The following is a 57,245-nucleotide window of genomic DNA, read 5'->3' as shown; positions in this document are numbered from 1 at the left end:
TCTCTCGCCGGGCCGATCGTTGTATGGGGTTGCCCGCGATTGAAGAACCATCCCGACGCTGAGCCGGAATCCTTGAAGGAGTTGCCGACGATGGAGACGTTTGACCCGAAAGTCCTCCGCAAGCTGTTCCGCATGTCCGCCCGGACCAAGCGGCACTACGACGAGACCCGAGCCGCCTTGCGGGCCGAGCGCGTCGCCACCCCTCCCGGCCCCGGCAACCTCCGCGACCTGAAAGGCCAGGCCGACCGCGACGCCCTGCAGGCCACCTACGACGCCCTGACCTCGGAGCCGAAACTGGCCGAAGACGCCAAGCTCTACGACCACCTCTTCACCAAGGCTCACGGGAACGTCGCCGTCCGCACCGGGGGCTGACCCCGATCGCGTGATGCCACCCCCGGCCGACTTAATGACCCGATCGCCTTCCGCGTCTCGCGAAGGCGATCGAGGGTGGTCGGCTGCGCCCTCCTGGTTGAATCCGGGTGCGTCTGGAGATTGTCTGGGAGCTCGCTGAACGACCGCAACGGTTCAGGATCACCGTTCGATGTCTTGGTGAGACGGTGCGCTCCGAAATCGCGTGAATCTTCGGGGGATTTCTCTTGCGGTGTAACGCGTTGCGCCGATTCAAATGGGTTCGCTCCGTCACACGGAGCGTCCTCGATCGGGTTCGTTTCGCGCCGAACGCTCCGGGGTGATCGCCACCAATTCGGCACGATCGAAACCCCCAACGCGAGGACGGTGCGCCGTCTGGTGCGCTTCCGGTGCGCCCGGTGGTGCGCTTCTGGTGCGCCATCCGGTGCGCTTCTGGTGCGCCTCGCGAGAACGAATGCGGGAGCGATTTCTCGTTTCCGGGTGAGGGGTTCCGTCGATTGACCTCGGTTCGATTCGGGAAACGAGGCGCGGCGGGATCAGGTTTGTTTGGTGACGGGAGCCGGGCGTACTGGTTGGATCGAAGCGAATTCGGGCGAGGACATTCCGAACGGTTGAGCAGTTCGAGTTGCCAAAGAGGACTGACACACACGGGTTCCCCCTGGCCGTGAGCTTGCTCGTTGGCGAGCGTCGAGGAGGGGAGTCGAGACATCGGGATCGCACATGAGGTGCAACCCTTCTGTCTCTCTTGATTATGATCGTGGAATTGGGGATTGGCAGTCACCCAATTCATGGAAATTCCCAGAACCCCACCAAGTCGAGGCGAGACACCTCCGAAGCGAGTCGGCTGAACTATCAGGATGAATGGCCCGCGCGTACCCGATGGGCGAGTCGGTGGCGAGGCGTAAACGATGTCGAGTCTGCGAAGAGACACTGATCCGCGACGAATCTTCGAGAGGGTGTGTCTTTGAAGACTCGGCATACCCTCCAACAACTCGACACGCCCAACGGAACCTGGATTGACGAGGCACCACCGATGCAATGCCCCCACTGCAACATCGAACTGGCGATTGCTGATCGCCAGGGGATCGAGATCGACTACTGCCCGCGCTGCCGGGGCGTCTGGCTCGACCGCGGCGAGCTGGACAAGCTCATCGACCGCTCCGTCGCCGCGATCGGCGGCGGCGGCACCCGGCCGATCGACCGCGATGACGACGACCGCCGGGCGCGGCCCCCGTACCCCTCCGATCGGCCGAAAGAATATGACCGCGACGACGATTACGCGAAGCGTCGCCGCAAGAAGTCGTTCCTGGGCGAGCTGTTCGATTTCGACTGATGGATCGCCTGGCGGGGCTTTGGGAATCCCGATGGGGTGGAGGCCCCTCCCCATCGGGCCGCCGTGCTCATCCCCGATCGAGCCGTCGGAAGTGTCGAGTCCTCGAAGACGAAACGATCCGGGGCCGTTGGCAGATCGGTGTGTCTTCGAGGACTCGACACCCCCGACGTGAACCTGATCTCGCCTCAGCGGGTCGGATCGATCTCGAAAGGCCGATTCGTCGGGTCGGACGATCGCTCATCTTCCTCGCGGGGAGGGTGGATTTCGAACAGGAGCTGATCATCTTTGATAATAGTCGCCCCCTTATGGACCCCCAAGGCATGAAAGACGATGCCGTTAGAGGGGGCACGAATCTGGGCTTCCTTGATCGAACTTCTGATTTGGTCTTCACGCTCCTCTTCAAGTTCGAAGGCTGACAACTTGGTGTTTTCTTCGAACCTGGCCTTCTCGACCGTGTTTTCGAGCAATTTGATCTGCTTTTCAAGGGTAAGCGTCTGAAGAACTTCCAGGGCCTTCTGAACTTGCTTTAGGGCCAGCTCGGCACGCAGCACCTCGATTCGGGCCTCGGCGGCTGCGAGATTGGCTCGGAGTACGCCAATCCGGGCTTGGGCCGGTTCGAGCGTCTCCATTACTTCCTTGATCTCCTGGGCACCCTCAAGGCGCTCGAAGCGGGCAATCGCCAGTTCCAGCTCAGCCTCCGCAAGTTCGACCTCACCCAATGCGGCGAGTTCCTGCTGTGCGAACACCCCGTCGAGATACTCCCTCACGGCAAGCTCGGCGATCTCGCGTTCTTTGATCGCAAACGCGTATTCAGACTTGGCCTGTTCGGTCACAGGCTGCTGAGCCGCGAGCTGGTTGCGGAGGATCGTCGTGTCGAATTCGCAGAGGATTTGGCCCTTCATGACTGCGGTTCCCTCGGGGACGAGCATCTGAATGTCCATGGGACGATTTATCTCGGAGCGCACCTCGATCGGGGCGTCGTCGGGCATCAGTTGCTCATCGGGCGTGAGCTCGGGGGACGGTGCGGGGTCGTCTTGATCCGTAGCGAGCAGTGCCGAGGCGAACGGCTCAGGTGAGGGTGCGGCGTCCTGAAAAGACACTGCATTCGGTTTGCCCCAGGGGTTGAAGCCGGTAGCGCCGGCCCCCAGTCCAAGGACGGAAAGCGCGATGCCGCCGAGGGCGAGCGTCCGAAATGCGGAAATCATGAGCATGCTCCGAAGGGTTGAGGAGGCCAGGGGGACCGAGAGCGAGGCCAGCGAGACGCCTCGGGAGGCGACGGCGAGGCGGGAGGCGGCGGAGGCCCAGCCGATCGAGGCGAGGGAGGTGGCGGATGAGGTGAGCGGGACGGGGGCGAGCAGCAGAGAGGAGGCGGACGAGGGGGTCAGGCCGCGGCGGAGGAGCCGAGGGCGGAGGCGGTCGCGACCTCGGGAGAGGCGGGTGCGGAGGGTGGGCGTCGGGATGCCGAGGCGGGCGGACGCCTGGTCGTGGGTCATCCCCTGGAGGTAGCAGAGGACGAGCGGGTCGCGGTAGCGAGGCGGAAGGCGGTCGAGTTCGTCGTAGAGGACGTCCCAGTCGTCGGCGAGGGTGGGGTCGGGAGGGGCCTGGGTGAGTCGCGCCGAGGTGTGCTCGCTCAGGGAACGCTCGGCCTGGCGGCGGCGAGAGGCGCGGGTCCTGGCCCGCAGTGCCACGCGGCGTGCCACGCCGAAGAGCCAGGGGCCGACCGATCCGGTCTTCCGGATCGCCCCGGCCCGGCGGGCGAGGACGAGGAAGGTGGCCTGGTAGGCGTCGGCGGCGTCGTCCGGGTCGCCGAGGATGCTGAGGCACACGTGCCGGACCATCGGGCCGTGCCGCTCGACCAGCACCGCGAAAGCGCATTCGGCCTCGTCGGCCCTACCGTCGAGATAACGGCGGAGCAGGTCGCCATCGCTCATCGTACCCGCCGCGCCGATCGTGAAGAGGATGCGCAGCGGAGACGCGGCGGAAGATCGGTCATTCATGAACAGAGGCCCCCGAATCGCGGTCTTTCGTCCATAGTGCCGCGAAGGGGGGCGGGGTGCGTCACTTTTCTTCAGAATTCCCAGTCTCGTCCGGTCGGCCCCGATGACAACTCAGGTTCAGAGGTCCGGTGCCAAGGCTTTGGGCCGGGGTCATGCGATGGCTTGACGTCTGTCCGCTGGGGTCGTGTCGACCCGGCCCTTGAAGTTGTCGCCATGCGCCGGCCAAGGAGACGCAAGGGCGAAGGGTGCCGTGGATTCCGTCTTCGGAACCCGAGCAGCGGGCGTGGGGTCGGCGGGGTGGGACGGGCTCGAAGACGGAACCCGCGGTTGCGGCGCGCTTTGCGAACACGGGTTCGAAGACGATTTCGTGCCACCCTCCCAGAGGCCCTCGGCCTCGGTGCGGAGGGGGAGCGTGCGGATCACGATTATAAGGAGAGCCTGGTACACGGCCAGCGTGAGCCGGGCGCGGGCCTGGCAGGAGGCCGACTCGGCGAGAACGCGGCGTGCCTTGTGCGTGATGTGCGTCAGAACCGTATCGCCGTACACGTCCTGGATGACGGACCAGAGAAAGATTGTGAAGGGGCTCCGCCAATAATCACGATGCCAACGGTGGCCGACCTGCTTGCAGAGGCCGTCGACGGCCGCCTCGTCGAGATCAGGGCGGAGGTCTTGGCAGAGCCGGCACAGAGCAGTCTCAAGGCCTTGATCAGAGGCCGGTTCGCGCGGGCTGATGAAGCACCTTCAAGAGTGTCAATTTTTGTCTATTGCTGGAGCCACACCGACGAACACCTCAGCTGGTTCGTTGCTTGAATGGGTTGGGGTATCAGGTTATCCTGAAGCCGCGTTAGGAAGCGGCACAGGATCCTTGTTCAGGACAGGTGGCGGAAATCGGGGGAACGGGGGTATGCCGGTTAGCACGGATGTCAACCTCCCGAAGTCGCACCCTGCGGTCTTTCCGGATCGGTGCATTGCATGCGGGGTGGACGAGCCCGGCGTTTCCTATCGTGTCGGCACGAATGCCATTGGCTGGTGGACGCTGGCGTTCTGGAGCTTCGGCCGTCGGTTCACCGTCGATGTCCCCGCCTGCGAATCATGCCGCGACCGGATGCATCGGCAGCGGTGGTTCCGACTCGCGGTGAGCGCGGTTGGCGTGGTGATTGGGGTGGGCGTGGCGTTCTTCCTGCTCCAATGGTATGAGGGGCCGTTCAAGCGGTGGTTCGCGATGGGGATCGCCCTGGCCTGCTTGCTACCGGTGTTCCTCTGGGAGACGTTCTTCCCTCGGCCGATCGACCTGACGGCGTACTCGAACACCGTGGACTATGAGTTTCTCGACCCGGATTATGCGGAAGCGTTCGCGGAGCTCAACCGGATGCCCCAAGCGGACCCAAGGCCCGCTTCACTCACGTAACAGTGGCCCCGAGCCGCTGTACAGGGTTTGGGGAATGCGATCGGCTTCCCTCGGCGGGGCGGTCCGTTGAGCGCGGTGGTGAGGTGGACCAATCCAGCCATTCACGTTCTTTCCCAACAAGGAGGTTGCCATGTGCCGATTTTTTCTTTTCTTTCTCCTGCTTTTCGCGATCCCCGAGAGTGATGCCCAAGACTCGTTACGCAATTCGCATTGGCGTGTGATTTCGGTGGAACGTGCCGACACGCCGTCGGACGATTTCACGATCACGGAATCTCGTGATGACGGCTCGGCAACCACCCGATGCACCCTGGACTCGATTCAATTCACAAACAGTCGTGCAATCTTCTACGTTGGTTCCGAGGCCGCGCGGGTCATGCATCGGCTCAACGCGAGAACGAGCCGTCTTCCCCGTGGCAAAGACGGGCGCTTTCGCCTGACGATGCTGGGTCAGGAGCGGGATGCTTGGTACACAATCGACGGAGAACGCGTTGTCATCACGATCGAAGATTCCGAAGACGCCCCTCTCGTGATCAAGGCCGAAACATTCTCACAACACCCGATCGCTCAGTAATACGGCATCATCAACGGGCAGGGTGGCAGTCAACGCTGATCACCGTTCGGGGTAAGCGAACGAGAGGGTGACGTAACCCTTTTGCGATGGTGGATTCTCGCAACGGGTTTCCTACGTTCCCTGGTTCTCGCGCGACCTCTGGGGTGTCTTTGTGCGCAGAACACGCTGGCCGTTCACGAAGCCTGCGGGGGATTGGCGGGCCGTCGGGGAAACTGGCTCGCAGACCTTGCCATCACAGGTGAACGGCGAAGCATGGCACCCATTCCCCTGCCGGAACGCATCCCGAGGCGTTCAACGGGCCAGGTCGACATGACCCCAGCCAATCCGCCGGGTGCTCCAACGGTCAGGAAACGTGCCAGGGCATTGGGACAAGAATTGCACACAGAGAACAGGGGCAGTGGTGTCGGGCCGACCCGGCGCCCGGGGATTCTCCGAGAGTCACGGTGACCGTCAGGAGATGGCACGGGGCTCCGGGGGTCGCAGCCTGAACCTGAACCTGAAGCCGAGACACCGACCAAAGGAGCCACGCCGTGATCTTCAAACTGATGAGACGATTTGGATGGACGGCGAGCCTGGCCGTCTGCGCTGCTCTGATCGGGGCTGGATGCGATGACGGGCCCGGGGATCTTGACGACGACGATGAGAACGAGGTGATCGAAGAGATCGAGCCGTCGCCGGTGACCGTCCCGTCGACTGATCCTTACAGCGACGTGCCCCCGTCGGAGGTCGAGCCCAGCGATCTGCTACCTGAACCACGTACGACCGATGACACCCGGCCTGACGAGACGCCCATCACCACAGGGACCGAGCGCGACACGGCAACGCCGGAAAGCAACGATGATTCACAGCCCCAGCCGGAGGTCAGCGACGAGCCAGGCAACGACGAAGAACCTCAGGGTAACGACACCAACTCCTAATCACTCGTTACAGCGGGCGGGGACACCTGGGGCCAGGACGGCCCCAGCCCCCCCCAGAGCCGTTGCGGGTTAGCCGCTGCGTGTTGCGCTGGGGGAGGAATCGGGACGGGTCCTCACCAGGACTGGGTGACCTTGTCGATCTCCTTCTCTGCCTGATCACGGGCGTAGCCGTAGCGGGCCTGGAGCTTGCCGATGAGCTGGTCGCGCTTACCTTCGATCTCGTCGAGTTCGTCGTCGGTCAGGTCGCCCCACTTCTCCTTGACCTTGCCTTTGAACTGTTTCCAGTTGCCTTCGATCTGATCCCAATTCATGGGTGTGCTCCTTGATGAGAGTTGAGTGGAGCCTCCGTTGACCATCGAGGAGGCAGTTTCTCATGAGGGGCAACTCCTGTACCGAATCCATTCGGGGGATCGGCGATCTCCGCAAGATGCCAGGGGAGTTCCTTCGGGGTTCCTGGGGAGCATGCCCTGGGCACTGGAACGAAACGAATCGGTTTCTCCTTCGCTCCGCCGACTCGGGGGAGCGAGGAGGCAGTGTGAAAGGTGGAGGGAGCGGGGACGAGGCGCCGGGCTCGGCTCCGAACGCGAGGACCCCTCAACCCGGCCCTCTCTCCGCTCGCGGGAAGAGGGGGCCAGAAGCGATCGGGGAGAGAATCGCGTTAGCGGGCGATGAGGATGATGGTACTGCGAGGGGGGACCTCGTAGGAGTCGTCGGGGAGGAAGGCGGCTTCTTCCTGGGGGACGATGTCCTCGCCTTCGGGAAGGGAGGTGTCGACGACACGGTACCAGCGGCGGCCTTCTTGTTCGGGAAGCTCAACCTCGATGGGCTCCCAGAAGGCGTTGCTGGCGACGTAGATGGGGACGTCCCAGCGCTCCTCGGTCTCGAAGGCTTCGAGGGTCCAGGCGAGGAAGCGCGAGGTGCCGGAGAAATCCGGCTTCTCAGGCTCGACTCCGTGCCAGGTGATGTTGCGGAGGATCGGGGTCTCGTCTTCCTCGGAGGTCATGTAGCGCCAGCGACGAATGATTGAGTGCTTTTTGCGGAATTCGATGATGTGTTTCGTAAAGCGGTAGATCTCGCGGTGCTGCTTGAGGAGCTCCCAGTTGAGCCAGTTGAGGGAGTTGTCCTGGTAGACGGTGTTGTTGTTCCCCAGGGCCGATCGGCGCATCTCGTCGCCGTAGAGGAGCATGGGAGTGCCTTGCGAGAGGAAGAGCAAGGTGAGGAAGTTCTTGATCTGGGTGATGCGGAGGCGTTCGATCGTTTCTTTCCGCTCGTCGTCGAGGTCCTCGGCATCCTCAACCGGCCCCTCGTAGCCGCAGTTCCACGACTCGTTTTCGTTGTGGCCGTCGCGGTTGCCTTCGCCGTTGCGGATGTTGTGCTTTTCGTTGTAGGAGACGAGGTCGTTGAGCGTAAAGCCGTCGTGGCAGGTGACGAAGTTGATCGAGTGGTAAGGGGAGCGCTCGGAGTCGTCTGAGGGGGCGAAGAGGTCGTAGGAGCCGGCGACGCGGGTGGCCAGCTCGCCGGCGATGCCCAGGTCCCCTTTGAGGAACTTGCGGACGGCGTCGCGGAACTTGCCGTTCCACTCGGCCCAGCGGCGGTCGGAGAAGGAGCCGAGGCGGTACTGGCGGATCGACCAGGGCTCAGCGATGAGCTTGATCCGGGAGAGGACGGGGTCGGTCTCGATCTCCTCGATGATCGGGGTCTTCCCTTTTTCCTGGCCGTCGACGTCGATGGCGAAGACGGCGGCGAGGTCGAAGCGAAAGCCGTCGACGTGCATCTCCTCGACCCAGTAGCGCAGGCAGTCAAGAATAAACTTGCGCACCACGGGGTGGTTGCAGTTCAGGGTGTTGCCGCAGCCGGTGAAATCGTTGTAGAACTGAGGCTGGCCGGGCATCAACATGTAGTAGATGTTATTATCAAGCCCCTTGAAGCTGACGGTCGGGCCGTAGTGGTTCCCTTCTCGGGAGTGGTTGAAGACAACATCGAGGATAACCTCGATGTTGTTGCGATGGAGTTCCCGGACGAGCATTTTGAACTCGTCGACCTGAGCGCCGAGCTTGCCGTAGTAGCTGTAGTGGCTCTCGGGGGCGAAGAAGGCGACAGTGTTGTATCCCCAGGCGTTGGCCAGGCGTTCGCCGGTGACGGGGTCGCGGAAGGGGCCGTCGAAGCGGTCGAACTCGAAGATGGGGAGCAGTTCGACGGCGGTGACCCCCAGGTCCTTCAAATAGGGGATCTTTTCCATGAAGCCGCGGTAGGTGCCTTCGAAGTCGGTTTCGGAGGAGTGGTGGCGGGTGAAGCCGCGGACGTTGACTTCGTAGATGATCGATTCTTCGATGGGGATGTCGGGATGTTTGTCGCCTTGCCAGTCGAAGTCGGAGCGGTAGGCGATGCAACGGGGAGCGCCACCGAGGTTCGAGACCTTGCTGGGACGGAGGTGGCGGTCGGGGTCGTCGGGGTTGGTGTTGTCGTAGCCAAGGGGGTCGCCGTCGTTCCAGTCGAAGTCTCCGGAGATGGCCGGCGCGTAGGGGTCGAGCAGGACCTTGTGGGGGTTGAAGCGGGATCCGTCCTTGTCGGGGCGATAGGGGCCATCGGCACGATAGTTGTACAGGGTGCCGTTGGGTAAGCCTTCGACGAATAGGTGCCAGATATCGCCGGTCTTGTTGGCGGTGCGGGAGAACGGGATGACCACCGCCGGCTTGTCATCGGCGATGTTATCGAACAGGAGCAGTTCCATCCGAGTCGCACCCTGGGAATGGACCGCGAAGTTGATCCCGTCGGATCGGACGGTCGGCCCCAGTGGTTCTGGGTCTCCCGGATGAATGTCCTTGATCGTCGGCATCGGCGGCGACCGGGCGACGAAGCGCCCGCCCCAAGGTAAGATCGTTGTCCGGACGAGACAGAACACGACGCAAATCCCCACGCCGATTTCCCAGGGAAACGCGGCGTGGGGTGTCCAGTGGCCCAATCTAGCAAGTTTCGGTCCCTTTGTGCAGGGCTGCCGCCTCGACGTCTCTGGCTCCCGGCCCATCCTTCAGGTGAAAGCAATCGATCATGCCCCCACGACCCGACGACACCGAGCCACTGGCATCCGCAGACGACGCCCGCACATCCCACCCCATTGAAGCCAGGGCCGAGGCTCTGTTCCGGGCCGAGGCGGAGGCCGTGACCAAGACTCCGCTGCGGAGGCCCCGGGCGACCTATCGGCTCCAACTGCATCGGGACTTTCCCCTGTCGAAGGTTGAGGAGATTCTCGACTACCTCGACGATCTGGGCATTTCCGATGCGTATTTTTCGCCCTACCTTGCCGCAAGGCCTGGCAGCACGCACGGCTACGACGTGTTCGACCACGGGCAGATCAACCCCGAGATCGGCGACGAGACGACGCACGAGCGGCTCGTCTCGAAGATGCTCGATCGGGGGATGGGGCGGGTGATCGACGTCGTGCCGAACCACATGGGGATCACCGGCGGCAACCCGTTCTGGGCCGACCTGCTCGAGAACGGCAAGCAGGCGGCCTCGGCCCGGTACTTTGACGTGGACTGGTATCCGGTCAAGGAGGAGCTCGAAGGCCGGGTGTTACTGCCGGTGCTGGGCGATCAGTACGGCAAGGTGCTGGAAGACGGTCAGCTGGTCGTCGGTCGCACAGAGGGTTCGTTTCATCTGGATTACTTTGACCACCAGTTCCCGCTCTCGCCTCGGTCGTACGGGTTGATCCTCGGCCAACGGCCCGAGGTGCTGGATACGGTGCTCGAACCGGACGACGTGCGCTTGCTGGAGTTCCGAAGCGTCATCGCCGCAATCGAGAACCTTCCCCCCGGCGACGCCGAAGACGAGGAATCGGTTTCCCGATACCGTGCCGAGAAGGAGGTGATCAAGCACCGGATCGCCCGGCTCTGCGATCAATCACCGAAGCTGGCTGCGTTTATTGACGAGAATGTTGCCTTATTCCGGGGAGCGGTGGGTGACCCCCGCAGCTTCGACCTGTTACACGAACTGCTCGAACACCAAGTCTACCGCCTGGCCTACTGGCGGGTGGCGGCCGAGGAAATCAATTATCGAAGATTTTTTGACATCAATGATTTGGCTGGCGTACGGATTGAGGACCCGGAGGTTCTGGAAACGACGCATCGGCTGATCTTCGACTGGGTGGATCGCGGGGGGGTCTCGGCACTTCGGATCGACCACCCGGATGGCCTGGCCGATCCTGCGGGATACTTCACGAGGCTCCAGGAAACGCTGTTCGTTCGATCGTGTCTTCAGCGACTCAACAAGGAAGGGGACGACGCGGAGCGATCGGAGACCGAGCAACACCTGCGCGATCGCTTCCGATCGGCCGTCGAGGCCGAGCCCAATGGCCCGCTGGTGAGGCGATACCCGATCGTCGTTGAGAAGATTCTCAGCCGGGGGGAGGACCTTCCCGAGCGTTGGACGATTGACGGAACCGTCGGATACGAATATCTTAATTCGATCAATGGATTGTTCGTCGATCCGGAAGGTCAGGCGACCATCGAAACCTCATACGCCGAATTTACGGGGGACACCGAGCCCTGGCACGAGGTGGTATACGACGCGAAGCAGTTGATCTGTCGGGCCTCGCTCGCCAGCGAGCTGAACATGCTCGCCCGGCAGCTCAACCGGGTGAGCGAACACGATCGGAGAAGCCGGGACTTCACACTGAACGACCTGCGACGGGCCTTGCGCGAGGTGATTGCCTGCTTCCCGGTCTACCGGACGTATTTGAAGCCGGGCGAGCCGATGACCGAGCGTGATCGGGCCTACATCGACCAGGCCGTTTATCGAGCCAGGAGACGGAACCCGACGATTGATCCGTCGGTCTTCGAGTTCATCCGGGCGGCGCTCTTGCTGGAGCATCCGGAGGGGATCTCGACCGACGACATCGAGCAACGCGAGGCGTTCGTCATCCGCTTTCAGCAGACGACTGGCCCGGTGACAGCCAAGGGGGTCGAAGACACGGCCTTCTACCGGCAGATCAAGCTCGCGTCGCTCAACGAGGTGGGTGGCGAGCCAGCCCGGTTCGGGCACTCGCCGTCGTCCTTCCACGCGATCAACGCCCACCGACTGAACCTTTGGCCCGGTGGCTTCTCGACCACGGCCACGCACGACAACAAGCGCGGCGAGGACACGAGAATGCGGATCAACGTCCTCTCGGAACTGAGCGGCGAATGGCAGACCCACCTGACCCGCTGGGGATACTGGAACAAGACGAAGAAGACCGAGGTGCACGGCGCAGCGGCTCCGGATGCTCGGGAAGAGCACCTGTTTTATCAAACCTTGATTGGTGCCTGGCCCTTCAGTCCGTCGGACGAGGTGCCCGAAGGGCTGGTCGATCGCTTGCAGCAATACATGCTCAAGGCATTGAGAGAGGCGAAGCTCAACACCACCTGGACCGACCCCGACCCGTCGTACGGCGACGCGGTCTCGAAGTTTGTGGCCGACGTACTGACGGGAGAGGGGGCCGACGTCTTCCTCAAGGACTTCCTGCCCTTTCAGCGACGGGTGGCCCGGATCGGGGTCATCGGGTCGCTCGGTCAGGTCTTGCTCAAGGTTGCGTCCCCGGGGGTGCCGGATGTGTATCAAGGGTGTGACCTGTGGGATCTGGCTCTGGTTGATCCCGATAACCGCAGGCCGGTCGATTATGACCACCGTCGTCAGGCCCTGGCCGCGCTTCGCCAGGAGATTGCATCAGGCACGCCGCGCGATCAGCTTGCCGCTCGATTGCTGAACGATCCGGAGGACGGCCTGATCAAGCTCTATCTGCTCTGGACGGCACTCGGTCATCGGAAGGAGCACCCCGAGGTCTACTCGCACGGCGTCTATCGCCCGCTGGAGGCCGAGGGGGAGCGCAAGGGGAACGTCCTGTCGTTTGGCCGCTACCGAGACGGTCGGTACGCCGCGGTGGTTGTTCCCCGACTCGTCGCCGGGCTGATGGGGGAGGAAAGCATGAGCATGCCCGTCGGACCGGAAATCTGGGGAGATACGGTGCTCGCGCTCCCGGACTCGGGGCTTCCGAAACGCTGGCGGAACCTTCTGACTGACGAGGTGGTCGAACTTCAGAACGGCGAGGGTCGGCCGGTCCTGCCGATCGCCGAGATTTTCCGAACGATCCCGTTCGGCCTGATGGTGGAGCAGGAATGATCGGCGTTCTCCCGAACGCCAGGTTCCCGACTCTGGCCCCAGGCGAGGCTCGGGAACCCGGCGTGACGGAGTCACGATTCCAAGGGTTCCGGGGCGGCCGGGTCGGGAGCCGGCGAGATGCCGAGCCGTGTGCGGTACGGCCCGGGAACCTGGCCATTCCATCGGCCGAACAGGGCGGTCTGTTCGGCGAGCCACGACCGGCGTTCGGGGGTCAACTGCTCGATCCGAAATCGCCAGGTCCAGTTCCCCTCTCCCACGCCGGGGACGTTCATGCGGGCCTCGGTACCGAGGCCAAGGAAGTCCTGTAACGGGGCGATGGCCGTGTTGGCGACCGAGGCCCAGGCCAGGCGAATCATGCCGAGCGGGATGTCGTCGGCTTGCCCGGGGCCGAGGTAGCGGCGGACAAAGCGGCGCTCGGCCTCCATCTCCTCCAGAGGCTGAGTAGTCTTGCCGGGTTCGGCCTCGAACCAGCCGAGCGTGGTGTCGTTGTCGTGCGTCCCGGTGTAGGCAACGCAGTGCGGAATGTAACAGTGCGGTAAATACACATCTGCAAGGGGGTCGTTGCCGAAGGCGAACTGAAGCACTCGCATTCCCGGCAGCCCGAAGCGGTCGCGGAGTGCTTCGACCTCGGGGGTAATCACCCCCAGGTCCTCGGCGATGAGCGGGAGCCGCCCGCCGAGCGCTTTGCGAACGGCATCCAGGAGTTCGTCTCCGGGGGCGGGCTCCCACTCGCAGCGGTCATCGGCGGCGTTCTCGGCCTTCGCGGGAATGGCGTAGCAGGCTTCGAGGCCGCGGAAGTGGTCGAAGCGGAGCAGATCGAACCGGCCCAGGGCGGCGGCGATCCGACGGGACCACCAGGCAAAATCGTCTTTCAGGTGCGCTCCCCAGCGATAGAGCGGGTTTCCCCAGTCCTGGCCCAGTTCATTGAAGTAATCCGGGGGGACGCCGGCAGTGTGGGTCGGGGTGTTGTTGGCGTCGAGGCGGAACAAATCGCGGTGAGCCCAAACATCGGCACCGTCGAACGCGACGAAGATAGGCAGGTCGCCAATCAGGCCGATGCCGCGCTCGCGGCACCGTGCGCGGAAGTTGTGCCACTGCTGGTCGAAGATGTACTGCTCGAAGCGGCCGAAGGCGATCTCGTCGGCCAGCGCTTCGTCGATGCGTTGCAGGGCCTCGGGAACGCGATCGGCCAGGTCGCGGTCCCACTCGTTCCAGGGACGGTTGCCGAAGTGTTGCTTCAGGGCATTGTAGCGGCAGTAGTCCTCCAGCCAGTCGGCCGCTCGTCGGCGAAAGGCGAGAAACCCGTTGTCGGGCTGGAACCGCGAAAAGGCCAGACGGAGCAAGCGATCCTTCACCTCAATCACGGCGGCGAAATCGACCCGATCAACCGGGAAATCGGGCAGGTCGTCCAGCTCTGAGGCGTTCAGAAGCCCCTGTTCGACCAGGATGTCGGGCGCGATCAACAGCGGGCTGCCCGCGAAGGAGGACGGCGAGGCATAGGGAGAATTCCCCGCGCCGATCGGTCCGACCGGGAGCATTTGCCACCAGCGCTGGCCGGTCTCCGCCATCACGTCGAGAAACCAGTCCGAACCCCGGCCGAGATCGCCGATGCCGAACCGTCCGGGAAGCGAGGTCAGATGCAGCAAGATGCCACTGGCGCGTTGCAAATCCATCTCCAGGGTCGCTCCCGGTCAAGAGTCTCAAAAGGCGATTGAACGACCACGCGATTCGTGATCGAGCCGACCACTCACGCGAAACCAGGGGGGATTCCGCCAACACTGATGACGACACCCTAACTTCGCCTCGATGCTCCCGGAAGGTCGATTCTGATCGGGAGACGCCTTGGATCCATTCGATTCAAGTCTGTCGGCCGGAGACGCCTGGGCAAGTTGCATGCCTCAACCGTCCGATCGGGCGGGATGAGCATTCAGGAAAAATGTGTCGGCAAGACGTCCGATCGCCTCGGGTCCGATGGCCTCGCGACGCTCCCGACGCCCAGAAAACCGCGCGGCCCGTCCCCAGACGACCAGGCGGACCGGATGTCCCGAACCGACCCGATTGGCCAGGGCCTCCGCCACGCCGACCGCCGCCCGAGCCTGCGGATACGGTGGCGTTCCTCGACCCGCCCGGCTCCAGGAGGTCAGGTCGAGCCGATGCCACGGATCGCCCAGCATCGGCGGGCGGAGATGACGACGCACCTCGTCGGGGTATTGTGGCAAATCATCTTCATGGAGAAACACGTAGACGCGCTCGGCATGGCTGGCGTACAGGGCGAAGGACGGCCAGGAATCCCAGGCTCCCCATCGTTCCAGACCTGGCAAGGTGATGGCCAGGGCAAAGACGGCGACAACCACCCGACCAGCACGAGGCATCGGCTCCATCGGAGCGATCGAACGCCCTGATCCGGTTCGGGCGAACAGGATCAACCCTTCGACAATCAAGGCGCTGTTCCAGACGACAACGATCGTGCTGTGATCCAGGCCCCAGGGGCCAAGCAGGGTTATTAGGGTCGCGTGCATGAGGACCGCGCCCACGAGAGCGACCGGCCGGGTCGTTCGGAAGGCCAGGCCAACACCCACCAGCAACTCGACCATCGGCATCATCAGGGCGGCCGCGGTCCGTACCGGACCGGGCCAGCTCATCACGTCGGTTCCGAGCGGAGCGGTGAGCTGGATCAGGAAGGCGGCCCCAACCTCTCCGGGAAAGGTGACATCCAGCTTCGAAAGCCCCGAGTGAACATACAAGGCGATTAACAAGGCCCGGCAAAGGCCGAGCGCCCGAGCCGAGGGCAAGGTCCCCAGCGCCATCGACATGAGGGCGTATTGATACGCCCACGGTTGAAATCGGTGCTGGTCTCCGGCGATCAGGTACGCGAGGGGAAGCAGCCCGATCAGGAGGCATCGCCTGCGAAGGATCCCCCCGAGGATCGAGCCAACCAGCACGCTGAATAGCACGAAACGGAGCCAGGGGGGTTCCGGCAGTCCCGGCAGAAACGGCACGCGAGGGAAAAGGCTGTCAGAGCCAACCCAGATCGGCCACGAGAGCGAAAGCATCGTCAAGGTGGCCACACCGAGCGCCCCTCGGAACAGCCAGGCACGACGATCGGCCGAGTGTTCCTGACGCAGATCAATCATGGAGCATTCGATCTCGGAGCGATCGGTACTGAGACAGGGCCTCCTCGGCCTCAACGGCTTGACGATCAAGGAGTGCGATGGCGGCATCGCGGCTGGGGCCGTCGGCCGGAAGCCCTTGCATCAGATCCTCAATAAAGGCGATGGCGACGTGAGCATCCTGGGAGAGGCCGAGGATTTCCTGCACCTGCTTCGCCCGTCGGCCGATGCGTTTCGCTCCGGTTCCGGCGGGGCGGCCCAGCCAGTCGGCGACCGACTCGGCGGCATATCGGGTCCGCTTGGCCTGCTTTCGAAATTCGTGAAGTGTTGCGATCGGAGCGTCGGGCGAGGAGGCTTCCAGGGCATCGAGGAACCGTCGCCAGTCGCGGCCGAGGCGATCGGCCAGGACGGCTCCGGCGGGTCGATCGTGGCCATCGGCCAGGGTCGGGGTTCGTGCCTCGGCGATGATCGCGGCGCGAAGCGAGGCGTAGCGATCGCCATCGAGGGCGGCGCCGAGGGTTGATCGGTGCAATTGCCGGCGGCGGTCAATTTCTTCGAAGAGGGGATCACTCGGCCCGACGCAGTCGAGTGCTACGACGGCAGCTCGCAGGCGATCTTCGAGGACGTCGAGGTCGCGTACGACGCCCAGCACGCCGGCCAGCCATCGTAGCTCATCGCGGATCGGCCGGAGGGCCGGATCGTCCAGCATCGGTCGGAAGAAGCGAAGATCGGAGCGGAGGCGGCGAACCGAGGTCCGCATCTGGTGGATGTCCTCGGGGCGGAACTGGCGAGCCCCCGGCTCATGCGACAACAGCCGCAAGACGTCATCACCCAGGGCCGCGCGGACGACCAGACCGATCGACGATCGTGCGGTCCGACCATGTCGGGCGTTCTGCTTCAAGGATTTGAGGGATGGGGATTTCATCACATGGACCCAGGAGCAAATACTCGCATCGAGATTGGGCGTGTCTCTCAATAGTATCAACGGAGGTCAGACGAACCGTTCAGAGCGATTCGACGAACGTTTCAATCGTCTTTCGAAACGTCAACCCGGCCTCGATGTGCGGAAGGTGGCCGACCTCGGGCAGTTCAATGAGCCGGGCTCCGGAAATCAGACGAGCTAGCTCGGCCGACTTCTCAGGAGGGTTGACCAGGTCACGATCTCCGACGAGGACGAGTGTCGGCACCGTGATTTGGCCGACGCGGTTGCGGGCTTCATGCTCCAGCGCAGCCCGAGCCTGGCGAGCGTAGGCCTCGGCATCCTGGGGAAATTCGTTCCGCTCGGCGAACCGGATCAGGCCCTCGACCTGCGCAGGATGTTCGAGGAAGGCGGGACCGACGAGCCAGGGCATGACCAGGCGGGTGAACTCGGCCGGCTCGCACTTCCGTCGTAGGTCGATCCAGGACTGGAGCAAGACGCGTCGCCAGACGTCGGTTCCGGCATGAGAGGAAGCGAGGACCAGAGCTCGGACCCGGTCGGGGTGGCGCAGGGCCAGCTCCTGGGCGATGAGCCCCCCCATCGACTGACCGACAACGATGGCGGGCTCGAGGTTGAGGGCGTCCAAGACGCCAGCCGCATCGTCCGCCAGGTCGGCGATGGTGTAGCCCGAGGGGTCGCGATCGCTGCGGCCGGAGTCGCGGTGATCGAGGCCGAGGACCCGGAATCGCTTCGCAAAGTGCCGGATCGCCACAGCAAAGGCTCGGTGGTCGCCTCCCAAACCCGGCAAGAAGACCAGAGGCATCCCGTCGCGGAGGCCTTGATCGTCGTGGTAGAGATACCTGCCGTTCAAGGAAAGCTCTGGCATGGCGGGCTCTGATCCGAACCGATCTCATCGTGATCCGGCGACATTTAAATGGGTCGGGACGAGCCCGGCACTCCTGATCACCGGAGGCGGCAAGACTTGCGATGCTCGATCGTCAACCGTAATGAGTCTTATTCTATCGGGCCTCAGACGCAACGACGAGGTCCCCGAACCGCGAGCGCGGTGTTTCCCTGTCGAATTTTTCGGGGCGAGCGACTTGCCGAGGTTGAACACGCCGGGTAAAATTTGACCGTCATCAAGGTAGAGACTGTGTTTTCTATCTTGATGACACATTGTTATGCCCCCATCGTCTAGAGGCCTAGGATACATGGTTCTCAGCCATGGGACCGGGGTTCGAATCCCCGTGGGGGTGCTTTGAGTCCGTCTCGGTGTTGATCTGGCCACGCATTGCGTGGCCTTTTTTTCGTAGCGAGACCACGTTTCACCGCAGGAGGTGTGCGATGGTTCGGCGGCCTGGCGTGTTTGTGACCGTCATCGTGATCGCGGCTCTCATGGGCGGGCTCGGTTGGACCTTGCTTTCGGGTGGTCCCGTGACAGAGGGGTATGAAGCGAGGCTCAACGTTGCGGTGATGGCCGTGATCCTGATGGGAGCGTCCGTCTTGCTCTGGACGACTCTTGCCGCTCTGCTCGGGCCGAGACGGCCGTTGGTCTGGGCCGCGGTCGGCCTGGTCTCTCCGTTGCTCGGTGGGCTGTTGGTGCTCCCGCCGGTCTCGTTTCTCGTCATCTTCAACGCCCCGGTCATTTGCTTCGGGGTGGGGCTGACAACGGGATTACTCGTCTGGGCAGCCTTCCGATACGGCGAGTCGCCCAAATCGCTGAAGGGCGTGGACCTGTGGAACGAGGTGGTCTGAGCATCTTGCTCTGAGCGGCTTCCCCTCCCTTTCCCGATACGATCGAGTCGCCCTGGACACGCCGAACTCTGGCCACCAGCCGGATCGTCCCTTAGCATGGCGAGAGGATTCCGGTGGGGAGGGTCAGCCCAAGGGTGCGGGCGCCCTGGTCTCCGCGGTGAAGCGCGTCGATCTCGGGGGAGTGCCGCGAATGATGAGTCGCCTGACCAGGGCTATTATGCTGGGGATTTGCCTCATCCCTGCCACGACCCTCGACGCACAGCAAGCGTCGGAGTTGCCAACCTTCACCGAGTATCTCCGGGCCAGCGCCGTCCCGAGAGCCGTGATTGACCAGTTCCTCAAGGGTCCGAGCTGGGCCCAGTTCGATCCGGAACTCGGCTATCGACTGGGCAACTACCTCCCGACCGACGGCATCGACGGCAGCGCGACCCTCTCGACGGCTCGGCCCGACGGTGCACGGACGGCCTTCATGTACGTCGATCGGCCTTGCCGGATCAACACGTACGGCGACAGCTTCACGCAGTGCCATCAGGTCAGCGACGGTGAGACCTGGCAAGAGTACCTGGCCGCTCACCTCGGCGAGCCGATCCGCAACTTCGGCATGGGGGGCTACGGGGCCTATCAGGCGTATCGGAGGATGGTTCGTGAGGAGTCGACCGACCACGGTGCCGAATACCTCATCTTCTACATCTGGGGTGACGACCACATCCGCAGTTTGCTGCGGTGCCGCCACGCGATCATCTACCCGAGGTGGGACCACAAGGGAGGGCGGATGTTCCACAACAACTTCTGGCCCAACCTGGAAATGGACTTTGATTCGGGGGAACTTGTCGAGCGGGAGAATTTGCTGACGACCCCTGAGTCACTTTATCGCATGTGCGATCCCGAATGGATGGTCGAGCATCTTCGGGATGATCTCGCCTTGCAACTCTTTGCGTTCAAGCTGGGGTCTATCCAAGACCTGGACCGAGACAGGACCGATCGCCTGGCCGCCATCCTCGATTTCCCGATCGACTGGGACGACGAGGCGAACATGCGGGCACAGGCGGGTGCCCTGCTGGATCGATACGCCTTCCGGGCCACGAAGCTCGTCCTGGAAAAGGCCCGAGCGTTCGCCGAGGAGCGTGGGAAAAAGCTCCTGGTTGTCCTCTTTGACCCCTATCAGACGTTGGATCAGTTGAGGCGAGGGGAGGAACGGTACGATCAGGAGATTGTCGATTTCTTGACGGGCGAGGGATTCGCCTACTTCGACATGAATGAGGTCCACCTCCAGGACTTTCGCCGCTCGGGATGGGAGTACGGCGATTACATGAAGCAGTACTTCATCGGGCACTATAACCCGAAGGGGAACCACTTCTTCGCCTACGCGATCAAGGACCGAGTGGTCGAGTGGCTCGAACCCAAACCGATCACGTACCGGAAGCCCGACCCCGACTCGATCGACTTCCAGGGTTACCTGCCGATCCGCCCGGACGGTTGAGGAGGTATTCCCGACGCCAACACCGCACCCATAACGAGTCAAGCGGTTCCAAATCGCTGCGACGATGATCAAGCCTGGCCAGGAAGCTGCGAGGCGGCTTCGGGATCGAGCATCCAGGTGACTCGGCTGCCGGCGGATCGGAGGAGAGAGCCGGGCACCTGCGCAGTCATCGGGCCGGTGAGGGACTGGGCGACGGCCTCAGCCTTTTTGGCGCCAAAGGCAAGGACGAGGATCCGGCGGGCCGAGAGGATGGCAGCGGTCCCCATCGTCAAAGCCCGGCGAGGGACACGTGATTCGCCTCCGAAATCGCCGGCGGCGTCGGCGATGGTTGTGGGGTGGAGCGAGACAGGGCGCGTGGGGAGCTTCAGCGCCGTCTCGGTGTCGAGATCGGCCGGTTCGTTAAACCCGATGTGCCCGTTGCGGCCAAGGCCGAGCAGTTGCAGGTCGAGCCCCCCTTCGGCCTCGATCCAGCGATCGTACGAGGCGCCATAGGCCTCAAGGGCCGACTCGGGCACGGTGCCATCAGGCACATGAGCGCGGTTCGGCGCGAGATCGACCTGGGAGAAGAGATGCCGGTGCATGTAGGTCCGGTAGCTCTGCGAGTCGAGCGGCGACATGGGATAGTATTCGTCGAGGTTGAAGGTCGAGACCTCGGCGAACGAGAGCCGGCCGGCGTGATGCTGCTCGACCATCCCCTTGTAAACCGGAACAGGTGTTCCTCCGGTGGCCAGGCCAAGCACGGCCTTGCCTTGCTGAGTGACGGTGGATCGGACGAGGTCGGCGATCTGCTCGGCCGCGGCCAGGCAGGCAGCGGCCGAGTCGTCGAAGATCAGGACAGAGGTGCCGTCAAGGTCGATTGAGCGAGCGGGGGACGGGGCGGGCATCGTGGGCCTTTTTTTTCCTTCCAGAGAACCAACGGACGGTTTGAGGCAAGGCAGAGGGTTCGGTGCGAATGGGGGAGGCCTGAGGGCTAATGGCTCACCCTCAGGCCGTGGCGGGAACGAGATCCTGCAGGTTCGACGGGTCGAGGTGGCCACCGAGGATGCCCAGGGCGATCTGGATGGGGTCGCTGGCGAGCAGATCGGCGCGGGTGGGATCGAAGCGCTCAATGCGAAACAGTTCAACACCGACGGAGTTCACATCGGCCCGAGAGGGTCGGCCGCCGGAGAGGCTGTGCCCCTCGGACCATTCTCGGGTCAAGGCGGCGTAGGCCCGGCCGAGATGGTTGCAGAATTCCGTGTAATCGGTCAGCTTGACCTGCGAGGCGTGGCAGTTGATCGCCCATTCCTTGGTGCGTTCGGCCTGCTCGTCGTAGGTGAAGAAGGCGTTCGGCTGGGGCAAGGGGCCCCAGGGGGTCCAACCGCTCATGACCATCGTGTCGCTCAGGCCGGCGCCGATCAGGCCAATGGCGGCGAAGCATCGGGTCATCCGGTGGGCCATGTGGGCATCGGTCGCCGGGGGGATGATCAGGGCGCCGGGCTTCCGCTGATCGAACCAGCCAACGATCTTGTCGAGGTCGGCGGCCGTGGGACGGTAGCCGGGGCTCCGGTAGGCGTCAAGGTCCCAGCAGACCGGCTCAGCGCCCAAGACGTCACATTCGAGTCGGAATTCCTTTTCGCGGACAGTGACTTTCTTCTGGTTGTTCAACCAAGGGGCATCGACGTTCCGCTCTCCCGCGAAGACGAGCACCTCGATGACCGGCAAACCGCGCTCCACGGCGAATTCGTGGAGCATGCAAGCCGCGGTAATGGCCCCGTCGTCGGGGTGCGGGCACATCATGACCAGGGGGCGATCAGCCTTGACCACCCCCCGCAGCGCATCACGGACGTCCACAATCTGACCATGCGCCCCGCTGGAAAGGACGATGCGCAGCAGGTCCTCGTAAACGGGCTTCCAGCGAGAACTTTCGGTCGAGAGATGAGAGAAGGGTTGCATGGGCTCGCCAAAGCTCCGGCGCGACGTGGGGTCGCTCATCGGATGGCCTCGTCCGGTGCGACGACCAACACCAGGGCGGGGGGAACGAAAGCCAACCGATTCATCAACTGTTCACATGAGAGGAAACGTGCGAGCGATACCTCGCCGGCCCTTCCATTGTGCGGCCCGCATCGCTCGGAGTCAACGCGCGATTCGACCATTCGAGAGGCGAACCGTTGGACTCCCAATGAACGACCGTGCGTCGGGCTGGTAAACTGGAAGGGACCGGCCAGGACGACCCCAAGCCGGCCAGGGCTCCGGGAGGCTGACCGATGGCGACTTCCACATCGACCGACGCCGATCTCCGACCAGGTGATCCCGACGGATTCTTCGAGGTCATTGACGATCAACTGGTGGAGCAACCGCCGATGGGGACGGAATCCGTCTGGATCGTATCACGAATCCACAGCCAACTCTCTCGTTACGTTGACGACCACGGCTCTGGGATTATCGTTTCCGAAATGCTCTTTACGCTGTGACGAGCCCCCCTGCTCCGTCGTCGGCCTGATGTCGCGTTTGTCTCGGCCGGTCGTTGGCCGCTTGACCAAGCGATTCCTCGGGAAAACGGCTGGGAGGTCGTTCCGGACCTCGCCGTCGAGGTCGTCAGCCCATCCGACCCGTTCGAGGATGTGCTCGATCGGGTCCACGATTGTCTCAACGCCGGATCGGCCCTCGTCTGGCTCGTCTTGCCAAAGCTTCGGCAGGTCTACGTTTACGACGGGACGGCGTCGATCAGAGTCCTGAACGACAGCGATGAGACTGGACGGGGCGACCGTCCTCCCCGGCTTCCGATGCCCGATCCGATCGTGCTTTCCTCCGAGCGTGGCGGAGTGAGTGACGAGCCAACCCTCGCAGGCTCAGAGGTGCTCGACCCAGGCCTCGGCCTCGTCGGTCGCGCGGTTCATGCGGGCCTCGACCTCAAGGCGGTAGTGTTCGATCCCCTCGCGGTCGATGTCGCTCGGAACCGCCACGGGAGCCGGAGCAACACAGCAGGCCGCCCGGAAGGGCCGAGGGACGGCGAAGCGGTCCCAGCTATTGGCCCGCCAGGGGCGATGGAAGGCCATGCCTGCGCCGACGATCGGCCAGCCGGTTTTGGCAGCGAGGTAGATCAATCCCTGATGGACGTGGCGCCGGGGGCCTCGGGGGCCATCGGGGGTGACGCAGAGATGACCCCGGTCGATCCGGGCGATCATCTCCTTGAGAGCCCGAGCACCACCTCGGGTCGTCGAGCCCCGGACAACCCCGAAGCCGAGCTTGCGGACGACCCGGGTGATGTACTCGCCGTCCCGGTGGTCGCTGATGAGGATCTGCATCTCAGGCCAGGCCCAGAAGTAGGCTGGAAAGAGCATGACCTCATGGAAGAAGGCATAAATGTAACGCGTGCCGAGCCGTCGGGCGACCTCGGGATTGACCCTCGGGTCCTCGTAGCGGAAATGGAAATGGTTCGACCCGACAAGCCGACGGATGCCCCACGCCCCGACCGTTCCGACGGTCGAAAACAGCAAAGGGTGCTGAATCTTCATCGCTCCGGCCTCCTTGCCTGCGATCCTTTGCGTAATCCGCCCGACCTTCCTCGGATCGGGAGCCTACCCGACCCGAGCCTTCCCGACCAGATCAAGCCTCGACGGTCGCGAGCACCCGATACCGTTCGCCGAAGAACGGCCGGCCCTCGACCCGGAATTTATTGGCAAAGTTCGTCTGGATCTGCCAGGCGTCGCCGGCCTCGACCCGAGACTCGTCGATCGGCTCGAACCCCGGATGTGCGGAGATCAAGGCCACACTCTCCCGGAAATACTCCTCGACGTCGGTCATCAGGCGAAGCTCTCCTCCCACCTTCACCACCTTCGACGCCCGAGCAACGAACCGCTCGTTGACCACCCGTCGCTTGCGGTGCCGCTTCTTCCACCAGGGGTCGGGGAAGTAAACGTGCAGGACCTCGATCGACCGATCAGGCACGAACTCATCGAGGAATTTTTGCGCATCACCAGCCACGACCCGGACATTCCCGAGCCCCGCCTTCACGACACGCTGGGCGGCCAGGGCTGCGTACTTCTTCGCCAGCTCAACGCCAACAAAGTTCGTCTCCGGTTGCTCCGCGCCGGCATGGGCGAGATACACCCCCTTGCCCGGACCAACCTCCACCTCGACCGGCCCTTCATTGCCGAAAAACTCGGGCCAGTTCAAGGGAGGCTGCAATTGATCGAGTCGGAAGAAAGTCCCCGTCGTGTCGACGGGAGATCGGCGTCGGGGCATGGCGAACACAGGCCGTCGGGCTCGGTGGGACCGTGGGGGGGAGGAAGGAAATGATCGTAGCGAAAACTGAGGGACGGCTTCAACGTCCTGCCCAGAGCAAGGTCTCCCGTCGGCCAGTCTCCTTCGCCTGCCCTGCGCAACCACCAGGATGGATTGGGGCTCCGGTGCGCTCGACCCGGGGGGTACCGAGGCTTCGGGCGCGATCGCGAACCTGAGCGATGGCTGATCGCATGGCGTCGCCGTCGACTTCATGCACGTCGATCAGCCGGCCGACTGCGGGAACCATCGTCAGGGTCAGCCGACCGCCGAGGTGCTGGCGGAACTCTTCCAGGCCAAGGAACAGGTGGTCTGTCTCGTCCAGCGCGGGGTCATCGAGCGGCAGGCCCAGATCGGCCAGACACTGGAGCACGCGATCGGCCACGAGCGGATCGAGGCCAAGCGCGATCGAGGAATAGACCGTGTCGATCGCCACGCCGATCCCAACCGCTTCGCCGTGGCGGAGGGAGAATCCGCTGAGCGGCTCAAGCTTGTGGGCCGACCAGTGGCCGAAGTCGAGCGGACGGGCTTCGAGCGCCTCGAAGGGGTCACCCCCTCGGGTGATGTGGTTCAGGTGCATCCGGACCGAGTCTCGGATGGCGGATCGGGAAGCCTCAGGGTCCCGTCGGCGGATACGGGCGGCGTTCTGGCAAAGACGATCGAACGCATCCGGGTCCTTGAGCAAGGAGACTTTCACCGCCTCGGAGAAGCCGGAAACATAGTCGCGATCGGGCAACGATTCGAGCAAGGCCTCATCGTTCACCACCGCCCAGGGGACGGCGAATGCGCCAAGCCAGTTTTTCTTGCCGAAGAGGTTGACGGCATTTTTCACCCCGACACCCGAATCGGCCTGGGCGAGCGTGGTGGTTGGCAACCGAACGAGGCGGATCCCTCGGTGGGCGATCGCCGCGGCGAAGCCGACGGCATCGAGGACGGCGCCACCGCCGATTACCACAATGTAGCTGCGGCGATCGAGATCGGCCTCATTGAACGCGCGGAGCATCTGCTCCAGGCCCTGAATATCGTTCTTGATCCCTTCGCCACCGGTCACGAAGATCGGGTCGCCCACAACGTGGAGCCGATCGGCGTAGCGATGGGCGAAGGAGCTAAGCGCGTCGAGCAGTCCTGGCCGGGCCTCGGCGACCGGGCCATCAACCCAGAACTGGACGCGGGCGAGCCGGTCTCCAGAAGGCTCTAGCAGTTCGGCGAGCACTTCGGAATCGTCACCAAGCACGTCTCGGGTCATCCGCAAGCGATGCACGAACGGAGCCGAGAACGGCACATCGAGCCGTTCCGAGGGGTCGATCGGGGTCGTCATTGCGCGGCGCACTCCTGCGGCCCGGCTCGCCTCCGCGTCGAGCACGCGGGACGGATCGGGCGTTCGGGTGGTCAATGGGGGGATGGGCCTCGTCCCGAAAGACAAAGCACCTGGCAGGATCGGTCGCGTCGGGCTGGGCATCGGCGATGGTGCGTCCCGCGCGTTGACCCGACGTTGAACATTGTCCCCCCCGATGGCTCTCGGAACAAGTCCCCGCCCGGAAACCGCTCCGGCCAAATCACTTCCGAGGATGTTGCGTTTCCTCAAGGAACGGTGGCTTCGGCCTCGACGGGCCGGAAGGTCATCAGCGTCTGTCCGTCTCCCTGTTCCGCGGCGAAGCGAGTCGGCCGAGCCTTGCCGGCATCCGCCGTGCAAATGACCAACCGATCGTCGTCGAACCGGTAGATTCCAAGCACCCGATCCCCCCGATTCCGCCCGCCTTCAGGAATCAGGTCGATCGTCTTCGGGTCGGCGTCTGGATCCAGCTCGAACGTTGTTGCGGCGAAGGAATCGCCCGAGCGTTTCCAGACGATCCGGTTTCCGTCGACTACCCGGACGATCTCCTTCATCACCTCGACCGGCCCGTCCTTGCCATCCCGGACCGACCGCTCGACGGCCCAGGTCCCTTGATGGCGAGCCAGGTCGTCGGCCTGCTCGGGAGCGTTGTCCGATGCTGGGATCACCAGAAGCACGGCAACGAGGCGAAGGAATCCGATCATCGATCCAGTGCTCCAGACTCTGATAGTGTCCGTTCAACGCTCCCGGCAATGTCGCCGGCAAGAACGACCGACTCGTCCGATCCCACGCTCCGGAGACTGGGATCATCGGGATTGGGAGGAGTCATCAACGCGGCTCGTTGCCCCGAGTGATGACTGGGATGAAGCGCCGGAGAGGGATTACCCGATGACGACTCCTCCGATGACGACGAGCATGTCGGCCTCGTCGATCGATTCCCGGACGCCTCTGAATCTGCCCGTCCACCCGGAAGACCGCGTGTGGGCTGAGGAGTCGTGGCGGGTTTCCGGGAGTGCAACATCCGTCACGGCCGCGCTTCGACCGAGTTACGGAGGGTGCCGAGGCCGTCGATCTCAACCTCGACAACGTCGCCGGGCTTGAGCCAGACGGGGGGTTTGCGGGCCATGCCGACGCCGGGAGGGGTGCCGGTAAAGATCAGGTCGCCGGGTTCGAGAGTCATGATCTGGGAGAGGTAGGCGATCGTCTCGGGGACCCGGAAGATCAGTTGCGAGGTGCTGGAGTCCTGCATCAGGCGGCCGTTGAGTCGCAGCCGGATGCCCAGACTGTGGGGGTCGGGAACCTCGTCGGCAGTGACGAGGTAAGGACCGACGGGGGCAAAGGTGTCGAACGTCTTGCCAGACATCCACTGACCGCCGGGCTTGCGCAGCTGCCAGTCTCGGGCCGAAACGTCGTGGCCGACGGCATAGCCGGCGACGTGGTCCATCGCTTCAGAGGCGGGAATGTCCCGACCGGGAAGGCCGATGACAATGACCAGTTCGGCCTCGTAATCGACCTCATGGCAGACTTTCGGCACCTGGATCGGAGCCTCATGACCAATCAAGGAGGTCGGGTACTTGCTAAAGAGGATCGGCTCTTCGGGGATCTTCGCACCGGTCTCAATTGCGTGGTCGCGGTAGTTAAGGCCGAGGCAGATGATTTTGCGAGGGTCGGGCACCGGGGCCAGCAATCGCGAAGCTTTGGGATCAAGGCTCACCGAGCCGGTCGAGGCAGCCTGGCGGGCTCGGGCCAGGCCCTCAGGACCCTCGGCAAGGAGGTCGCGGACGGAGGATGGAACGGCCGGATCAGCGGCGTTGAGATCGACGTAGCGGCCGTCTCGCTCGGCGCACGCCCTCGGGCCACGTTCCGTAGCGACGGTTAGCAGACGCATCGGGGGTTGTCCTTCCAGAGAGCGGGATCAATGACGCGACCGGCTCGGGTCCTTAGTTCCGGCTCCGGTGGTCAAAGCCGTAACCTACACCGATCGGCCGACCGGAGCCAGGGGGCGATGCGACCGCCCGTCTCCCCAATCAGACAGGACCACGAACCGGGCTGGCTGGTTCCGGCTGGCCTGGTAAGATTCGCGGAACGAACCCGACACCCCAACGATCGCGCCCGAAGGCTTGAATCGAGAAAGGACACGCCCCGTGAGCCCCCCTGAGAATCCCGTGTCCATCGGCCCAAGCCGAATCGGCCGGGGGCAGCCCCTGGCCCTGATCGCTGGACCTTGCGTGATCGAGCCGGGCGACCTGACCGATCGGATCGCCGATCGCCTGGCGAGGCTCCGGGACGACCTGGGCATTCCAGTCGTCTTCAAGGCCTCGTTCGACAAGGCCAACCGCACGTCGAAGGGGAGCTTCCGAGGGCCAGGGGTCGACGAGGGCCTGCGGACCTTCGAGCGGATCAAAGGCGCAACCGGACTGCCGGTGACGACCGACGTGCATGAGTCGATCCAGGCCGAGCCGGTCGCCTCGGTTGTCGATTTGCTTCAGATTCCGGCCTTCCTCGCCCGGCAGACCGACCTGCTCCTTGCTTGCGCCGAGACGAAGCGCGCCGTGAACGTCAAGAAGGGGCAATTCATGGCTCCCTGGGACATGGAGCACGTCGTTGCCAAGCTTCAGGCGGCTGGGGCCTCCCGAGTCTTGCTGACCGAGCGGGGGACGACCTTCGGCTACGGACGCCTGGTCAACGACTTTCGGGCCATCCCGATCATGCAGAAGACCGGCGCTCCGGTGGTCTTCGACGCGACCCACTCGGTTCAGCTTCCGAGTGCCGGCCAGGGGGTCACAAGCGGAGAGCGGGAAATGGTCCCGTTTCTTGCTCGCGCGGCCGTGGCCGCCGGGTGTGATGCCCTCTTTCTGGAGGTGCACCCGAAACCTGAGGAGGCGCTTTCCGATGGACCCAACGCGCTTCGTCTCGACGATCTGGAACCCTTGATGCGCACTTGCCTTCGGATTCGAGCGGCCATCGAGGAGACCTCCCAACCCCGTTGATCGGCTTCGAACCATCGGCCACCGGACATCGTAGCGGAGAATATCCATGCGGTGAGTTGAGACCCTTCACCCAGGCACGACTCGCCGAGCGACCCGAAATCGGTCACAATAAGTCGGGGGTCTTCCTCGGATCCAGAACGATGCGATGCATCGGAGATTCGTGCCCCGTCGAACCGAACGTTCCCACGAGTCCGCACCACGCGACGACGCACCCGGAGAGCGACCCCCGTGCGAAGGCGATCATCCCGCTGGCAATTCCTCCCGATCGGGCTGGGCCTGATCCTCGGCGCAATGACCCTCGGCTGCGGCGGCAACGACGCGCCTCCCCGCCCGTTGTCCGGAGGATCGCGCGATCCGGGCCGGGCGGACCGATCCAACGGCGTGGCCAGTCGAGGGGCCGATGCCTTCCGAGGGGTCGGCATGGACGCCGAAATGCGCGAGGCCTTGCTCCGCAACGTGGTGACCCTGCTTGAACGGGCCCCGCTGACTCCCGGCGGCCAGAATATCTCGATCGCCACCGCGAACCTGAATAACTACTTCAAGTCCAACCCCGACAGCGATTTCCAGCTCCCGAACGAGACCCGAGCGTACCTTGATGAGCAACTGGCCGAGTCTCCCTTTCAGACGAGCGATTTCGAGAATCGAGCCTTTGAGCTGAAGGACGCAAGGCACATTGAGGACTGCCTGCTCTACCACAACATCGCCTCTCGGGTCGCCGGGCCAGGCTCGATGTTCGACCGCGTGGGCAGGCTCTTTGACTGGACGGTCCAGAACGTCCAGCTCGTGCCCCCCGAAGCGCCGATGCCCGAGGCGCTGGTGGCTCAGGGGGTCAACCCGGTCCCTGCCCGGCCTTACGATGTGATCATCCGAGGTTTCGGCTCGGAGATTCCGGGCGATCTCTGGGCCGATCGCTCGTGGACGTTCATGGCCCTCTGCCGACAGATCGGGGTCGACGTGGCGATGCTCGGCTATCCGGTTGACGATGCTGAGGAGCCCTATTACTGGACCTGCGCCGCGTTGATCGACGGCACCCCCTATCTGTTTGACACCCGGATCGGCCTGGCCATTCCCGGCCCCGACGGCCAGGGAATCGCCACCCTCGAACAGGCCGCGACCGAGGCAATCGTTCTGGATCGTCTGGATCTGCCCGCCCCTTCGATTCCCTATGCGACGAATGCAGCCAATCTGGACACCGTCCGCGTGTACCTCGACTCCAGTCGGGGCTACTTTGCCCCCAAAATGCGGCTCCTGCAGAACGATCTGGCCGGAGCGAACCGGATGGTCCTGCATCGCGACCCCGCCGAGCAGCGAGACGCCTGGGCTTCGGCCCTTGGCGATCGGCTCGACACGGTCGAGCTGTGGGATCTGCCCTTGAATGTCGAGTACGCCCTGTTCAACGACCCGGCATATGTCCGGGCGATCCAGTTCGTCAACTTTTACTTCAGCCCCGACTTCCCGCTCCTGGGTGCTCGGCTCCGACAGCTTCGCGGCGACCTGGCCGACGCCAAGCAGGAATTCACCCGAGCCCGGTTCCGCCGGGTGGCCGGCATGGAAGAGGCCGCCCAGATTCCTGCCGAGGTTCGCCAGGAGATCCAGGAGTCGATCGACCTGTTCTCGACCTACTTCCTCGGCCTCGCTCAGCTCGACGACACCATGCCCGATCAGGCAATCAATCTGTTCGAGCAAGCCCTGAAGCTCCCCCCGACCAATGCCCGAGCCGTCCGGGGACGCCCGGCAACCTTGCTTCGACTCGGGGCCGACTCGAACCTCGGCAAGCTCTACGAGACCAAGGGAGAAGTCGCTCGCGCCATCTTCTCCTACTCCCGGAGCAACACCACGCCTCAGTCGGTCGGCAACTTGCTGCGGGCCAACGCGCTGGTCTTCGACGATCCGTTCGGCCCCCCTCCCCCGCCCGTTGATCCGCCTGCCATTGAACCGGATGAACCGGAAGCGGACACCGACACCGACACCGACACCGAGAACGGCTCTGCCACCGAGACCGACGCCGAAACGCCCTGATGCCGGTGCCTGACCCGATCGACCGGAAGGGATGGCTCGACGAGGTCATCCCGTTCAATCAATCCGGCGATGACGGAGGCCGCGATTCCAAGGCTCGATCGGGCCGAGCGACCCGTCCCGGCTGAACAACCGCCCCATCCGTTGCCGATAGAACCCCCTGGTGCTTGCAGTGTCGAGAGGGCTCGTCGGCCAGCAGAGGGGGGAACTCGCCATGCCGTCGCCATCGAACCGGTCTTCCGGATCGTCGACCGAGCTGGCTGCGCTGCGGGAGGAGGTCGAGACCCTCCGCCGACAGGTTGTCGAACTGCAGCGTGTCAGCGCTTTGGGAGTCCTGGCCGGAAGTGTCTGCCACGAGCTGAATAACGCGTTGATGCCGGTGCTCAACTACGCCAAGCTCGGCCAGCGAAGCAAGGACCCGGAGTACCGCGACCGCGCCTTCCAGAAAATTCTCGACGGAGCGAACCGAGCGACCGCCATCGCCGGCGGCATCCTCGGCCTGGCTCGCCCCCGGGCCGACCGCAAGAGCGTCACCGACCTGGTCCGTCTGACCGATGAGGTCCTGCTTCTTGTCACCAAGGACCTTCAAAAGCATCGGATCGTCCTCGACTACAAGGCCGACGGCCGACCCCACTCCCAGACCAATCCGGCTCAGATCCAGCAGGTCTTGCTTAACCTGGTCATCAATGCTCGACAGGCGATGCCCGAAGGCGGCACCCTGAGCATCCGGGTCGGCTCGGACAGGACCGGCCGACGCGCCGAGCTTTCCATCGCCGACACCGGAACCGGAATCGCCCCCGGAGACCTTCGACGCATCTTTGAACCCTTCTTCACAACCAAGACCGGCCCCGACGCCTCGGGCCTTGGCGGGACGGGGCTCGGATTGCCCGTCTGCCGAGAGATCGTCGAAGCTCATCACGGTCGGCTCCGGGCCGAGAGCCGTCCCGGCAAGGGCTCAACCTTCACCCTCATCCTTCCCACCTGTCCGGCCGCGGCCAAGCAAGGGGCGGCCTGATCGGGGATGATTCGGGATTGGGCGAGTGACCAGGCACGCTCCCCCTATTGAACAATCCCCTTGTCTTCCCGCAAAACCGCTCACCCCTGCAATCGTTGATTCCGATACAACCCACTGGAGGGAAAGCCGAGCCCAACAACCGACCGACCCTCGATCTGAGAGGATGAGCGATGCAATCTTCCGAACGCCGGTCCGGCGCAATCCCGATTCATCACCATCCGCTCGTTCTGCCGACCCTCTTTGTCGCGGGAGGCTGGCTGTTGCTGCTCGGAGGATACCTCCCCGGCCGGACGTCCCCACCACCATCGCCCCCGCTTCCCGAACGCTCCGCCAGGCAAGGTGGGGCTGATGAGCCAACCGAGACCTTCGAGTCGCCCCCGCCAACCGTCGTAACCCTCCTCGATGATCGATCAACCTCGACCCCGCTCCGGCTGACGATTGAGTTCCCGAATGGTCGCGCAGACGCCGCCTTGATCACGGTCACCGATCCGGACTTGCAGGCGAATCGAGCGCCAGAGGCGGCGTCGGCATCGCAATCGGCTCCTGTTGATGCTCAGACCATCCAAACCCGATCGGCCCCCGTCGAGGCCCCGTTGGTTCCGCCCCCCATTCCGGGGCCTCCACCGGCCTTCAATCCGGCGATTCTGTCGCCTTTGATTCCGGAATCCGTTCCCGCATCGCCGAAGGATGAGGGACGCACAACGGCCGATGCGATGATCGCCAGGCCAATGGACGAACTGCCCGACACCTTCAACCCCGGAGACTTGCTCGATCGCTACCGAAGTGACGAGTCCTCGATTTCAGCGCAAGGTTCCGCCATCGCCGACGGGGCGAAGCCCATTGCGGATATGGCCGATCCGTTGAGAGTGGATCAAGGCGATCTGGCCCCCGATCCGCCTCCCACTCCTCATGGTCTTCCGCCGTTCTCAAGTGCTCCCGTGATTCTCCCGGAGCCGTCTTCAGCGGCGAACGAAGCCCCGCAACCTCTCCTTGAGATGCCTTCCGCTCCGACCGTTCCTCCAGTCGGTCCAGCGTCCCACGCTCCCATCGAACCGATTCGGCAGCCTCCCCAACCGGATCGTCGCGGCCTTCGGGGACTCTTCCGGGCCTTCCGCCCTCCTCCGCCCATTCATTTGGTGCCGCCACCGAGGATGACGGTGGAACCAGGCCACGGTCCAGCCGAACCGATCTCAAGCATTCCCGACCCGGTCACTCCCTCCGACCTGCTCCTGCAAACGGACGCCCTGTTTCGATCTGCGCCGACACTCGTTCCCGGCCCCGACACGCACCGAGCGCCAACCCCGATCGACTCTCCGCAGACCGGCGCTGAGATTCCACCGGTCCCAGAACCGACCACCCCTACGACCGCAATCGAGCCGCCGATGGATTCGGTAGCAACTCCGGAGCCGGGTCATCCGCCTGCGTCTTCGGGAGCACAAACCCTCCGGGCTCCGGTCAGGAGGTTGGTTCTGCCCCTCCCTTCGGCCGACGAGGCGATTCGCCGAGCTCGAGGAGTCGGGCGCGACCAGCCTCAGGAGACCAGCATCGAGTTGGAATAACTCGCAGGCACGAGCAGAGTCACTGCGCGGGGCAACACCTGGGCCGTCCAGGGAGTCGGGGCGCTCGGATTGATCGATCCGCCGGGGTCGCCGTCGAGCTGAACCGGGATGGAGACGTCGGAGGAGACCGAGACGCGACGGACCCGACGGTGCCAGACCCCCGGGCGATCGAGGTGCAGGCCCCGAAAAATCAGCCAGAGATAATGCAAGGCCGCCAGCGGGCCAGGGTCTCGGAAGACAACCAGATCGAGCAAGCCGTCGTCCTCTCGGGCCGTCGGAGCGATCGGTAGTCCGAGGGCATAACTTGGCAGATTGAAGACAAAGGCAATCGAACCGGAGAAGACCTCGGCAGGCTCAGGGTCCTCGACCCGGACCGTCAGGGTCGGGAATTCGTATTCAAAACTCGCGCGAAGCACCGGCTCGACATAGGCCACCCGACTGGTGGGCCGGACCCGCTGTGAATGACCGACCCGAGCCAGGTGGTGCCGGGTGACGATCTCGGCATCGAATCCGATGCCTGCCATCAAGGCGAAGCGCCGGTCGTTGGCAGCTCCAAGATCGAGGCTGATGGCTCTGCCGTGAGCAATCGTTTCGGCCGCCTCTTCGGGATGGCGAGAGAGGCCGAAATGGCGGGCAAAGAGATTCTCGGTTCCGGCAGGCAGAACGCAGATCGGCACCGTCGGGTGTTCGTTGATCAGGGCTGAAACCGTGCCGTCTCCTCCCACCGCCACGAGGCATCGACAGGACGGCGATCGCGAGGCCTGATCAACCATGACCAGCCGATCCGCCGGAGACCATGCCACACGACACTCCAGTCCTTTTCGCTTCAAGGCCCGAACCAGGCGAGCCACACGATCGCGACCCGCGCCGACTCCGGAATTCGCGTTGGCGATCAATCCAACCCAGGCGGACGCCTTGAATTCGGGACCGATGATCGAGGACCGAGGCGTTGTGATCGGGGCAGCGTCGTGGTTGCGGTCGTCAGAAGATCCTGGGCGAGGTCCGTCCTCGACCATCAATCAGGGTCCATCTCGGGGAAAAAAAAGGTCAGAGGTGGCAATCAACCGAACCTGCCCCGAAGGTCATCAGCCACTCACCCGATCCCAACGAATTCTGGGGAATTCGGGAAAACGAGCGGGCTGGACTCAGGACAGGTTCGAGGGAGTACACATTCGATATGGCTCGAACCGAGAGCGAGTTACTCCGTATTCTCCGAGCCATCGGCTGCGGTGGACCGACTGGCAACTTGCTGAAGCAGTTCCTGATTTTCCGCAAGGAGCGTCGTGAGCCGATCGCGAAGGGTCGAGAGTCGACCCAGCCGCTCCGAATTCTCCGCGGCGAGTCGATCACGAAGCGAATTCAGTTCATCGAGACGGGCCTGCAACTCGGCCTGTTCCTGATCTCGACCCGCAATGGTTTCATTCGTCCGAGCAAGCAGCGCGTCCTCGTCATCGTTGCGGAGCTGAAGACGGACCTGGTCTTCTTTGAGAACGCTGACGCGATTCTCCAGGTCCTCGACGCGAAGCTTGAGGGAGCGGAGTTGAGCGTCGGTGATCTGTCGTTCGGCGACGACCTGTTTCTGGATCGCGTAGGCGTCGGATTTGGCCTGGCGCACCTGCCCTTCGGTCTCTTCAAGTTGGGAGGAGACCGTCTCGATCCCGCGGCCCCAGCTTCGGTTGAGCTGCGAGACCATCGAGAGCAGATAGATCGAGACGAGCATCATCAAGGCAACCAGAACCGACAGGACTTTCCCGGCGGTGGACATCGGACCTCTCCGTGTGGGTCGATGGGCGACCGATGTTCGAGGACTGGACTGAAGGGGAGACTCGCTGCCGACGGCCGGGCTGAGAGCAGCCCCGGCATTGCCGAATCGCCCATCGACGCGAGATGACCCTCGATTATACCCCTACGGTCCGGCACATGCCAAGTCGCCGGAATTGCGGGCGAGGGCATCCAACCCGGCGTGACCGTTCCAGGCGGCGCCTCCGACACCGATTCCGATCGAGAATCCGTCCTGCCGAAAGGACGGTCCGGCATCGAGCAAGGTGAACTGTTTGACGGCCTCCCTGCACTCCTCTACAATCCTCGGATCAATCGCGTCCGCAGTGTCGCGGCGGAGGGTGTACGCCCGCGGCAATGCTCGGGCCGGATGGGGATTCGTCGAGTGATGCGAGCGGCGTACACGGTCACCGAGCTGCTGGGAGACGGCATCGGCCCCGAACTGTCGGAGGCCGTGCATACCCTGGCCGAGGCGCTTCCCATCGACCTGCACTTCGAGCCGGTCGATCTATCGCTGGAGAACCGAAGGGCACGCAAAGGGTCGATTTACGACGAGGCGATCGCCTCGATCGAGACCAACCGCGTCGCCCTGAAACACCCGACGATCACGGCCGAGGAAAGCCCCAATCAGATCCTCCGCCGACGCCTCAATCTTTCAGTCATCCATCGTCCTGTTTACACGCTGCCTGGGGTTCCCAGCAACTTCCGTCGCGAGCTGGATGTCGACATCATCCGGATCGCTACCGGAGGCACTTACGACGACCCCGGCCGAATGATCGGCACCAGCGGCGCCGTCAGCCTCCGGATCGTGGAACGCCAGCCGGTCCTCGAAGCCGCTCGATACGCCTTCAACCTTGCCCGCAAGACCGGCAAGAGCGTTACGAGTGCCTCGAAATACACGATTCAGAAGGCCACCGACGGCCTTTTTCAAGAGGTCGCCGAATCGGTGGCCAACGAATACCCCGAGGTTCCCCACCACTCCGAGCTGTTCGACGCCCTTTTGGCGAAGCTCATCATGAAGCCCGAGCCGTTTCAGGTGATCCTCGTCCTGAACGAGTATGGCGACTTTCTCTCGGACATGGCCTGCGGCCTGGCCGGATCGCTCGGCATCGGCGCCAGCGCCAACCTGGCGTTCGACACCTCGGCCGTGGTCCGGGTCGCGCTGTTCGACGCGGCACACGGCACCGCCCCCGACATCGCCGGCAAGGGGTTGGCCAACCCGACGGCGATCTTCCTTGCCTTCTCCCTGCTGCTGTATCAACTGGGCGAGATCCGGGTGGGCAAGGCGGTCAAGGATGGCACCCTTGACCTGCTCCGCCGCGGGGTCCGCACCGGAGACCTTGGGGGGAAGGAATCAACCCAGAGCTTCACCGCCGCCGTCGCTGCCGAGGTGGCCGAACGACTCTCCTGATCTTCTGGACGGCGTGAGGACCGCCACCATCCCGGCACGATTCCCCAGGTCCACCAGGGGAACCGCTCCTGACTGGCAACTCCGTCACTCGCCTGGCTTCCCCGCTTGGTGTCTCAGTTTGATCGCGCCAAGAGACGCGATGTCTGCTGACCTCCCGTTCCGTATTCCGGTCGATGGCCGGAGGATTGCCGCCCGTGAGTCCGGCCCGCCGTCGTCGCATCTACAAGTGGGAGCTGGACGCCGCCGCTCGGACCCGGCGCGTCTCGGTCTGGAACGTCTGGGAGAAGATCACGCCCGAGTGGCTCTTTATCATCAGCTTCCTGACCCTCATCGGCATCGGGACCCTCGGACTGCGCCTGCTTCCCTTTTTCTACGCGTCTGGAAACCCGGGCCTGGGGTGGATTGATTCGCTGTTTATGGCAACCAGTGCGGTCTGTGTCACCGGCCTGATCATCGTGGACACGGCGACGTACTTCTCGATCTGGGGGAAGCTCTGGATCCTGCTCTTGATCCAGTTCGGCGGCCTGGGAATGATCACCTTCACCACGGTCCTTATCGCTTCACTCGGAGGGCGTCCGTCGCTCCGCCAGGAAGCGATCACCGCAAGTTCTCGCGAGGCGGTTCCCACCGTCGATTATCGGGGTCTGACCCGTCACGTCATCCTTTTTACCTTGACCTTTGAGGCGCTGGGAGCCTTCGTGCTGGCCCTGGTCTGGGTGCCTCAGTTCGGGATCATCGCGGGAGTCGGACACGCGATCTTTCACTCGATCAGTGCCTTTTGCAACGCCGGATTCTCGACCTTCAGCGACTCGGTGATGAGCTTCCAGACCTGGCCGATCACACTTAGCCTGTTGATGATCCTCATCGTCGTCGGCGGACTCGGGTTCTTGACGCTCGAAGAACTCTGGATGAACGTTCGAGCCTGGCGAGCGCGTCGAGGCTTCCGCGTCTCCTTGCATTCGAAGATCGTGCTGATGATGACCGGCTTGCTCTTGGTCAGCGGTTGGATCGGCTTTGCCGTCTTGGAGTGGGACAACACGCTCGACACCATGCCCGGATGGGCCCGACCGATCAACGCCCTGTTCATGAGCGTGAGCCCGAGAACCGCCGGCTTCAATAATGTTGATTATGCCGAGATGACCGCCGGCGCGAGCTTTCTGACGATTCTGCTGATGTTCATCGGAGGCGCCCCCGGCTCGACCGCCGGAGGGTTGAAGGTCACGACCGTCGCCTTGCCCGGCTTGCTGGCCTGGTCCCGGATCAGGGGGCAGCGGGTGACCGGATTTCTCAAGCGCACCGTGCCGGAAGAAACGATCCAGCGGGCCGTCGGCCTGATTGTGTTGGGCTTTGCCCTCGTGACCGGTGGCATCCTTCTGCTCGTCATCAGCGAGGGGAGCCCCCCGGAGCGGTTCCTCGACGCCATGTTCGAATGTGTCAGTGCGTTCGATACGGTCGGCCTGAGTCGGGGAATCACGGCCGAGCTGAGCAGCCTCGGCAGGCTCATGATGACGGCCCTGATGTTCCTCGGCCGTGTCGGCCTGCCGACAATCGCCTCGGCCTTGACCGTCGCGGCCTATCGTCCGCTGGGCGATTTCCGATACGCTCAGGAAGATGTCGTCATCGGCTGACACCTCGATCCTGCCCCGCCAATTGGGAGAGCTTGCCTCCGATGGAGAAGAAGCGTTTCGTCGTCGTCGGCCTGGGAAACTTCGGCCACACGATTGCCGCCAAGTTGCACGAGCAAGGGCATGAGGTCGTCGCCGTCGACACCGACGAGGACGCGGTCGACCGGATTGCCCCTTATGTCAATACAGCCGCCGTGGGAGACGGCCGACAGATCGAGACCCTCAAGCGGCTCGGGACCGAAAAGGCCGACGTCGGCGTCGTCTCCACCGGAGACGACATCACCGCCAGCATCCTCGCCACGATGGCCATGAAGGATTTGAAGGTTGAAGACATCTTCGTCAAGGTCATCTCAATCAACCACGCGAGGGTCATGGACAAGATCGGCGTGACCGAGTCGATCTTTCCCGAACGCGAAAGTGCCCTTCGCCTGGCGACTCGAATCGCCAGCCGAGGCATCCTCAATTACATTCGCATGGGAACCACCCTGAGCATTCAGGAGCTGGCCGTTCCCACACCTTGGATCGGCCGATCGTTGCGGCAGTTGGAATTACCACGCAAGTACCGCCTCTCGGTCATCGCCGTGCACGACATGCTGCGCGACGAGATGATCCCGATCCCCGACCCCGACGCCCCGCTGAAGGATTCCGACACGATCCTCATCGCCGGCAAGGACGAAGACCTCGCCCATGTCGAAAAGGAGATCGAGCGTGAGAGCCTGCCCCCCGGCCGGCGTTGATCCGTCATCGAGTCGGACAGCATCTCCCTCACGTAATCAAATAAAACGAAGGACGCGAATCGGGCCAGGCCGTTCGCGTCCTTCTTCACATTCCGTGGCAACCGCCAAAAACTTAGGCGCTTTCCTTCTTCCGCTCAGCGGCGTCAGAATCGCTTTCCGAATCGTCGGACGAGTCGCCGGACGATGACGCCTTGGCCGAGCTCAAGGGAGCCGATCGATCAAACAGATTGTGTTCCTTGCGGACGACCTCGGGAGTGACCACGTATCGCGATTTCTCCTCGATGTCGGGCAGGTCGAACATGATGTCGAGCATGATCTCCTCGACGATCGAGCGGAGCCCCCGGGCGCCGGTGTCCTTCTCCTTGGCTCGCCTGGCAATCTCGGCCAGGGCGTCTTCGGTGAACTCGACCTCAGCCCCTTCCATCTCGAAGAGCTTCTGGTACTGCTTGACCAGGGCGTTGCGCGGCTCGGTGAGGATCTGAACCAGGGCACTCACGTCGAGCGGCTGCAAGGGGCAGATCACCGGCAATCGGCCGACGAACTCGGGAATCATGCCGAATTCGAGGATGTCGTCGCTCGTGACCTTGTCGAGCAGCGAGCCGATTTCGTTGTCGTGCTCGCTCTTGGTCTGGCCACCGAAGCCGATGGTCTTGCGGCCGACGCGGCGGGCGATCAAATTGTCGAGACCGACGAACGTGCCGCCGCAGATGAACAGGATGTTCGACGTGTCCATCTGGATGTACTGCTGCTCGGGGTGCTTGCGCCCCCCCTGGGGAGGAACGTTGGCGATCGTCCCTTCGAGCATCTTCAAGAGTGCCTGCTGCACCCCCTCGCCAGAGACGTCTCGGGTGATCGAGACGTTGTGCGAGGTCTTGCCGATCTTGTCGATCTCGTCGATGTAGATGATCCCTCGCTGCGCGGCTTCGAGGTCGAAGTCAGCCGCGTGCAGGAGCTTCAACAGGATGTTCTCGACGTCCTCGCCGACGTAGCCGGCCTCGGTCAAGGTCGTGGCGTCGCCGATGGCGAACGGCACGTTGAGGATGCGGGCCAGGGTGCGAGCGAGCAGGGTCTTCCCGCAACCGGTCGGGCCGATCAGGAGGATGTTCGACTTGTCGAGTTCGACATCGGAGCCCCCTTCCTCGCCCAGCACGAGCCGCTTGTAGTGGTTGTGCACGGCGACCGAGAGAACCTTCTTGGCGCGGTCCTGGCCGATGACGTACTGGTCGAGTTGTTCCTTGATTTCCCGGGGGGCCGGAATATCGGTGAAGAGGGCCTTGGGCACCCCCCGACGTTTGCGTTCCTGGTCGAGGATCGACTGGCAAAGCTCGATGCATTCGCCGCAGATGTAGACATCTCCGGGACCTTCGACGAGCGGGCCGACGTCTCGGTAGCTCTTCCGGCAGAACGAGCAGTAGGCATTGCGCCGGTTGGTCCCGCCGTTGCTGCCGCCGCCCGGCCCGGTGGGGCCTCCCCCGGTTCCGCCGCCGCGACGCCCGCCGCCGTTGCCCCCCGAGCCGCCGCTGCTGTCCTTACCCGTGGGCATACATGATCCTTTCGTCGCATCGCGTCAGGGAAAGAGGGTACGAACACGCGACCAGTCCGCCTTCGCTTTCGGCGGGCAGAGCACGCTCGGAACCTCGAACCGACGAATGCCGGTCGGAGTTCCGATCCGAATTCGGGTGATGTCCGGTCGAACGATGTGCCACCGTCAGTCAACACTCGTGCGGTGGTCGCTCCATCAAGTAGGTGTCCGCTCGACGCCGCGCCTGGCAGGCAATCCCGACACGGCTCCCGCCGTTGAATCACTCAGCCATTCTAGAGCATGGTCGGGGGTGAAGCAAGCGAGGCCGCCGGTCATCCGCAATCGGCCTCGATTCCCCAGGGGTTCAACCGTCTTCGACGGCGGCGGAACGATCCGGCCGATCGACAGAATTGCCACGTCCACGACAGGGCCAAGGGGACCGAGCGCAACGGGTTTTTCAGGGCTTGGGGCCAGCCAAGCTTGCCTCCGGGACCGGGGCCTGGAACCCGATTGGCACTGACGGCCGGGCAATTTCCAGAGTAAGGTATCTGGTTGAGGTTCATCATACTCCCCCCTTGTGCCCTCGGGACCCTCAACGGGATTCGAAACGGGCCACGGAGCCGACCGCCGATGAGCGCTGCCGATGCGCCCCGATCTTACGTTGCGCCCTGGTTGATCGGACTGCTCTGGCCGATTCACTGGCTCTTCTTGCGCTGCTATTTCCGGGTCCGCGTGCATCATGCGGACCGGTTGCCGTCGGAAGGGCCGCTGATCCTTGCCCCGACGCACCGCTCTCGGTCGGATACCTTGATGCTTTACGAGGCCGATCGCAAGGCTCCCAAGTTCCGGATGCTCCGGTTCCTCACCTCGCACAATGAGGTAGCTCACGGCCTGCAAGGCTGGTTTGTTCGTCGGCTGGGGGCCTTCCCGATCAACACCAACCGCCCAACCCCCGGGGCCTTGAAGCATTGCCGGGAAATTCTGGAATCGGGCCAGTCGCTCGTCATCTTCCCCGAGGGGAATATCTTCCGACTTCCTCCCGGAGAGGTTCACCCACTGAAGCCGGGGGCTGCCTGGATCTCGCTCCAGGTGCAGGAGAATCTGGGGGACAATCGCCTGACAATCGTGCCAATCCGCTTGAACTACTCGGATCGCCTCCTGAAGTTCGGGTCGAGGGCCGACATCGAAATCCGCCCTCCGATCCAGGTTTCCGACTACCTGACCTTGCCCCGCAAAAAGGCGATCACCACGCTGACGGCCGACCTCCAGAAGGCCCTCGGCGATCGGGTCAACGACGCCCCTCGAACGGTGATCGACGCCCTTGCCCGAGGAGAGATCCTCCCCTCGATCGACCTTGCGGAACTTCCGACCGAACGAATTGAGGAGAACGCTTAGGTATGAACAATCGCAATTGACAGCCCAAACGAACCGGGCTACTCTCCTCGCGATCATTCCCCTGGGCATCGCCTTGATTCTGCCACCTCTTTTGATGCTCACCCTCGGCCGCATGTCCTGTCCAAAGCTGCCGTAGCTGGTTCGAGGGAGGCTCTCCGTTGGCGTTGTCGTCCAAGTCCCGCCGATCGGTGTTCCGAGGCATTGCGGTCTGGCTCGGAATCCTCGTCCTGATCGTCCCGATCGCCACCACCACGGCCGATGATCTGGGAGACGAGCGTCTTCCGCTCCACCCTTCATTGATTGCTCCCGGCATCGACCCTGAGATCGCCCCGGATCAGGTCGGAGGACTCTTACCCGAGGCCCTGCCCCCGGATCTCTCGTCCTTTTACGACGCAACCACGCCCCCTCCGACCGTTCTCGGTGCCTACTTCGATCGCCCAGCCCTCGCGGCCCCCCGACCATGGTCCGGAAGCGAATTCGGCGTCTTCCCACCGGACACGGTTCCCACGCCTGGGATAGTGGCCGATCCGCCGATCTCGTATCTGCAATCTCCTTCGCCATCGATGGTCGAGGACATCGGGTATCGAGACGGCCCTCGGATTCCCGAGCCGATGGTCTTCGACCTCGTCCGCGGTCTTGGTGCCCGTCGCGGGGAGTTGGAGGTCAACGTCCTGAACCTCGTCCCCTTCCGGGGTGATGGCCGAACCCGTTACGAATGGGCCCCGGAAATCGAATACGCGCTGTTCGACGGCTTCGCCCTTGAATTTGAGCTGCCGATCTTCAACACCCACATCGAGGCGGCGAAATACGCCGCGCAGTACACCTTCGGCACCGCCTTCGACGACGCCTTCATCCACGGCATCCAGGGAATCCTGCAACACGACTTCAACGACAACCGGGTGTCGATCGCGGTCCTGTACCTGGCCGGGCTTCGACTCGATCAGAAATGGAGCCTCTTCGGCATGTTCGGCTTCAACGCCGGGCAACTGGTCTTCCCGTTTGATGACATTGCTCCCCGCCGAGGGCTCGACATGCTGGTCAACCTCAGCGTCTTCTACGACGTGACCGAGCGTTTCCTGGTCGGGGTCGAAACCAACATCGCCCGCAACTTCGTCGGGTCCGGAGACATCCTCATCATGCCCCAGTTCCACTGGGACATCGGTGAACACTACCGGGTCCAGTTTGGCGTCGGAGTACGCGACACCGGCATCGAGACCTTCCCCGAACTCGGCTTTCGTGTGATCCGGGAACGCTGACCGCGTCTGACGGGCGAGGATCACTCCCGGCCGCCCGAGCCCTCTTCGCTCCCAGCGGGGCCAGACGCTACAATCAGCGGCATGAACGTCATCGTCATCGCCTGCAATGGTCTGCACCTCGGGTTTCTCGGCCCCTACGGAAACCCCTGGATTGAGACGCCAAACCTCGATCGCCTGGCGAGCGAGGGAGTGGTCTTCGATCACCACTACCCCGAAAACCTCACCACCCTGCCGACGCGTCGCAGTTGGTGGACCGGCCGCTACGGGTTCCCCGACCCCGACCAGGGGTGGACTCCCCTTCGCGCCGACGAACCGATCCTGCCCGACCTGCTTTACGATCGCGGCGTCCGGTCGGCCTTGATCTCCGACGTGCCCATGCTCCGCCAGGCCGGGCACGGCTTCGGCCGAGGATTCGACGAGGTCGTCTGGGTCCGAGGGCAAGGGTACGACCCGTATATCCTGCCCGACGACCCCCGCGCCTCCGGCGTCTCGATCGCCGACGAGCCGGGCCTCCGACTGCCTCCGGAAGACGATCCCGACCGGGAACTCTGGACCCTCCGCTGGGAGCAGTACCTCCGCAACCGAACCGCCCTGAAGCTCAACACCGAGGAGAACGCCGGTTCCGGCCGCGCCATCCGGGCCGCGATCGACTGGCTCGACCGATCGGCCAACGAGACAACTCCCTTCGTGCTCTGGCTCGACCTGTTCAGCCCGCACGGCCCCTGGGATCCTCCTCCCGCCGATCGCGACCGCTACATCGCCGTCGAGCCCGACGACTTCGAGGCCGGTGACGAAGGAGACCTGATCGACGAGGACTCCGACGGAGACGACGACGCCGAGGACCTGTTCCTCGACGAGGTCGCCCCCTTGATCGACGTGCCCCCCGGGCCGGTCGGGGAAGTGATCTCCGAGGAGGAACTCTACCGCCTCCGTCGCACCTACGCCGGAGTTGTCACCGCGCTCGACCGTCAGCTCGGCCTCTTGTTCGACCACCTGAAACGCCTCGGCCGGCTCGACGACTCGTTGATCATCTTCACCTCCGATCAGGGCGAACCCCTCGGAGAGCACGGCTTCGTCCGTCGGTTTCGACCGTGGCTGTATGAGGAACTGGTGCACACCCCCTTGATTCTCCGCCTGCCGGGCGGCGATCGAGGCGGATCACGCCACCAGGCCATCGTGCAGTCTGTCGACCTGCTCCCGACGATCCTCGCGGCCCTCAACGCCAACACATCCCCGTTCGATACCGAGCAACCGCCAATCCACGGGCACGACCTGCTGGCCTTGATCCAGGGACGCGTCACCAAGCTCCGCGACTTCGCCTGCTTGGGAATGGATGTCGAGGAGTTCGCGCTCCGCTCCCACTACTGGCACCTGGTCCTCCCCGTCGAGGCTGACCCCGACGACCCTCCTCGCTCCGTCGAACTCTACCGCAAGCCCGAGGACCGATGGGATCAGAACGACGTGTCGGAGCGGAACCCGGAACTAATCGAGCACCTTGAACTCGTCCTCCGCCGCTTCGTGGCCGCCGTGGAGCGCGACGACTTCTCCCAGGTCCTCCCCCTCCGCGACGTCGCCCTCTTCCCTCCTCCGGCCTGAGCATCGCGCCCGGGTACCCAGATCCATGCGACGCTCCCTGCCCTCGTGAACACGCTCAAGCCCCCACACCGTCCCGGTTTCGGGTCGATGTGGGGGCCTCATTTCAAGAAATGGAGTGGATAGACCTGGGAACTGGTCCGACATCAGTGGGCTTCGACGGGGGCCTCCTGGATCGCTCCCTCGACACTCAACCCCACCTCAGGAACGATGACAAGGGGGGCTTCTGCAACGAACACCTGCGACGCCTCAAGGTGGGGCTCAGGGTGCTCGGTTGCGTCAGGTTCAGATTTCGTGGGGGTCATCCGGCGCTCGGGACGTCGGATTTCGAAGTTCCTCGCGGCGTCGTCAAAGGCGAGATTGGTACGGCTCGGCACTCCCGCGGCAGCCTGAATGTCGTAAACACGGAGTCGGATCACGTCTCCAGAACGGTGAATGATCTCGACCCATTGACCCTCTTTGCGCTTCAAGACCAACATGGTTTTGTCCTTTGTTCATTCGATGTGCGGAACCAAGTCTGCGAATCCAGGTACGTACGTCGTTTCTTCGAACGCGTTTTTAAAAAACCGTGAACATGCTCAGACGGCGATCCCGACCGGCACCGATCGCGACCGGCCTGGCATCAGGGACATTCGATCCTCAGGCAAAGATGGCCCGACGGGGTCGTCCTCGTCGTCGGGGGGCGGGCGGCAGCGGGCGGGTGCCCGGTGCCCAGGTGCCACCAAGAATGGCGAGCGCCTCAAGGTGGATGTAGGTGATCCGAGACGGAGAGAACCCCAGTCGTTGAGCGACCTCGGCGTGGGTCTTCTCTTCCAGGTAGATCATCCGGCAGGTTTCGGCATGCTGGCGGGGCAGCTTTTTCAGCCAGGTTTCGACGGCCTCAACAGCCTCCAGTTCGGCCCCGATCGGCTGGCCTTCCCCGGGGACCTCGGTGATCATCGAATAGGCGCTCTCGGCACCGTCCGCCAGCTGGCATTCGTTCCGGCTTCGAAGGATCCGCTCGCGGCGAACGTCTCGCAACCCTCCCGAGATGCGTTGCCGGGCAAAGGTCGAGAACTTCACGGCTCGACTAGGTTCGAACGCGCGGGCCGCCTCGACCAGAGCCAGGCAGGCCGCCGACTCGAACTCCTCCCAGATATCCGGAAACTGCTCCTTGAACGGCCGAGCCAGCGATCGGGCCATCGGCAATTACTTCACGGCCAGCCGCTGCTGATCCTCAGTGAGCGGAGGGCGTTGCTTGCGGGGTTTCTCCTGGTACACGGCGTCTCTCCGTCAGTTGAAGGTGCCAAGCTGATGTCTCAAGTACAGCCACGTATTGAAGTCAATTTAATTCAATCTGTTCGTCGTCCGGCACCGCCTTGCCAACCAGAAGCCGCGCTTCGATCCGGTTGGACCTGAGGTGCGCAAGCAATGCCGAACGCTTCATCCGAAGCCGTTCCAGGTGGGTCATCGCCAGGGTCGGATTGCTCCCCGGTTCCGACAAATACATCCAGGCCTGCTGGATCTTTGTCCGAACCGTTTCCAGCTCCGACAGGAGCCGCTCGTTATCGTGGACCAGACGGACCAGCCGCCGGAAATCAGTCACAGGAGCGTGATCGGATCGCACCTCGACATCGAGGCCAATCAACCGCTCCACCTCACCGGCAGTCGCGTTGCCGGTGAGCGCATCGGTTATAGAGGATACCATCGTGGAATGTTCCGGTGAGAATTGTTGCCAGCTTCGGCAAACTCCCTCGGGATCCTGCGGCCAACTCTCGCGCTCGTCATCGAGTTCGCTTCGGCCGCCCGCCCGAACGCTCACCTCCCTGCACCTCAACTATGAACCCATAATCTGGGCCGTCAAGGAAAAGTTTGCGGAATAGCTGCTTTTTATTGCCGGTTTTGGGTCTGAATTCCAACTCTTGTCTTTTTTGGCTCTTTCCACGATGACTTATCACGTCCTGTACCTGAGATTTACGACGCCGACGCCGCTTCGTCTTCGAATAAATCCGAATGATCGTCGAATTTTGCCATATCCGCATCTGGACCTGTTTTTACCCCCCTTTCCTCACGCGGGACACCTCCTCCTTTGTCCGACTCTGATCGCCGCCCGGTCGCGAGTTGCGTGACTCTGGTCAACGTCGGATGAGGAACGTTTCACGTCAATGTCCGAGAACAAGGATTTGTCTTTATGCACCGATCAGAACGATTGCAACGACCCGATCCCGCATCGGACGATCCGGACAATCCCGAGCCCGACCTCGACCCCACCTGGCTTGCAAGCGTCCGCCGAGCCTTGCTCGACTGGTACGATCGCGAGGGTCGTGCCGATCTTCCCTGGAGACGAGACCGTGACCCCTTCAAGGTCCTCGTCTCCGAGGTCATGCTCGTTCAAACGACCGTTGCCGCCGCCGGTCCCTTCTTCGAGCGGTTTCTGTCCCGGTTCCCTACCCCCAACGCCCTCGCTTCGGCCGACGAGGCCGACGTGCTCAAGGCCTGGGAGGGGCTTGGCTACTACCGGAGGGCCCGCTTGCTCCAGCAGGCGGCTCGGGTAATCGTCGAACAGCACGACGGCCAGGTCCCCGGCGACCCTGAGGCCTTGCGGCGTCTTCCGGGGGTCGGACGCTACATCGCCGGCGCTGTTGCCTCGATCGCCTTCGACCTCCCCGAGCCGATTTTGGAGGCAAACAGCCAGCGCGTCCTCGCCCGATGGCTCCGCTGGACTGAGGATCTTCGCTCCACGAACTCCCAAGCCAGGCTCTGGAAGGCGGCCGCCCGGATCGTCCCGCCGAACCACCCTGGCCGGTTTAATCAGGCGATCATGGACCTCGGTGCGACCGTCTGCACCCCTCGATCTCCGCGATGCCTGGCCTGCCCGGTGGCCGACTCCTGCCTTGCCCGTCGCGAAGGGATGCAAGACGAGTTGCCGAAGCGATCGGCGCCAATCCCGCCCCTTGAGGTGGCGGAAACCTGCGTGCTGGCCGTCGACGATCAGGGTCGGTTTCTTGTCGTCCAACGCGCGGCCGGCCGCCTCTGGGAAGGGTTCTGGGAGTTCCCGACCGTCCATCAATCGGGGGTTGATCCGGCGGGGAGAGGCTCCGCAGTCGGGCTCGTCGATCCGCTCGACCTTCGCTTCCGTCACCTGACCGGCATCTCCCTGGCACTTGGCGAACCGTTGCATACGATCCGATACGCCGTGACCAAGCACCGCGTCACTCTCTCAGCGATGGCCGCAGCTCCTCTCGGCGGCGCTCCGACGCCAGGCCCCGGCCTCTCGGCCGTCGAGTGGCGTTCGATCGCCGATCTCGATCCCCTGCCCCGCACCGGGGCGACCCGTCGACTGTCCCTCTGGGCCTCCTCCCATCCCGAGGCGTTCCCACCCCCAGGGCCCGGCAAGCCCGCGTAATCCCGGCCAGAGCACCCTGGACCCGACTTCGTCATCGGACGAGAATACGTGGATCACTTCCGCTTCGGAATCAACTGCGGGCATCGCTTGCCGACCGGAATGACCTCAGAGGCGAGGCTCATGACTTCCATTCCTCCAGGAGACGATCGCGGGTCGGTCTCCCAGTGGATCGGCCAGTTGAAGGCCGGCGACCCCGAGGCCGCCCAGCCCCTCTGGGAACGCTACTTCGATCGGCTGGTTCGCCTGGCCCGGCAAAAACTCGCCTCCAGCCGCCGCCGAGGGGCTGACGAGGACGAGGAAGACGCCGCCCTGAGCGCCTTCGACAGCTTCTGCGCCGGAGCCGCCCGGGGACGCTTTCCCTTGCTCGGCGATCGAGACGACCTCTGGAGGCTGTTGGTCGTCATCACCGCTCGCAAGGCCGGAGCCCAGGCCCAGCGCCGTAGGGCCCAGAAACGCGGGGGGGACCTCCTTCGGATCGACACCGTGCAGAGCCCTGAAGCCGAAGACGACCGCCTGCTCCTCGACCAGCTCGCGGGCTCCGAACCCTCTCCCGAGTTCGCCGTGATGGTCGCCGAATCCTATGAACGTCTCCTTGACCAGCTGGATGACGAAGACCTCCGCCGTGTCGCCATCTGGCGGCTTGAAGGCCTGACCAATGATGAGATTGCCGACCGCCTCGGCTGCGCCCGGCGTACCGTTGCCCGACGGCTCGACCTGATCCGCAAGATCTGGGAATCGCATCGGACCACGGACCCGGACGATGATGACAACGCACCTGAATGAACACTGGTATTGAGGTTCTGCTGCTTTGGCATGCCAAGTGACTCACAAGATGATGATAGGCCGTTCTCATGAGCAACTCGGATACCCAGCTCCCTCTCGAACTGACCCTCTCCATTGATCGCGCACGCTTTGTGAACGACGCCTGTGATCGATTTGAGGCAGACTGGCGAGCCGACGGTGCTCCCTCGATCGAGTCGTTCCTGGCGGAAGCTCAGGGGATCGAGCGTCGTGTCTTGCTCCACGAGCTGATCGCCCTCGAACTGGAAATGCGCCGCGAGCGAGGCGAACAGCCGGTTGAGGCAGACTATCGTTCCCGGTTTCCGGACGATCCCTCAATCGTTGCCGAGGTCTTCTGCGCGACCAAGCCCACGTCCATCGCCGGATACGACCTGCTCGGCGAACTGGGTCGAGGAGGCATGGGAGTCATTTATCGGGCCCGTCAGCAAGGGCTCAACCGCCTGGTCGCCTTGAAGGTCATGCGGGTCGGGCGACTCGCAACCGACGACGAGGCGAGACGGTTCCGGATCGAGGCCGAGGCGGCGGCCGGCTTGCGACACCCGAACATCGTCCGCATCTTCGAGGTCGGTTGCTGGCACGGCGAGCATTACTTCAGCATGGAGCTGATCGAAGGAGGAAACCTTTCGCGAGTCATCCCGATCCTGCGAGAACAGCCCCGAGTGGTAGCCGACCTGCTCCTTCAGATTGCCCGAGCCGTCGACCACGCGCACCGGCTCGGGTTCGTCCACCGCGATCTGAAGCCCGCCAACATCCTGCTCGACGGCGATACCGACACCCCAATCGAGCACCGGACTCCCTTCATCACCGATTTCGGACTGGTCAAGCGGGTCGGCCCCGGGTCGGACGAGGGACTGACTCGTCCCGAAGCCATCGTCGGCACGCTCGAATACATGGCTCCCGAACAGGCCCGAGCCGGAGAAATCGACGAACGCACGGATGTCTATGGCCTGGGAGCGGTCCTCTACGCCATGCTCACCGGCCGCTCTCCGCACCGTGCCGACTCTCCCATGGAAACGCTTGTCCAAATCAGCGAACGCGAGCCCGATCCTCCCCGTCGGCTCAATCCGAGCGTTCCCCGCCCCCTGGAGGCGATCTGCCTCCGCTGCCTGGAAATCGATCCGCAGCGCCGCTATCCCTCGGCCGAGGCAGTCGCCGAAGACCTGGAACGTTACCTCCGGGGCGAACCGATCTCGGCCAGTTGGGTCGGCCCGGTCGGCCGGCTCCGACGCTGGGCCCGTCGCGAGCCCGAACTCGTCTTCCGCCTGGTCGCCATCGGGAGCATCACCCTGCTCACCCAGGCGAATTACCTTGCCCATGTCCCGGCCGACCGCAAGCACACCCTGCACGTTCAGCTGACGGGCCTCGAACTCCTCTGGATGACTTCCGCCATCCTCATTCAGGCCGCTGCCCGTCGATCCGAGCAGCCCGAACGCCTCTGGCCCGCCTGGATTGTCGTCGATGTGACCGCGCTGACCGCCGCGCTCCGCCTGCTCGACGCCGCCGATAGCGGCCTGGTCATCGGCTACCCCATGCTGATCGTCGCCTCAGGGCTCTGGTCCCGTCACTGGCTCGTCTGGCTGACCGCCGGATTGGCCGCCCTCGGGTACAGCCTGATCTGGTTCGAACACTTCATCTCCCACGGATATCAACCGAACGTTTACCTCAATATCCTGATTGCCTCCCTCCTCGTGACCGCCTTGATCGTCTCGCATCAGGTCCGACGCCTCTGGTCGCTCAGCCGATTCTACGAACGCCGCCCCGATCCCCGGTAAGCCATTTGACCTGAACGCCCGTTTTGAGAATCGAATCGTAACAAAACCCCTTCATCTTCCTTCCGCTCGCATCCCCGTCGCATCGAGGCCGATCAGGCGATAGGCTGGGGAACGACGATCGACTCGAATTCGAGAAGGGCCTCGGCCGGGGGTCGGCCGATGGCAATTCCTAGCGACCAAACGATCGATCGAGACCGGGAGTTGACCACCAATGACTCGACGCTTTGCCCTCGCCTGCCTCGGCCTGGTCGCCCTTGCCGGGGCTCGCCCTGCCGTTGCTCAGGACGACTCCATCACGTGCCTGATCATTACAGGCGACCACCGCGGTCACGCCTGGCAGGAAACCACACCCATCATCAAGAACTTCCTTGAAGAAGGCGGCCGGATCGATGTCGACGTGACCACCACGCCGGCCCGGGATCTGACCGAGGAAAACCTTTCCAAGTATGACGTCTTGCTCCTGAATTACCGACAGACCGACAGCGCCACCTCCGAAACCGAGTGGACGGAGGAGAACAAAGCGGCCCTGGTCAACGCCGTCAAGAGCGGCACCGGCCTGGTCGTCTACCACTTCGCTTCAAGCGCCTTCGCCGATCCAAACTGGGACGAATATGAGCGTATGATTGCCGGTGGCTGGCGTAGCCAGGGATTCCACGGCCCCAAGCACGAATTCACCGTCAAGAAATCGGAGGTCGACCACCCGATCTCCCAGGGGCTGCCGGCATCTTTCAATCATACCATCGATGAGTTGTATCAGAACTCTGTCATGGTTGACGGGAACGTCGTCCTTGCCACCGCCTATTCCGACCCCGACCTGCCCCGTGGGACCGGCAAGGATGAGCCGGTCATCTGGGTGAACACGTTCGGCGAGGGCCGCGTCTACAACAACGTACTCGGCCACGACCCCGAAGCCATCTCGAACCCGGACTACCAGGAATGGATGCGACGCGGGGTCGAGTGGGCTGCCACCGGCAAAGTCCAGGACTGATCTCCAGCGTCTTGCCATCGTGAGCCGACCGAGAGACCACCCGACCACAGGACCTCGGCTCGGGTGGTCTACCGGCTGCCGATGACAAGCCCCGATCGTTCCCCGAGGAGACAGCAAGGCGATGAGCGATGCTTCTCCTCCTCCCCCCCCCAAAGGTCAGCGTGATTACAGCCAGGCTCGCCTGACCCGACACGCCCTCGAACGCTTTATCGAGCGATTCCACGTTCCCGAGCCCGAGGCCGAAGTTGCGCTTCGACTCGCGCTGGCCCGCACCCGGCGACTCGGACGCAACCCGGAGAATGGCGCAGTCGCAGTCCTCGCCCTCCACCGAGGCCGGATGCTCGTCGCCATCTTTCAGGAATTCTCCTGCCTCACCGTCCTGACCTGGCCGCTGTTCGAACCGCGCCTTCCTGAGTTCGGCCGCGCTCGCCTTCCTCGGAAACGCGGCCGAATGCTCCGACGGCTCCAGGAGGGTCTTCCAAACACTCCAGACGACCCCCTCTCCGAGAAGTGACGTAACCCGCCCTCCCAGACGAAAGCCTCAGGCCATTGCCTCCCTTCGTTCCTCGGCCAGCGATCGCAAAACCTCAAGGCCTCGCTCCAGCACCGCATCATCAACGGCATACGAAATGCGGACGTGCGTATCTGCCTTGCTGAACACGTTCCCCGGAATGATGAGCAGATTGCGCCGGATTGCCTCCTCGACGAACGCCGATGCCGACGGCCACCCCTCGGGGACCTTCGGAAACGCATAAAACGCCCCGGTTGGGCGCGCCAGGTCGTACCTCCCCGACAGGACCTCGAGAACACGATCCCGTTTGGATCGGTAGGCGTCGATTTGTAAAGTCAGGTCCAATCGTGATGCCCCGACGACCGCATGCTGTAATGGCGTCGGAGCACACACAAACGAGAATTGCTGCAGCTTGGCCATCTCCTGCAGCAGGAGTCCCGGCCCGTGTGCGAACCCGAGCCGCCACCCGGTCATCCCATAAGTCTTGCTGAACCCATCCACGACCAGCACATCCTCATTCCATTCCGCAGGCGAATGAAACGCCTCATCGTAACAAAATGCTTTGTATACTTCATCACTTATGAGCAAGATCCCCCGCTTCCGACACAAGTCGGCCAGCGCCTTCAGCTCCTCCGGCGGAACGACCACCCCACTTGGGTTTCCCGGGCTATTGACGATGATCGCCTTTGTCTTCGGCGTGATGGCCGCCTCGACCCGATCGACCGGGACACCAAAGCTCGGATACGTCTCGACCAGAACCGTCGTCCCACCCGCCAGGGCGACAAGGTTGGGATACATCACGAAATAGGGATCGAAGACGATCACCTCGTCTCCCGGATTCACCGCGCAGCAGATCGCCAGCAAGAGCCCTCCCGCCGTGCCGGAGGTCACCATCACCTGACGATCGGAATGACCGTACTGATGGTCGACGATCTCCTGCAGCTCTCCCCGTAACCGAGGATCTCCCATGGTTACGGTGTAGGCATTTCGTCCTTCTCGGATCGCCTCACAGGCGGCTTCTTTGATGACATCCGGCACGTCGAAGTCCGGCAGACCGATCGACAGGTTGATCGGATCGGTCATCTGTTTCGCCATCTCGAAGGCCTTGCGAATCCCCGAGGCCTCGATCTTCGTCATCCGATCCGCAATCCAAGCGTCGTTCACCTGACCCGTCCTCCCACCTCATGACCGGCCCCGAGGATCATCGCGCCCCGATGCCATCCCGAGCCGTTCCGCCTTGATTGGTGCGTCGGCCCCGGTCAGACCGGAGCCTTCACCTTCCCTTGACTCTATCGGACTGCAATGCTTCAAGCGAGTTTAGCGGCATCGGCAAGCCGTTGCCCATGCGATACAATGGCCAGTCCCACAAACTTCCGTCATCCTGCTCCTCAGTCGGACACCCCCATGACCTCCCCCGAGTCGCCCCGAGCCCTGCTCCTCGACTTCGACGGCACGATGGCCGACACGCTCCCGCTGATTTTCGACGCCTTCCGCCACGCCCTCTCCCCCTGGACCGATCCCCTCCCAACCGACGACGAGGTCGAGGCCAGCTTCGGACCCGCCGAACGTGCCTGCCTTGGCCTCTTCGCCCCCGAAGATCGGCTCGATGAGGCCCTCGATCGCTTCTTCCTCCATTATGAACAGGAACACGAGCGCATGGTTCGCCTCTTTGACGGAATTCCCGCCGTCATCGACCGAGCCCGAAGCCTCGGCTGGAAAGTCGGCGTGTTCACCGGCAAGGGCCGCCGCGCCGCTCAGTATTCGATCTCCGCGCTCGGGCTCAGCGGTCAGATCGACTGCCTCATCTCCGGAGACGATGTCGATCGCCCCAAACCCGACCCCGACGGCCTCTACCGGGCGGCTCGCTTGCTCAATGTCGAACCTCAACAAATCCTCATGGTCGGCGACAGCCCCGCCGACGTCCGCGCGGGCCGAGCCGCCGGTGCCCTGACCTGTGCCGTCACCTGGGCCGCCTTCCGACCCGAGCGCCTCCTCGCCGAAACGCCACACCACACCTGCTCGCACGTGTCCGAATTCCTCGCCCTGCTCGACGCGCTGCACCAGAACGGCCCGCCCTCACCGATCACTCAACCCAACTCAGACATTCCAAATCATAAATAAGTTCATGAGCGCATCCGGTTTCAAGTCGTGATCCTGACATTCCCCTCCGGACGTGAGATCCGGAGCTCCTCATTCCTCCCGAGGCTCTCCCATGCCCGTGCTCGACCGCGAGGAATACATCGAGCAGGCCTATTTTTATCGTGCCTTCCGTGAACGGGTGCTCGACGGCATCCCCTCTCAGGACGTTCTCTCCCGAATCGGCGAGGAGTTGCTCTCAACCACTCGGCTCCCCATGGCCGTTGGCTTCATGTACGCAGAGGTGAAGATCAGTGGCCAGATGGGCCCGGCCATGAAGCAGTTGGGCCACTACTTCACCCCATTTCAATCCTATGTGATCATCAAGGCAGAAGAGGACACTTATAATCGATTTCCAATGGATCAAGCCCTCCTGGTCCTGGAACGCGAGGCCAACTACCGCGCCGACGCCCCGACCCCCGCCGGCCTGTTCGTCTATCAGTTCGAGGCCATCAGCCGCAACCGCCTCGGTTACGCCGGCGGACTCGACGCGATGGCCGCCGACCCGTTTTACAACGAATCGTGGAGTGATTATATTCTTCTTTTAAATGCCCGGTTAGGAGATGTCGATTTTGCCGACTTGATTTACTCTCGATCAGAGTTCCTCGTTGCTCAGATGCGCCGACGCGATCCCGGTTTCACCCCCAAGTTTCCCATCCTGTTCGGCGAGAAAGAAGGCAAGATCGCCCGAGCCAACCACGGCCGCGATCCGCTCTATCTCTTCTCCGCCCTTCAGCGCCAGTTACACTATCCCGAGGTCCCCCGACCGAAACGCGTCGACGAGGCCGAAACACGCCTCAACCTTCTTGAACAACAGGTCAAACTCCTTGAAAACCGACTCAAACTTGTCGAGGTCGATCTCAAGGGAGAGATTGATATGAATCAACTCCGTGTCCGTCCCGAGGACACCGCCGGCATTCCCGATCACTGGGGCCTCAAGGCCTCCGACCTCGATGACTCTCCCTCTGACCTGGAAGGCTAAACTCCATGTCTCCCATCACGATGCTCCCGCTGTTGCTGTCGAATCCATTCGTTGTGGCCGACGAGACCCCTTCCCCTCGCCCCCTGCCCTCATTCGAACGCATCGTGATCGACGACAATTTCCCAGGCGGCTATCAGATTGAGGTCGCCGACGTCAATGGCGACAAGCGGCCCGATCTTGTCGCGCTCGGCGGCGGTACCTGTGCCTGGTATGAGAACCCATCGTGGCAGAAACGCATTATTACTGGTCCCGACCAGACCCCCGGGATTATCTCCTCGGCCACTACCGACCTTGACGGCGATGGCCGCGCCGAGATTGCCATTGCCTACGACTTCGCCATGCGAGAACCCGTTCGAGGCAAGCTCGGGCTCGCTTCCCAGGGGGCATCTCCTGATGACGACTGGTCCTTCCAGACGATCACGGAGATGCCCAGCATCCACCGTCTCCGATGGGGAGACATCCTCGGTAACGGTCGTCTCGACCTCATCGTGGCTCCCATCTTCGGGCCCGCGTCGACTCCTCCCGCCTTTCAGGAAGACGAGGCCCGACTCATCGTCCTCCCCTCGTTCACGATCGAAGCGAATCGCCCCGAACCCGAATCTGTCGCCCTTGCTCCGGTGATGCACGCCATCGCCGTCGTCCGCCTCCCCGGAGATGACCGCGATTCCATCCTTTCCGCAGACAATTGCGGCGTCTCCTTGCACCGTCGTCTTGAGGTCGGCGATCCCGAGTTACCCCGCCCGTACCAGAGTTTTCCTCTCACGCCCGGAGCCTCCGGAACGCCCCCCGCCCGAGGTGCTAGCGAAGTTCATCTCGGACGTTTCGGACCAGACCACGGTTTGCTGGCGACCATCGAACCCTGGCACGGCTCCACCGTTGCCATCTCAACTGTCCGGCTCAACGACCTGAACCCAGCACGTCTTCAACCCAACCGAATCGGTCCTCGGCGCATCCTCGACGACACCCTCGATGAGGGACATGCCCTTTGGCTCGCCGACGTCAACGAAGACGGGATCGACGAGGTCTTCGCCGGGCATCGCGGCGTTGATCCCCGCGTCTCGGTCTACCACTTCGATGGCAAGACCTGGAACCGAACCATCCTCGACTCCACGATCACCGCGCAGGATCTTCGCGGCGGAGACCTGAACGGCGACGACATTCCCGATGTCGTTGCCATCGGCGGGGCCTCTCACTCGATCATCTGGTATCGTCCCCGTCCCTTCGATTCTCCTGCCAACTCGCGTCCATAACCCAGGAAATCCCATCCTGAACTCGTTGCAATGCAATCACGACTCGATTAGAGTCAGAGATGGCTCATGGATGCTTCATGTCGGTCATGCGGATTCGACGGCGAATAGATGATTCGGAGCACCAGGAGCCTCACCCAAAGATCTTTGATCCTCGCAGCAGTAGAGGACCCTGAACGATGTTGCGAAGCCGCCCAAACATCACAACCTTTTCACTCGCCTGCGCCGTCGTCCTTGTTGCCGCGACAAGCCGTGCTCAGGATGACGAACCCAAGCCTCCCACTCCGGTCTCCCCAACCGCTCCAGCGGCCACCGACGCGCAACCCTCCCCCATAGCGCCAAAAACTTACCCTCCCTACCGTCGCGTTCCGAGCAACTTTGGCAAGGTGGGCCTCTCCAACCAACAACGTGAAGATATTTATATTATCCGAAGTCGCTACCAGTCCGAGATCACCGAGCTAAAAGCTCGAATCGAGGAACTCTCTCGAAAAGAGATGGATGAGTGCGAAACCATCCTCACAGAAGCACAGCGGAAACTTCTCAATCAGATTCGCGCTGCGAGCCGCCCGACGCTGATCGGCAGCGGCAGCAACAACGACAACTGATCATGATCCAGCTTCTAAACGCGTCTTCACAGGAGGGATTCAGGAACGCTGCCTGAGATGTTCGGATGGCCCCGGTTACTCACACACCGCAACCGAGGTCACCCGAGTCCCTTGATCGATACTCAGCGAATGGTCATGAATCCTTGCTTCGCACGAGTATTCCAGGGATCGTCAAACGGAAACCGTTCAGGCATCCATCGGCCCCAATTCGATTCTCCTCACCCGGGACATAGTCCGACTGGCAACCCCACGTCAGCAATAAACTCGACGCGCGCAAACACAAACGCCTCGCATTTCTCTTCAGAAGTGCGA

50 protein-coding genes, 1 tRNA gene and 1 pseudogene are annotated in these 57,245 nt (G+C 63.2%); 31 read left to right on the top strand and 21 right to left on the bottom strand.

What is annotated here, in order from left to right:
• Positions 1–90: 90 nt before the first annotated feature.
• Together HG800_RS02945 and HG800_RS02940 are read left to right on the top strand one after the other, a co-directional pair.
• Positions 91–372 carry a hypothetical protein gene (locus HG800_RS02945; protein ID WP_169973624.1) on the top strand — a complete coding sequence of 94 codons (282 nt, stop codon included), beginning with the start codon at positions 91–93 and terminating at the stop codon, positions 370–372.
• 1,030 nt (positions 373–1,402) lie between these two features.
• A complete protein-coding gene (locus HG800_RS02940; protein ID WP_169973621.1) occupies positions 1,403–1,702 on the top strand; it encodes a TFIIB-type zinc ribbon-containing protein in 300 nt (99 codons plus the stop codon).
• Positions 1,703–1,887: 185 nt separating this feature from the next.
• Here the strand turns inward: HG800_RS02940 and HG800_RS27890 are convergent, their stop codons facing one another.
• A complete protein-coding gene (locus HG800_RS27890) occupies positions 1,888–3,699 on the bottom strand; it encodes a sigma-70 family RNA polymerase sigma factor (RefSeq protein WP_169973618.1) in 1,812 nt (603 codons plus the stop codon).
• 609 nt (positions 3,700–4,308) lie between these two features.
• Here HG800_RS27890 and HG800_RS02930 point away from each other — a divergent pair.
• From HG800_RS02930 to HG800_RS02920, 3 genes are all read left to right on the top strand, one after another.
• Positions 4,309–4,509, top strand: coding sequence for a hypothetical protein (locus HG800_RS02930; RefSeq protein ID WP_169973615.1), 201 nt, complete (start codon positions 4,309–4,311; stop codon positions 4,507–4,509).
• 94 nt (positions 4,510–4,603) lie between these two features.
• Positions 4,604–5,107, top strand: a complete 504-nt coding sequence (locus HG800_RS02925; RefSeq protein ID WP_169973612.1) for a hypothetical protein — start codon at positions 4,604–4,606, stop codon at positions 5,105–5,107.
• 1,101 nt (positions 5,108–6,208) lie between these two features.
• Positions 6,209–6,595, top strand: coding sequence for a hypothetical protein (locus HG800_RS02920; RefSeq protein ID WP_169973608.1), 387 nt, complete (start codon positions 6,209–6,211; stop codon positions 6,593–6,595).
• Positions 6,596–6,708: 113 nt separating this feature from the next.
• On the opposite strand, the gene HG800_RS02915 is transcribed toward HG800_RS02920, so the two are convergent.
• The gene (locus HG800_RS02915; protein WP_169973605.1) at positions 6,709–6,906 is read right to left on the bottom strand and encodes a CsbD family protein; all 198 of its coding nucleotides are present in this window, start codon (positions 6,904–6,906) and stop codon (positions 6,709–6,711) included.
• Positions 6,907–7,253: 347 nt separating this feature from the next.
• Positions 7,254–9,431: a glycogen debranching protein GlgX gene (gene glgX / locus HG800_RS02910; protein WP_169973601.1), complete on the bottom strand. Its 2,178-nt coding sequence runs from the start codon at positions 9,429–9,431 to the stop codon at positions 7,254–7,256.
• A 212-nt stretch (positions 9,432–9,643) separates the two neighbouring features.
• Between glgX and treY the strand changes: the two genes are divergently transcribed.
• The gene (gene treY / locus HG800_RS02905) at positions 9,644–12,748 is read left to right on the top strand and encodes a malto-oligosyltrehalose synthase (RefSeq protein ID WP_169973599.1); all 3,105 of its coding nucleotides are present in this window, start codon (positions 9,644–9,646) and stop codon (positions 12,746–12,748) included.
• Between the two features lie 71 nt (positions 12,749–12,819).
• Here the strand turns inward: treY and malQ are convergent, their stop codons facing one another.
• The 4 genes from malQ to HG800_RS02885 all read right to left on the bottom strand — a co-directional run bounded on the left by malQ (position 12,820) and on the right by HG800_RS02885 (position 17,663).
• Entirely contained in the window at positions 12,820–14,421 is a 1,602-nt protein-coding gene (malQ, locus tag HG800_RS02900; RefSeq protein WP_169973597.1) for a 4-alpha-glucanotransferase, read from the bottom strand.
• Between the two features lie 225 nt (positions 14,422–14,646).
• Positions 14,647–15,882, bottom strand: coding sequence for a DoxX family protein (locus HG800_RS02895; RefSeq protein ID WP_169973595.1), 1,236 nt, complete (start codon positions 15,880–15,882; stop codon positions 14,647–14,649).
• Positions 15,875–16,783, bottom strand: coding sequence for a CHAD domain-containing protein (locus HG800_RS02890; protein ID WP_169973593.1), 909 nt, complete (start codon positions 16,781–16,783; stop codon positions 15,875–15,877). The genes HG800_RS02895 and HG800_RS02890 overlap by 8 nt, the downstream gene beginning before the upstream one ends.
• Positions 16,784–16,862: 79 nt before the next feature.
• A complete protein-coding gene (locus HG800_RS02885) occupies positions 16,863–17,663 on the bottom strand; it encodes an alpha/beta fold hydrolase (protein ID WP_169973591.1) in 801 nt (266 codons plus the stop codon).
• Positions 17,664–17,960: 297 nt separating this feature from the next.
• Here HG800_RS02885 and HG800_RS02880 point away from each other — a divergent pair.
• The 3 genes from HG800_RS02880 (at position 17,961) to HG800_RS02870 (ending at position 20,012) form a co-directional block, all read left to right on the top strand.
• Positions 17,961–18,033, top strand: a tRNA-Glu gene (locus tag HG800_RS02880).
• A gap of 88 nt (positions 18,034–18,121) precedes the next feature.
• Entirely contained in the window at positions 18,122–18,532 is a 411-nt protein-coding gene (locus HG800_RS02875; RefSeq protein ID WP_169973589.1) for a hypothetical protein, read from the top strand.
• Positions 18,533–18,722: 190 nt separating this feature from the next.
• Positions 18,723–20,012, top strand: a complete 1,290-nt coding sequence (locus tag HG800_RS02870; RefSeq protein WP_169973587.1) for a hypothetical protein — start codon at positions 18,723–18,725, stop codon at positions 20,010–20,012.
• A 68-nt stretch (positions 20,013–20,080) separates the two neighbouring features.
• On the opposite strand, the gene HG800_RS02865 is transcribed toward HG800_RS02870, so the two are convergent.
• Together HG800_RS02865 and HG800_RS02860 are read right to left on the bottom strand one after the other, a co-directional pair.
• Positions 20,081–20,896 (bottom strand): glucosamine-6-phosphate deaminase, encoded by an 816-nt coding sequence (locus HG800_RS02865; RefSeq protein ID WP_169973585.1) that lies wholly within the window; start codon positions 20,894–20,896, stop codon positions 20,081–20,083.
• Between the two features lie 100 nt (positions 20,897–20,996).
• Positions 20,997–21,986 (bottom strand): PIG-L deacetylase family protein, encoded by a 990-nt coding sequence (locus HG800_RS02860; protein ID WP_235963224.1) that lies wholly within the window; start codon positions 21,984–21,986, stop codon positions 20,997–20,999.
• Between the two features lie 272 nt (positions 21,987–22,258).
• Between HG800_RS02860 and HG800_RS28130 the strand changes: the two genes are divergently transcribed.
• Both HG800_RS28130 and HG800_RS28360 read left to right on the top strand, forming a co-directional pair.
• A complete protein-coding gene (locus HG800_RS28130) occupies positions 22,259–22,465 on the top strand; it encodes a Uma2 family endonuclease (protein ID WP_169973583.1) in 207 nt (68 codons plus the stop codon).
• 9 nt (positions 22,466–22,474) lie between these two features.
• Positions 22,475–22,699 (top strand): annotated as a pseudogene (locus tag HG800_RS28360) (Uma2 family endonuclease); the annotation flags it as partial.
• 144 nt (positions 22,700–22,843) lie between these two features.
• On the opposite strand, the gene HG800_RS02845 reads toward HG800_RS28360, so the two are convergent.
• The 5 genes from HG800_RS02845 to HG800_RS02825 form a co-directional block, all read right to left on the bottom strand.
• Complete coding sequence (locus tag HG800_RS02845; protein ID WP_169973581.1) at positions 22,844–23,509, bottom strand: lysophospholipid acyltransferase family protein; 666 nt, start codon at positions 23,507–23,509, stop codon at positions 22,844–22,846.
• A 91-nt stretch (positions 23,510–23,600) separates the two neighbouring features.
• Positions 23,601–24,239, bottom strand: a complete 639-nt coding sequence (trmB, locus tag HG800_RS02840) for a tRNA (guanosine(46)-N7)-methyltransferase TrmB (RefSeq protein WP_169973579.1) — start codon at positions 24,237–24,239, stop codon at positions 23,601–23,603.
• 79 nt (positions 24,240–24,318) lie between these two features.
• Complete coding sequence (locus tag HG800_RS02835; protein WP_169973577.1) at positions 24,319–25,593, bottom strand: 3-dehydroquinate synthase; 1,275 nt, start codon at positions 25,591–25,593, stop codon at positions 24,319–24,321.
• Between the two features lie 263 nt (positions 25,594–25,856).
• Positions 25,857–26,312, bottom strand: coding sequence for a TIGR03067 domain-containing protein (locus tag HG800_RS02830; RefSeq protein ID WP_169973575.1), 456 nt, complete (start codon positions 26,310–26,312; stop codon positions 25,857–25,859).
• 320 nt (positions 26,313–26,632) lie between these two features.
• On the bottom strand, positions 26,633–27,496 hold the full coding sequence (locus tag HG800_RS02825) for a fumarylacetoacetate hydrolase family protein (protein WP_169973573.1): 864 nt from the start codon (positions 27,494–27,496) through the stop codon (positions 26,633–26,635).
• Between the two features lie 256 nt (positions 27,497–27,752).
• Here HG800_RS02825 and kdsA point away from each other — a divergent pair, with 256 nt between their 5' ends.
• The 5 genes from kdsA to HG800_RS02805 all read left to right on the top strand — a co-directional run bounded on the left by kdsA (position 27,753) and on the right by HG800_RS02805 (position 33,188).
• A complete protein-coding gene (gene kdsA / locus HG800_RS02820) occupies positions 27,753–28,598 on the top strand; it encodes a 3-deoxy-8-phosphooctulonate synthase (RefSeq protein ID WP_169973571.1) in 846 nt (281 codons plus the stop codon).
• Between the two features lie 228 nt (positions 28,599–28,826).
• Positions 28,827–30,617 (top strand): tetratricopeptide repeat protein, encoded by a 1,791-nt coding sequence (locus tag HG800_RS02815; protein ID WP_169973569.1) that lies wholly within the window; start codon positions 28,827–28,829, stop codon positions 30,615–30,617.
• Positions 30,617–30,742: a hypothetical protein gene (locus HG800_RS27885; RefSeq protein WP_261345880.1), complete on the top strand. Its 126-nt coding sequence runs from the start codon at positions 30,617–30,619 to the stop codon at positions 30,740–30,742. The genes HG800_RS02815 and HG800_RS27885 overlap by 1 nt, the downstream gene beginning before the upstream one ends.
• Before the next feature lie 86 nt (positions 30,743–30,828).
• Complete coding sequence (locus HG800_RS02810; protein ID WP_169973567.1) at positions 30,829–31,629, top strand: sensor histidine kinase; 801 nt, start codon at positions 30,829–30,831, stop codon at positions 31,627–31,629.
• A gap of 170 nt (positions 31,630–31,799) precedes the next feature.
• The gene (locus HG800_RS02805) at positions 31,800–33,188 is read left to right on the top strand and encodes a hypothetical protein (protein ID WP_169973565.1); all 1,389 of its coding nucleotides are present in this window, start codon (positions 31,800–31,802) and stop codon (positions 33,186–33,188) included.
• Here the strand turns inward: HG800_RS02805 and HG800_RS02800 are convergent.
• Together HG800_RS02800 and HG800_RS02795 are read right to left on the bottom strand one after the other, a co-directional pair.
• Positions 33,161–34,204, bottom strand: coding sequence for a diacylglycerol/lipid kinase family protein (locus tag HG800_RS02800; protein WP_169973563.1), 1,044 nt, complete (start codon positions 34,202–34,204; stop codon positions 33,161–33,163). The two genes, HG800_RS02805 and HG800_RS02800, sit on opposite strands and share 28 nt — an antisense overlap.
• A gap of 182 nt (positions 34,205–34,386) precedes the next feature.
• The gene (locus HG800_RS02795; protein WP_169973561.1) at positions 34,387–34,953 is read right to left on the bottom strand and encodes a hypothetical protein; all 567 of its coding nucleotides are present in this window, start codon (positions 34,951–34,953) and stop codon (positions 34,387–34,389) included.
• A gap of 402 nt (positions 34,954–35,355) precedes the next feature.
• Between HG800_RS02795 and HG800_RS02790 the strand changes: the two genes are divergently transcribed.
• The 3 genes from HG800_RS02790 to HG800_RS02780 all read left to right on the top strand — a co-directional run bounded on the left by HG800_RS02790 (position 35,356) and on the right by HG800_RS02780 (position 38,740).
• On the top strand, positions 35,356–36,378 hold the full coding sequence (locus HG800_RS02790) for an isocitrate/isopropylmalate family dehydrogenase (RefSeq protein WP_169973560.1): 1,023 nt from the start codon (positions 35,356–35,358) through the stop codon (positions 36,376–36,378).
• Positions 36,379–36,572: 194 nt separating this feature from the next.
• The gene (locus HG800_RS02785) at positions 36,573–38,006 is read left to right on the top strand and encodes a TrkH family potassium uptake protein (protein ID WP_206352113.1); all 1,434 of its coding nucleotides are present in this window, start codon (positions 36,573–36,575) and stop codon (positions 38,004–38,006) included.
• 41 nt (positions 38,007–38,047) lie between these two features.
• Entirely contained in the window at positions 38,048–38,740 is a 693-nt protein-coding gene (locus tag HG800_RS02780) for a potassium channel family protein (RefSeq protein WP_169973556.1), read from the top strand.
• Positions 38,741–38,852: 112 nt separating this feature from the next.
• Here the strand turns inward: HG800_RS02780 and clpX are convergent, their stop codons facing one another.
• Entirely contained in the window at positions 38,853–40,283 is a 1,431-nt protein-coding gene (clpX, locus tag HG800_RS02775; RefSeq protein WP_169973554.1) for an ATP-dependent Clp protease ATP-binding subunit ClpX, read from the bottom strand.
• A gap of 609 nt (positions 40,284–40,892) precedes the next feature.
• Between clpX and HG800_RS02770 the strand changes: the two genes are divergently transcribed.
• The 3 genes from HG800_RS02770 (at position 40,893) to HG800_RS02760 (ending at position 44,509) form a co-directional block, all read left to right on the top strand.
• On the top strand, positions 40,893–41,657 hold the full coding sequence (locus HG800_RS02770; protein WP_169973552.1) for a lysophospholipid acyltransferase family protein: 765 nt from the start codon (positions 40,893–40,895) through the stop codon (positions 41,655–41,657).
• Positions 41,658–41,815: 158 nt separating this feature from the next.
• The gene (locus HG800_RS02765; protein WP_169973550.1) at positions 41,816–42,913 is read left to right on the top strand and encodes a hypothetical protein; all 1,098 of its coding nucleotides are present in this window, start codon (positions 41,816–41,818) and stop codon (positions 42,911–42,913) included.
• Positions 42,914–42,994: 81 nt separating this feature from the next.
• Positions 42,995–44,509 carry a sulfatase family protein gene (locus HG800_RS02760; protein WP_169973548.1) on the top strand — a complete coding sequence of 505 codons (1,515 nt, stop codon included), beginning with the start codon at positions 42,995–42,997 and terminating at the stop codon, positions 44,507–44,509.
• 143 nt (positions 44,510–44,652) lie between these two features.
• On the opposite strand, the gene HG800_RS02755 is transcribed toward HG800_RS02760, so the two are convergent.
• The 3 genes from HG800_RS02755 to HG800_RS02745 form a co-directional block, all read right to left on the bottom strand.
• Positions 44,653–44,985: a hypothetical protein gene (locus HG800_RS02755; protein WP_169973546.1), complete on the bottom strand. Its 333-nt coding sequence runs from the start codon at positions 44,983–44,985 to the stop codon at positions 44,653–44,655.
• 160 nt (positions 44,986–45,145) lie between these two features.
• On the bottom strand, positions 45,146–45,688 hold the full coding sequence (locus HG800_RS02750) for a sigma-70 family RNA polymerase sigma factor (RefSeq protein WP_169973544.1): 543 nt from the start codon (positions 45,686–45,688) through the stop codon (positions 45,146–45,148).
• A 139-nt stretch (positions 45,689–45,827) separates the two neighbouring features.
• The gene (locus HG800_RS02745) at positions 45,828–46,193 is read right to left on the bottom strand and encodes a hypothetical protein (protein ID WP_169973542.1); all 366 of its coding nucleotides are present in this window, start codon (positions 46,191–46,193) and stop codon (positions 45,828–45,830) included.
• 483 nt (positions 46,194–46,676) lie between these two features.
• Here HG800_RS02745 and mutY point away from each other — a divergent pair, with 483 nt between their 5' ends.
• From mutY to HG800_RS02720, 5 genes are all read left to right on the top strand, one after another.
• Positions 46,677–47,891: an A/G-specific adenine glycosylase gene (gene mutY / locus HG800_RS02740; RefSeq protein ID WP_169973540.1), complete on the top strand. Its 1,215-nt coding sequence runs from the start codon at positions 46,677–46,679 to the stop codon at positions 47,889–47,891.
• Between the two features lie 48 nt (positions 47,892–47,939).
• Positions 47,940–48,674 (top strand): ECF-type sigma factor, encoded by a 735-nt coding sequence (locus HG800_RS02735; RefSeq protein WP_315851957.1) that lies wholly within the window; start codon positions 47,940–47,942, stop codon positions 48,672–48,674.
• A gap of 68 nt (positions 48,675–48,742) precedes the next feature.
• A complete protein-coding gene (locus HG800_RS02730; protein WP_169973538.1) occupies positions 48,743–50,464 on the top strand; it encodes a serine/threonine-protein kinase in 1,722 nt (573 codons plus the stop codon).
• A 211-nt stretch (positions 50,465–50,675) separates the two neighbouring features.
• Positions 50,676–51,452: a ThuA domain-containing protein gene (locus HG800_RS02725; protein ID WP_169973536.1), complete on the top strand. Its 777-nt coding sequence runs from the start codon at positions 50,676–50,678 to the stop codon at positions 51,450–51,452.
• 121 nt (positions 51,453–51,573) lie between these two features.
• A complete protein-coding gene (locus HG800_RS02720; protein WP_169973534.1) occupies positions 51,574–51,966 on the top strand; it encodes a hypothetical protein in 393 nt (130 codons plus the stop codon).
• Positions 51,967–51,993: 27 nt separating this feature from the next.
• Here HG800_RS02720 and HG800_RS02715 read toward each other — a convergent pair whose 3' ends face one another.
• Positions 51,994–53,127, bottom strand: coding sequence for a pyridoxal phosphate-dependent aminotransferase (locus tag HG800_RS02715; RefSeq protein WP_169973532.1), 1,134 nt, complete (start codon positions 53,125–53,127; stop codon positions 51,994–51,996).
• Positions 53,128–53,367: 240 nt separating this feature from the next.
• Between HG800_RS02715 and HG800_RS02710 the strand changes: the two genes are divergently transcribed.
• The 4 genes from HG800_RS02710 to HG800_RS02695 all read left to right on the top strand — a co-directional run bounded on the left by HG800_RS02710 (position 53,368) and on the right by HG800_RS02695 (position 56,933).
• Positions 53,368–54,084, top strand: coding sequence for an HAD family hydrolase (locus HG800_RS02710; protein WP_169973530.1), 717 nt, complete (start codon positions 53,368–53,370; stop codon positions 54,082–54,084).
• Positions 54,085–54,175: 91 nt separating this feature from the next.
• Positions 54,176–55,081 (top strand): hypothetical protein, encoded by a 906-nt coding sequence (locus HG800_RS02705; protein ID WP_169973528.1) that lies wholly within the window; start codon positions 54,176–54,178, stop codon positions 55,079–55,081.
• Between the two features lie 5 nt (positions 55,082–55,086).
• Positions 55,087–56,331, top strand: a complete 1,245-nt coding sequence (locus HG800_RS02700; RefSeq protein ID WP_169973526.1) for an FG-GAP repeat domain-containing protein — start codon at positions 55,087–55,089, stop codon at positions 56,329–56,331.
• A gap of 176 nt (positions 56,332–56,507) precedes the next feature.
• Positions 56,508–56,933, top strand: coding sequence for a hypothetical protein (locus tag HG800_RS02695; RefSeq protein WP_169973524.1), 426 nt, complete (start codon positions 56,508–56,510; stop codon positions 56,931–56,933).
• Positions 56,934–57,245: the final 312 nt, after the last annotated feature.

It is taken from the genome of Tautonia rosea (assembly GCF_012958305.1).
Taxonomy (GTDB): domain Bacteria; phylum Planctomycetota; class Planctomycetia; order Isosphaerales; family Isosphaeraceae; genus Tautonia; species Tautonia rosea.
The sequence above is the reverse complement of the archived record's forward strand: the minus strand, read 5'-3'. Positions and strand labels throughout refer to the sequence as shown.

What these genes read in the sequence shown, in the direction of transcription:
- HG800_RS02945 (WP_169973624.1), top strand. Translation starts at nt 91, where the DNA reads ATGGAGACGTTTGACCCGAAAGTCCTCCGCAAGCTGTTCCGCATGTCC.
- HG800_RS02940 (WP_169973621.1), top strand. Translation starts at nt 1,403, where the DNA reads ATGCAATGCCCCCACTGCAACATCGAACTGGCGATTGCTGATCGCCAG.
- HG800_RS27890 (WP_169973618.1), bottom strand. Translation starts at nt 3,699, where the DNA reads ATGAATGACCGATCTTCCGCCGCGTCTCCGCTGCGCATCCTCTTCACG.
- HG800_RS02925 (WP_169973612.1), top strand. Translation starts at nt 4,604, where the DNA reads ATGCCGGTTAGCACGGATGTCAACCTCCCGAAGTCGCACCCTGCGGTC.
- HG800_RS02915 (WP_169973605.1), bottom strand. Translation starts at nt 6,906, where the DNA reads ATGAATTGGGATCAGATCGAAGGCAACTGGAAACAGTTCAAAGGCAAG.
- glgX (WP_169973601.1), bottom strand. Translation starts at nt 9,431, where the DNA reads ATGCCGACGATCAAGGACATTCATCCGGGAGACCCAGAACCACTGGGG.
- treY (WP_169973599.1), top strand. Translation starts at nt 9,644, where the DNA reads ATGCCCCCACGACCCGACGACACCGAGCCACTGGCATCCGCAGACGAC.
- malQ (WP_169973597.1), bottom strand. Translation starts at nt 14,421, where the DNA reads ATGGATTTGCAACGCGCCAGTGGCATCTTGCTGCATCTGACCTCGCTT.
- HG800_RS02895 (WP_169973595.1), bottom strand. Translation starts at nt 15,882, where the DNA reads ATGATTGATCTGCGTCAGGAACACTCGGCCGATCGTCGTGCCTGGCTG.
- HG800_RS02890 (WP_169973593.1), bottom strand. Translation starts at nt 16,783, where the DNA reads ATGAAATCCCCATCCCTCAAATCCTTGAAGCAGAACGCCCGACATGGT.
- HG800_RS02885 (WP_169973591.1), bottom strand. Translation starts at nt 17,663, where the DNA reads ATGCCAGAGCTTTCCTTGAACGGCAGGTATCTCTACCACGACGATCAA.
- HG800_RS02875 (WP_169973589.1), top strand. Translation starts at nt 18,122, where the DNA reads ATGGTTCGGCGGCCTGGCGTGTTTGTGACCGTCATCGTGATCGCGGCT.
- HG800_RS02870 (WP_169973587.1), top strand. Translation starts at nt 18,723, where the DNA reads ATGATGAGTCGCCTGACCAGGGCTATTATGCTGGGGATTTGCCTCATC.
- HG800_RS02865 (WP_169973585.1), bottom strand. Translation starts at nt 20,896, where the DNA reads ATGCCCGCCCCGTCCCCCGCTCGCTCAATCGACCTTGACGGCACCTCT.
- HG800_RS02860 (WP_235963224.1), bottom strand. Translation starts at nt 21,986, where the DNA reads ATGAGCGACCCCACGTCGCGCCGGAGCTTTGGCGAGCCCATGCAACCC.
- HG800_RS28130 (WP_169973583.1), top strand. Translation starts at nt 22,259, where the DNA reads ATGGCGACTTCCACATCGACCGACGCCGATCTCCGACCAGGTGATCCC.
- HG800_RS02845 (WP_169973581.1), bottom strand. Translation starts at nt 23,509, where the DNA reads ATGAAGATTCAGCACCCTTTGCTGTTTTCGACCGTCGGAACGGTCGGG.
- trmB (WP_169973579.1), bottom strand. Translation starts at nt 24,239, where the DNA reads ATGCCCCGACGCCGATCTCCCGTCGACACGACGGGGACTTTCTTCCGA.
- HG800_RS02835 (WP_169973577.1), bottom strand. Translation starts at nt 25,593, where the DNA reads ATGACGACCCCGATCGACCCCTCGGAACGGCTCGATGTGCCGTTCTCG.
- HG800_RS02830 (WP_169973575.1), bottom strand. Translation starts at nt 26,312, where the DNA reads ATGATCGGATTCCTTCGCCTCGTTGCCGTGCTTCTGGTGATCCCAGCA.
- HG800_RS02825 (WP_169973573.1), bottom strand. Translation starts at nt 27,496, where the DNA reads ATGCGTCTGCTAACCGTCGCTACGGAACGTGGCCCGAGGGCGTGCGCC.
- HG800_RS27885 (WP_261345880.1), top strand. Translation starts at nt 30,617, where the DNA reads ATGCCGGTGCCTGACCCGATCGACCGGAAGGGATGGCTCGACGAGGTC.
- HG800_RS02810 (WP_169973567.1), top strand. Translation starts at nt 30,829, where the DNA reads ATGCCGTCGCCATCGAACCGGTCTTCCGGATCGTCGACCGAGCTGGCT.
- HG800_RS02805 (WP_169973565.1), top strand. Translation starts at nt 31,800, where the DNA reads ATGCAATCTTCCGAACGCCGGTCCGGCGCAATCCCGATTCATCACCAT.
- HG800_RS02800 (WP_169973563.1), bottom strand. Translation starts at nt 34,204, where the DNA reads ATGGTCGAGGACGGACCTCGCCCAGGATCTTCTGACGACCGCAACCAC.
- HG800_RS02795 (WP_169973561.1), bottom strand. Translation starts at nt 34,953, where the DNA reads ATGTCCACCGCCGGGAAAGTCCTGTCGGTTCTGGTTGCCTTGATGATG.
- HG800_RS02790 (WP_169973560.1), top strand. Translation starts at nt 35,356, where the DNA reads ATGCGAGCGGCGTACACGGTCACCGAGCTGCTGGGAGACGGCATCGGC.
- HG800_RS02780 (WP_169973556.1), top strand. Translation starts at nt 38,048, where the DNA reads ATGGAGAAGAAGCGTTTCGTCGTCGTCGGCCTGGGAAACTTCGGCCAC.
- clpX (WP_169973554.1), bottom strand. Translation starts at nt 40,283, where the DNA reads ATGCCCACGGGTAAGGACAGCAGCGGCGGCTCGGGGGGCAACGGCGGC.
- HG800_RS02770 (WP_169973552.1), top strand. Translation starts at nt 40,893, where the DNA reads ATGAGCGCTGCCGATGCGCCCCGATCTTACGTTGCGCCCTGGTTGATC.
- HG800_RS02760 (WP_169973548.1), top strand. Translation starts at nt 42,995, where the DNA reads ATGAACGTCATCGTCATCGCCTGCAATGGTCTGCACCTCGGGTTTCTC.
- HG800_RS02755 (WP_169973546.1), bottom strand. Translation starts at nt 44,985, where the DNA reads ATGTTGGTCTTGAAGCGCAAAGAGGGTCAATGGGTCGAGATCATTCAC.
- HG800_RS02750 (WP_169973544.1), bottom strand. Translation starts at nt 45,688, where the DNA reads ATGGCCCGATCGCTGGCTCGGCCGTTCAAGGAGCAGTTTCCGGATATC.
- HG800_RS02745 (WP_169973542.1), bottom strand. Translation starts at nt 46,193, where the DNA reads ATGGTATCCTCTATAACCGATGCGCTCACCGGCAACGCGACTGCCGGT.
- mutY (WP_169973540.1), top strand. Translation starts at nt 46,677, where the DNA reads ATGCACCGATCAGAACGATTGCAACGACCCGATCCCGCATCGGACGAT.
- HG800_RS02730 (WP_169973538.1), top strand. Translation starts at nt 48,743, where the DNA reads ATGAGCAACTCGGATACCCAGCTCCCTCTCGAACTGACCCTCTCCATT.
- HG800_RS02725 (WP_169973536.1), top strand. Translation starts at nt 50,676, where the DNA reads ATGACTCGACGCTTTGCCCTCGCCTGCCTCGGCCTGGTCGCCCTTGCC.
- HG800_RS02720 (WP_169973534.1), top strand. Translation starts at nt 51,574, where the DNA reads ATGAGCGATGCTTCTCCTCCTCCCCCCCCCAAAGGTCAGCGTGATTAC.
- HG800_RS02710 (WP_169973530.1), top strand. Translation starts at nt 53,368, where the DNA reads ATGACCTCCCCCGAGTCGCCCCGAGCCCTGCTCCTCGACTTCGACGGC.
- HG800_RS02705 (WP_169973528.1), top strand. Translation starts at nt 54,176, where the DNA reads ATGCCCGTGCTCGACCGCGAGGAATACATCGAGCAGGCCTATTTTTAT.
- HG800_RS02700 (WP_169973526.1), top strand. Translation starts at nt 55,087, where the DNA reads ATGTCTCCCATCACGATGCTCCCGCTGTTGCTGTCGAATCCATTCGTT.
- HG800_RS02695 (WP_169973524.1), top strand. Translation starts at nt 56,508, where the DNA reads ATGTTGCGAAGCCGCCCAAACATCACAACCTTTTCACTCGCCTGCGCC.